Genomic DNA, 57,671 nt, shown 5'->3' on the forward strand with positions numbered 1-57,671 from the left:
CGGAATTTGCAGTTGGTCAATAATCTGACAGTTATGCACTGAAACTCCGCTTTTTTTCGGAATATTATTTTTTTACCGGTGCAAAAACAAAACATTCAAATAAAAATGGACCGAGTGACAATATGAACTCTTGCAATCTGATAACAAAAAGTTAAAACCGCTCCCAGAAAGTCTGTTTTCTTTAGAGCCAGGGACCAAGCCATGAAACTTTTCTGCGGCAATTCCAACCCACGCCTTGCCGAAGACGTAACCAAATATCTCAACATTCCTATGGGTAAAGCAACGGTAAGACGCTTTGCCGATCAGGAAATTTTTGTCGAACTCCATGAAAATGTTCGCGGTGAGGATGTTTTCCTTATCCAGTCGACATCCTATCCGGCCAATGACCATTTAATGGAACTGCTCATTATGATTGATGCGGTTCGTCGCGCTTCTGCACGCCGCATTACTGCTGTTATTCCTTATTTCGGTTATGCAAGACAAGACCGCAAACCCGGCCCCAGAACACCGATTTCAGCCAAACTTGTTGCCAATCTATTGACTGAAGCCGGCGCAAACCGCGTTTTGACGCTTGATCTTCATGCAGGCCAAATTCAAGGCTTTTTCGATATTCCGACTGATAATCTTTATGCGGTTCCCGTTATTGCACGCGATGTCAAAAACAACTATTCGCTCAAAAATGTCATGGTGGTTTCACCGGATGTCGGCGGTGTTGTTCGCGCCCGCTCACTTGCAAAACGCCTTGATTGCCTGCTTGCCATCGTCGACAAACGCCGCGAGCGCCCCGGTGAATCGGAAGTTATGAATGTGATTGGCGATGTTTCGGGAAAAGATTGTCTTTTGCTTGATGACATTGTCGATTCCGGTGGCACACTTTGCAACGCTGCCGAAGCCCTTTTGAAAAAAGGTGCGAAGAGTGTAACCGCCTATATTACCCACGGTGTTCTTTCAGGCGGCGCTATTGCCCGCATCGCCGGTTCCAAGCTGAAAGAGCTTGTTATCACCAATTCCATCATGCCGACACCGGCTGTTGAACAGGCTCCCAATATTCGCGTTTTGCCTATTTCCGACCTTATCGGCGAGGCTATTTCGCGCACAGCAGCCGAACAATCGGTTTCAAGCCTGTTTGATTAAAAGTTTCATTTGTTAGCGAAAGAAGGCCGCAGAGATTTTGTTTCTGCGGTCTTTTATTATGTAATCGAAGCTTTTATCGAACCGGAGCTGCTGCTGAACCGGATGTTTTGTCGGTCATAAGTTTTTTATGAAACTCGATCTTTCCATGTGAACGTAGATCTTTCGTCACTTTTTGGGCAAATGCGCTTTTATTCGGCTGCATCCCTTTTGTTCTGAAAATCGTCCGGTGCATCGGGGTCGCCCGGCAATGTCTCGAGGCCGAGATCGGGAAAAGCGGCAATGCGTTTGCCGCCGAAATCGGTTCTTACCACCAGAAGCCCGCGTTCTTCAAAATAGGTTAGAAGGTGACGTGCGCGACTCATAGAATGCGTACCATAAAGGCGGGCAAGCGTTGCATCGGAAGGGCATGGTTTGCCACTCACGGCAGCTTCGGCGACATTCAAAAACACACCTTGAATATCATCGGTCAAAGTTTCGGAAAGCGCTAAAGCTTTTTGCCACGTTTCGCTTGAAGCTGTTTCCTCGTCAATAGCGGCTTGTGCTAGTGCAAGTTTGCGCCTGAACTGGGCAAGATCAAGCGGTTCTCCCGGAACACGGTGAATGCGGCAGCGCACCAGAAAATCCTGATAAAGCACTGCAACCGAACGGAAAGAAGCATCTTTATCATCAACAATTTCGCGTAATACCGCATCAAGTTCGGCTTCGCGTTCCTGTTCGTCAATTTCAGGAAAGAGGCTTTGAGCTTCTTGTGGTTCTTCCTGCTTCTGGCGCACCAGCTCTTCCAATATTTCATTGGTCGGTTTGGGCGGTGGCGGAGGTGCGGCGCGCCTTATCGGCATAATCATTTCTTCAGGCGATGGTGTGAAGATCAGGTCTTCCGCATCGACTGGCGCTTCTGGCAAAGGAAGAAGTTTGGGGCTTGTCGAACGGGCAGCTGTTTCCACGGGGCCAATGACCACATGGAGCGGGCGGCGCGACAAAGCCGGACCGAGCGCTACAAAATGCCCGCGTTCAAGATCGCGGAACATTTCCGCCTGACGGCGCTCCATGCCTAAAAGATCGGCAGCACGCGCCATATCAATATCAAGAAATGTCCGCCCCATTAAGAAGTTCGAAGCTTCGGCTGCGACATTTTTTGCAAGTTTCGCAAGGCGCTGGGTGGCAATCACACCGGCAAGTCCACGTTTTCTACCACGACACATGAGATTGGTCATGGCTCCAAGCGAAAGCTTGCGCGCTTCGTCGGAAACATCGCCTGCGGCAGCGGGAGCAAATAATTGTGCTTCGTCCACCACCACCAGAAGCGGATACCAATAATCGCGCTCGGCATCAAAAAGCCCGCCCAGAAAGGCGGCTGCAGCACGCATTTGTTGTTCGGTATCAAGCCCTTCAAGGTTCAAAATAGCAGAAACGCGATGTTGGCGCACACGCGCGGCAATACGTGTCAATTCGACTTCGGTGCGTTGTGCTTCGACAACCACATGGCCGAATTTGTCGGCAAGCGTGACAAAATCCCCTTCCGGATCAATCACACATTGCTGCACCCAATGGGCGCTTTGTTCAAGCAGCCTGCGTAACAAATGCGATTTTCCCGAACCGGAATTGCCTTGCACCAGCAAACGGGTTGCCAATAATTCTTCAAGATCAAGGCTCGCCACTTTCGAGCCGGTCAAGGCGCCACGTTCAAAAATAGTTCCAAGATTGATGTCGACCGTCATTGCCAAGCCATCAATTGCCGAACCGTGAAAAGGCTCCGAGAATAGTAAAATAAAAATATGGTTGATTCTTTTTCCATGATTCCTTTTAGCATTTCCTTGTCAAAAGGTGAAAAAAACGTCATTTTTTCCCACAACTCTTGCAAGCTCGCAATCTTTCCATTATAGCATCCCAATCCACGTCGACACCCTTGGAGGCAGCGTGGAATGGAACGGGGACAGTCTTTGCCCTTATTCCATATTCATGTCCGGAGCTGTTGAACATTCCCCGCATGGATCTCCAATTTTTGAAAAGGACTTAAGCCATGAGCAAAGTTTATACACTCAAGGCCGAAGCACGCGAACGGGTTGGTAAGGGGTCCTCTCGTCACCTTCGCCGCAACGGTCTTGTTCCAGCAGTTATTTACGGCGATAAAAAGCCTGCACTTTCCATTGCCCTTCCCTATAAGGACATTTTTTACAAGATTCACGGTGGTGCATTCTTCACAACGATTGCCTCGATTGAAGTCGGCAACGAGAAGATTGAAGTTTTGCCAACCGATTACCAGCTTGATCCGGTACGTGACTTCCCGATGCATGTCGATTTCTTGCGTGTTACAGAGAAATCGGTTGTTCACGTCAATGTTCCTGTCCACTTCCTCAATGAAGAAGAAGCTCCTGGTATCAAGACCGGCGGCGTTTTGAACATTGTTCGCCACGAAGTCGAACTTGCTGTTCCGGCTCACCATATTCCGGAAGCTATCAAGGTTGACCTTACCGGTTTGGAAGTTGGTGATTCCGTCCACATTTCCGACATCAAATTGCCGGAAGGCGTTACGCCGCTCATCAAGGACCGCGATTTCACCATTGCAACCATTGCAGCTCCTGTTGCATTGCCTGTTGAAGATGAAACACCGGCAACCGATGAAGCCACAGCAGCAACAGAGGAAACACCTGCTGAGACAACTGAAGAAAAAGCTGAATAATTTTTTTAAAAAGGCGGAAAAATTTTTTCGCCTTTTCTTTCCAAGTGAGGTTTATCCATGTTGCTCATTGCCGGTCTCGGCAATCCCGGTTTCGAATATCAGGATAACCGCCACAATATCGGTTTCATGGCGGTTGATGAAATCAATCGCAAATACAAGTTCTCATCGTGGAATAAAAAGTTTAACGCACTTATTTCCAGCGGAACGATAGAGGGTGAAAAAGTCCTTCTTCTTAAACCTCAAACCTATATGAATCTTTCCGGTCAGGCTGTTGGCGAAGCCATGCGTTTTTATAAACTGCAACCGGAAAACATCATTGTCATTCATGACGAGCTTGATCTTGTCCCCGGAAAATTGCGGGTCAAAACCGGCGGCTCCAGCGGCGGCCATAACGGCATCAAATCCATTGACGCCCATTGTGGAAACAATTATCGCCGCATTCGTATCGGCATCGGCCATCCCCCATCAAAGGAACAAGTAACAAACCATGTGCTCGGCAATTTCTCCAAAGCCGATCATGAATGGCTTGACCCTCTTCTTCAATTATTGGCTGACAATCTCGGCTTGCTCGTAAACGGCAAAGACAGCCTGTTTATGAACCGCATTTCACTGGCACATGAGAAAGACGCCGAAAGCGACCATAAAAACAGTGGCGACAAGCCCAAAAAGCAAAGCCACATCAGACAGGCTCGCCCCGCCCAACCAAAAGAACTTCCGGCCACCGGCCCGATGGCCGACATGTTGAAAAAGCTTTTCAAAAATAACGACTAGACCAATTCGCTTTGGCGATTGGCGGGCACATATAGCCGCTCGTTTTATGTGTTATATAAGTGCTTTGAGCAATTCCGGCCTTAAACAATCCTGCTTCACACAATTCCTGTTTCAAGCTATTCCCGTTTTAAGCAATTCCGACCTCAAGCCATTCCTGCCCCAAGCTGTGCCTGCCTCAAGCAGTTGCTGCTTTAAGCGGTTCCTGCTTTAAACAGTTTCTGCGTCAAACAATTCAATTGTGATTTTCGCCCCTGCTTGTTCCCCTTTGAAAAACAGCAGGGTTGCATAATTGTCGGCACTCGAATTTTTCAAAGCCGACAAAGCGATCAATTGCCGACCTGACAAAACCGCTTTTTTCTAACTGTTTTAACAGGAGAAAAAACGGGAAAAACAATCAGGGGTAAATGACATTTGTTACCGGACGCGATTTCAAAAAACAAAAAATTCATGCAAAAATCACAAAATCCGAAATGGCAAAATTTAGGTTGTTTGCGTTTTTTCCAGAAAAGAACACCCGCAAAACATTCAAGTGTCTTGCGGGAAAATTCTTTTCTCTATGGTGTTTTTGTCAGCAATGACGGGGTTTATCTCAGGAAAGCCCCTGCTCGTTATGTTGTAGAACAATAACATGGGTTCCTTCGGGAACACGGCCGTAAAGGTCGATAATATCCTGATTGAGCAAGCGTATGCACCCGCTCGACACCGCCTTGCCGATTGACCATTCTTCATGGGAGCCATGAATCCGGAACAATGTGTCTCGCCCATCCTTGAAAAGGTAAAGTGCGCGTGCACCCAGCGGATTATCCGGTCCTGCCGGCATACCATCACCCAGATGTCCGTAACGGTCGGGTTCGCGCTCCATCATATCCTGTGTCGGATGCCAGATCGGCCACATGCGTTTATATTGTACGATGGCTTCCCCTTCAAGCGCCAGACCGGCTTTGCCGACGCCAACGCCGTAGCGTAGCGCGCGACCGTTTTCCTGAACGAGATAGAGAAAACGTGCTTGCGTGTCGACAACCAGAGTACCTGGCTGATAAGGACCGTTGAACGCCACTTCCTGACGCCAGTATTTCGGGTTGATCTTGCTCATATCGACAGCCGGGAGCGGATAAGGTTCGTTCATCACCGGACCATAAAGCGCTTTGATATCGGCCGGAACCGGCCATGACTGTTCTACTTGTGGTTGATTGCTTACGCAGGCGGCGAGCGCCAAAGGTGCGGCAATGATGAATGTACGCCGAGACAGGTGCCTCATGATAACTCCATACAAAATATCGGATTGTTGCTAACACTGAAAGCTTAGCCAATCGTTAAAATAGGCAAGTTTTTGGCAAAAACGAGAATGAAGATAAAAATCGGAACAACTGTATCTTTTTCGCATCAAAATTGGCTCTTTAACTGGTTTCTGTTAAAAAACGTGCTATAGAACCAGTCATATTGACAAGCTTACCGGATTAGGATTGAGAGAATTTCCATGGGTTTTAAATGTGGTATTGTCGGATTACCCAATGTGGGCAAATCCACACTCTTTAACGCTTTGACAAAAACTGCGGCGGCTCAGGCTGCCAATTATCCGTTTTGTACAATCGAACCGAATACCGGTGAAGTTGCTGTCCCTGATCCGCGGTTAAAAAAGCTTGCTGCCATTGCCGGTTCGAAAGAAATTATTCCCACACGCATCAGCTTTGTCGATATTGCCGGTCTTGTTCGTGGTGCTTCAAAAGGCGAAGGATTGGGAAACCAGTTTTTGGCCAATATTCGCGAAGTCGATGCCATTGTCCATGTGCTGCGTTGTTTTATTGATGACGATATCACCCATGTCGAAGGCCGGATTGATCCGGTTTCGGATGCTGCGACGGTTGAAACAGAATTGATGCTGTCCGATCTTGAAAGTCTCGAGCGGCGCATTGTGCAAATGAGAAAACGCGCAACCGGCAAAGACAAGGAAGCTTTGACTGTTCTTCCCATGATGGAAGAGGCTTTGAAGCTTTTACAAAATGGCAAGCCGGTACGCCTCCTTATCAAAGATATTTCCGCCGATGACAGGCAAATTCTTGATTCCTTTAATTTGTTGACCTCGAAGCCTGTGCTTTATGTTTGCAATGTTGCCGAAAGCGATGCGGCAAGCGGCAATGATTTTTCAAAAGCTGTCGAGAAAATGGCTGCCGAACAAGGAGCCGAAAGTGTTATTATTTCTGCTGAAATCGAGGCGGAAGTTGCCCAATTGCCGGAGGCGGAAGCAAAAGAATATCTTGAGGAGCTGGGGCTTCATGAACCGGGGCTCGACCGGTTGATCCGCGCCGGCTATCATCTTCTTGACCTCATTACCTATTTTACTTGTGGTCCCAAAGAAACCCGCGCATGGACCATCAAGCGCGGCACCAAAGCCCCACAGGCGGCAGGCGTTATCCATTCCGATTTTGAACGCGGTTTTATCCGTGCGCAAACGATTGCCTATCAGGATTATGTCGATCTTGGTGGTGAAGTTGCGGCAAAAGAAGCGGGCAAAGCGCGCGACGAAGGCAAGGATTATGTTGTTGAAGATGGCGATGTCATGCTTTTCAAGCATAATTCCTGATCTCCTTACAACCTATCGCACCGGTTTTGCTCATTTTCCGGAAGTTTTTTGATAAACAAACCGGTTTTAATATTTTCGTGAGGATCTCGAAAACTGATAATATAAAAGCCGTCCGGAAAAATTCCGGACGGCTTTTTTCAAATAGATTCTATAGAAAACCATAGGCTTTCGATAGAAAAATAACCTTTCGATGAAGATAGCGTTCTCGCCTATCGAACTGTTATTTGTAATCAGAGCTTCTTATGCTCTTCATATTTGAATTCAGGAGCAGCCATCAGGCTTTCTTTGGTAACGTTCACGACAACCTTCCATGCTCCGTTCTCGTGGCGCATGTAAATGCTTGTCGGGTCAACAACCACATAACGCTCGCCAACACCAAGAAAACCGCCGACGCCCACAACAATGCCCGCTACATTATTCTGGCGAATGATAATGTCCTTGATCTGGCCGATTGCCTGATCCTGCTTGTTCAATACTTTTGTATCAATCAAGCTCGAAGCAATAAAATCTGTTTCGGTCGGTGTGACATAACGAACAACGACATCACCATTCGGCAGCTTGACTTCCGAAGCCGGTTCTTTCGGTGCTTCGATTGTAATTTTTGGAGATTGTGCAAATGCAGTTCCAGCGAGTGTTGCTGCCAAAACAGTGATAAGTGCCAGTCTTTTCATTTAATACGCCTCATAATAATGTTAATTACTTAGGCAAAACGTATAAAAATTCGAATGGTTCCAATTTTTATTTATTTTTTCAATTTATTTTTCATTATAATAATTCTTTTAATGAGTATTTCATTATAGAATTTTTTATTTTGAATGTTTTTACTGCATTTTATGGATGTTATACTCGGAACAAGTTTTAGTATTTTCCGTACACTAGTCTTCGGCTTTGTGGGCAATCTTTGTTTTTTAAAAACAAGCTCCTCAAACGTTTTCTGTTTTGAACGTTATCTCTTTTTAAGACCGTTCGGCTTGAAACGTCCGGTTCTCTCACCGTTTGATTTTTTTGAATCCCACCGGTAAACATTGCAAAAGAGCTTCAAAGCGAAGCCAAAAACACATCGAATGTGCGGCGAGAATGAAAAACCGGCATTATTTGATTGCTCTATTGGATTTGATTGTTCTCTTGGTGATCGGCCATTAGCCGTCGAAGATTAGAATTTCAAAGCCGGTTGGGAAGAAAGAAAATCAAAAACAATCAGGCGTTAAAAAAACGCCTGCTCTATCAACAACAATTTGCCTGAAAAGATTGAAACGAAAAACAGCCCTCGTTGAAAACATCTTTAGTTACTTTTAAACGCGCTGCTACATTTTAAAAGAGAACCACGTTTTCAAGGCTTCAAACTTCAATCGCCTTCATAAGAAACGAGTGTATGGACATCAACCCCCAATTGTCGAAGCCTGTCGGCGCCACCATGGTCGGGCAGATTGATGACAAAACAGGCAGCAACGATTTCCGCATCAATCTGGTGCAACAGCTCGGCTGCGGCAATGGCTGTTCCGCCGGTGGCGATAAGATCATCGACCAGTACCACGCGTTCACCCGGTTTCACCGCATCGCGGTGCATTTCCATTTCATCAATGCCATATTCAAGACTATAGGCAATACGCACCGTGTCATAAGGCAATTTGCCTTTTTTCCTGATTGGCACGAAGCCTGCCGAAAGCTGGTGGGCAACAGCCCCGCCCAGAATGAAACCGCGTGCTTCCACACCGGCAATTTTATCGACTTTAAGCCCTATGTAAGGATAAACCAGCGCGTCAATGGTGCGCCGGAAAGCACCGGCATTGCCCATCAAAGTGGTAATATCGCGGAATTTCACCCCCGGTTTCGGATAATCCGAAATAGTGCGGATCGCTTTTTTCAGTGTTTCTTCAAGAGTTTCATTTGTCATCAATTTTCAATCCAATTCATTCCATATGCGTCTTTTCACGGCATAGGTAAGGCCGGCAAAAACTATCAAGAACAAGATGACACGAAAACCGGTCTTCTTGCGTGTTTCCATATGCGGATCGGCAGTCCACATCAAAAAGGCCGATACGTCACGGGCGTAATTTTCAGTTGTTTCTTCTGTACCATCATTATACGCCACCATGCCATCACTTAAAGGGGGCGGCATGGCAAGCGCATTTCCCGAATTGAAATAAGGGTTATACCAATTATTTTCCGCAACTTCTGCTCCCTCCGGCGGGTCGCTATAACCGGTAAGAAGTGCCGTGATATAATCAGGTCCTGCTTCGTTATAGTTGGTAAGAATATCGGCAATGAGGGCCGGAAACGGCAAAGACACTGCGCGGGCTTTTGCCATGAGCGACAGGTCGCCCGGATTGGCGCCGTTATTGGCAAATTTTGCCGCCTCGACATTTGGAAATGGTGAAGGAAAATAATCGGTCGGCAAGCCTTTACGAACAAACATTTCCCCTTCGCTGTTCGGCCCGTCCTGAATGTCATAGGTTTTGGCAAAAGCTTTTATTTGTTCCTCGCTATAGCCAAGTGCCTTGAGATCGCGAAAAGCAACATATTTCAAGGAATGGCAGGTCGAGCAAACCTCTTTATAAACCTTGAGACCGCGCTGCAATTGCTGAAGATCATAAGTGCCAAAGGGGCCGGAAAAGCTCCAGCTCTGTTTTTCGGAAAGCTTCAACGGGTAATGCGCCTCACCGCCCTCTTCGGCAAAAACAGCAAGAGGCGCAAGGACAACGGCTAAAACACCAAGCCAAAGGAGAGTGAGTATTCTTACCATAGCCGCCACCCCCCTTTGGCCTTTGCTTCTTTTTTTTCGAGATCTTCGCTAATGGAAGAAGGAACAGGCAAAGTTTTTTCAAACTTCGGCAAGAACGGCATGATGACAAGGAAAAATACAAAATAATAAAGTGTGGCAATTTGCGACCAGAATACGCTACTTTCTGTAATGGGTGCTGCCCCCAATATGCCAAGTGCCACCACGTCGACAATAAACAGCCAGTAAAACAATTTGAAAGCGGGACGATAGCGCGCAGAACGCACTTTCGAGCGGTCAAGCCATGGCACGAATAACCAGATCAACACCGCCGCCATCAATACCAGCACACCGCCGAATGTCGAGCTGATCGGCCCGAAATCGAATGTAATTGCGCGCAGCATCGCATAAAAGGGCAGAAAATACCATTCCGGCACAATATGCGGTGAGGTGGTCATGGTGTCACCGGCGATATAATTATCGGGGTGGCCCATATAATCGGGCATGAAAAACAAAAACCACGCAAAGAAAATCAGAAATACGCTGATTGCGAAAATATCTTTGATCGTCGCATAGGGTGTGAAAGGTACGGTTTCCGAGGGCGACTTCACTTCCACACCTGTCGGGTTGTTCTGTCCGACATGGTGGACAGCCCATATATGCAAACCGACAAGAAAAACCAGAATGAACGGAAAAAGATAATGCAAAGAATAAAAGCGATTGAGTGTCGGCTGGCCGACATTGAAACCGCCCAGTAATGTTTCGTGAAGCCATGGGCCGATAACCGGAATAGCCTTGAAAAGGCCGGAAATGACCGAAGCTGCCGATGTCGACATCATGCCCCAGACAAGTGTGTAGCCTAAAAACGCGGTTGCCATCATCACCAGATAGATCAGCACACCGATTATCCAGATGAGTTCGCGCGGTCGCTTGTGTGAACCATAATAAAGACCACGGGCAAGATGGATATAGGCTGCAATGAAAAAGAATGACGAGCCGACAGCATGCCATGGCTCGAAGAGCCAACCGAACTGGCCGTCGCGCATAAACCGTTCACGCGCATCGAAAGCCAATGTCACATCCGGTATATAATGCATCGACATGACAATGCCGGTTAGAACTTGCGATACCAGCATGAGTGTGAGGATGCCGCCGAAGGTATAGAAATAATTGAGATTTCTCGGCACCGGAAACGATACACCAAGATTATAGAGAAAACGCAAAATCGGAAGCCGTGCGTCAAGCCAGCGTGTCAGAGCAAATTTCGGATTATAGGATGAAGGTTTGGTCATCATATCTATCCGATCTGCAACAGGCTGTCAGACAAAAAACGGTAAGGCGGTATTTCGAGGTTGCGATTAGCGGGGCCGGAACGCACCCTTCCGGCCGTATCATAAACCGAACCATGACAGGGACAGAACCAGCCGCCAAAAGCACCCGACTGCCCGAGCGGCACACAACCAAGATGTGTGCAGATATTGATGAGAACAAGCCATTGTTCGCGCCCCTTGCCAGCCGAGCGGGCAAGATCGGTGGCGGTTTGGTGCCCTTCAAGATTGGGATTTGCCGCATCCTTATCCTTGAGCTTTTCCAAGTCGACATTTCGGGCATCGGCAATTTCTTTTTCGGTACGGTGGCGAATGACCACTGGCTGCCCGCGCCATTTGACCGTAACCGACATTCCCTCTTCAATGCCGGAAATATCAACCTCGATTGTGGCACTTGCCAGAACCTTTTGATCAGGCCGCAATTGGTCGATAAAAGGCCAGGCTACCGAACCGACGCCGAGCGCACCGGCAACGCCGGTTGCAAGAAAAAGAAAATCGCGTCGTGTCTTTTCGCTGCTCATTGTAAAAGGTTTTTAACCTGTCGGAAAAAGGTTGGTGCCTGTTGGTCAAACGTATGTTGTTTAACACACAGCACCAATTTGTCCACGCTTTAAAAATGATGATAACCGGAACGCAACTGTTTTTGCAACTTTCACAGCCAATTGCTGCACGATTATGAGTAACTTTTCTTCAATTGTTTCAAATAACGGCAGCTTGTTGTTTGTCACCCATAAAAACACTGACAAGTTTTTCAAAATACGGTTTTTTAAAATATGGAGCAGCGATTAAAAACAAGCAGCATGTTTCGGCTTTCTTGTTTTTCATTGCTTTTGCAGCTCTCTTCACTATTTCCGGCAATGAAAAGGTTTTGTTAGAGCGGGTTTTTTAAGGTGGAGTAAGCTTACCCCCCAAAAAGCCTATGCGGATAAGCTCAACCGAAAATACCATATAAAAAACGACATAAGAAGCGTAAATTTTAAATGCGTTTTGACAAAACTTTATTCGCAAAACCGTAAGCAAAAAGCGAGGTCTGTTCTCTTGCCACCCGCAACGAAAAGCTAGGTTTATTGCGAATGGCTATTTTCAGCGTGATTTCAACTCTTTTCAGAAAACCGATCTCATTATTCAAGCCTCTTCATCAAGATCGAGATGGCCGCCAACCTGCCGGTTCCACAAATGGGCATAGATACCGTTTTTCAAAAGCAATTCTTCATGTGTGCCATCTTCGACAATTTTTCCCTTATCCATAACGATGAGGCGATCCATTTCCGCAATTGTCGACAAGCGGTGGGCAATAGCAAGAACAGTTTTTCCTTCCATCAGGCGGGCGAGATTTTCCTGAATGGCGGCTTCCACTTCCGAATCGAGTGCCGAGGTTGCCTCGTCAAGAATAAGGATCGGCGCATCTTTGAGCATGACCCGCGAAATGGCGATGCGCTGGCGCTGGCCACCGGAAAGGCGCGCGCCCCGTTCGCCGACAAAGGCATCATATCCTGTCTTGCCATTCTGGTCGCGCAGACTGTCGATAAAATCGGCAGCTTCCGCATCCCGCACCGCTTCAAGCAATTCACGATTGCTGGCATCAGGGCGGCCATAGAGAATGTTGTCTTTAAGCGAACGGTGTAACAGCGAAGTATCCTGTGTCACCACGCCAATGGCCGCGCGCAAGCTTTCCTGTGTGACATCGGCGATATTTTGCCCGTCAATCAGGATAGCTCCCTCTTCGACATCATGAAAACGCAAGAGAAGATTGACAAGCGTCGATTTACCGGCGCCCGAACGCCCGACGACGCCGACCTTTTGCCCCGGCTCGATATGAAGGTTGAAATCTTTCAAGATTCCCTTGCCCTTGCCATAGTGGAAGCCGACATTTTCAAACCGGATATCGCCTTTTTTGACGACAAGTTTTTTGGCATCTTTCTTGTCTTCGACGATTCTGTCCTGTGCAATGGAATGCATTCCATCTTCGACAATGCCGATATTTTCAAAAAGTGCGGCCATTTCCCACATAATCCATTGCGCCATGCCATTAAGCCGCAAGACAAGGCCGATGCTGACCGCAACAGCGCCGACAAGGATGGCATCCCTTTGCCATAGCCAGATGCCGAGCGCGCCCACAACAAACAATAAAATACAGTTCGACACATAAACGCTGATCGAAAATTTCGAGATCAGCCGCATCTGTTTGTAAACTGTGCCCTGAAAATGCTCGAACCCTTCGCGGGCAAAGCTTTCCTCCCTTGCATGGTGGGAAAAGAGTTTGACGGTTGCAATATTGGTATAAGAATCAACAACGCGCCCCGTCATAAGCGAACGCGCATCGGCCTGCGCTTCGGATGCGTCGCGCAATTTCGGAATAAAATATTTGAGTAACCCGATATAGCTGATAATCCACAAGAGAAAGGGTACCATCAACCGCCAGTCGGATGAGGCGGCAATCACCAGTGTGCCAAGGAAATAGACAATCACATAATTTAAAACATCAAAAAGCTTCATCACCGTTTCGCGCACAGACAAAGCTGTTTGCATGACCTTTGCCGATATGCGTCCGGAAAACTCGTTCTGGAAAAAGCTCATGGATTGACCAAGGAGATAACGGTGCACAAGCCAGCGTATCCGCATCGGATAATTGCCAAGCAATGTCTGATGCATCACCATACTGTGCATGGTGACAAAAAATGGCAGGATGAGAACGACAAGCACACTGATGAGTGCAAGCTTTACGCCCTGCGTTTCAAAAAATGTTGCCCGTGAATTGGCATTAAGCCAGTCGACAATACTGCCCAGAAACCCGAAAAGCGAAACTTCTGTCACCGCAATCAGAGCCGTAAAAATTGCCATGAAGATCAACCACGGCCAAACGCCTTCCGTATAATAAAGGCAGAAACCCAACAGATTTTGCGGTGGGCGTTTCAGCTCTTTTTCGGGAAAAGCGTTCAGTCTTCGTTCAAACCATCCAAACATGGTCGAGCTCCTTGTTTCTGCTTTATTTTAGCTGTCTCAAAATGGTGTTCGACCCCTGCCCGAACACAAAACCTGAACACACAACCTGTGGAACGATCCGGCCCCTTGGAACGACCCGATTGGCGAAGTGTTTCATGGCTTCAAGTGTTATATGTCTTTTTGTCACAAACCGGCGGATTTTTCAAAGCGGGAAACTTTTTTGCTCCCGACTTCTCCCGAATTTAATTGACAGGAAAATTCCGCAAGCGGGTTTGATGACGACAATAAAACGGTTTTTGCGCCTCCTTGAAGATAGGTCAAAAATGCCCGCTTACAAGACGTTTCCCGCAACAAACAGGGCTTTCATGATATCAAACGCACGCTAAGATAATGAAACGGGAGAAAACGTAATTTTTATAAAGACAGATGTTATAAAGTTAGACAAATCAAAAAGGCCGGTGGCAGACTTTACGTGTTTCAGTTGCCCGAACAGAAAATTTGAACAGAAAAGCATGTTCGCCAAAAAAACTACGTTCTGGAAGAAAAAAGCATATCTCCCAAGAATTGTGAATTTCATGTGTTTCCTTGCTTTCCCTCCTCTTTACAATGGCGGGGTCAAAAGCCTATTCAACACGCATGACAGTTCGTATTGCACTTTTTCAGCCTGATATTGCCGGAAATACCGGTACAATTTTGCGTTTGGGCGCCTGTTTCGGCGTACCTGTCGACATTATCGAACCGGCAGGTTTTGACCTTTCCGACCGCCATTTGAAACGTGCGGGCATGGATTATCTCGAAATTGCAACATTGAAGCGGCACATTGATTGGCAACATTTTCTGACCGAACAGAATGCTGAAAACCGCCGTCTTATCCTGTTTACCACAAAAACAGATGCGCCCTATACCGGCTTTTCTTTTGAAGACAATGATGTGCTTTTGTTCGGGCGGGAATCAGCAGGTGCTCCCGATTATGTCCATCAAGCTGTCGACGCTGAAGTGACCATCCCCATGGTCAAAATTGCGCGTTCTCTCAACCTTGCGGTCAGTGTCGCCATCGGCGTTAGCGAAGCGCTACGCCAGATCAACAAACAGACCTCATACAATTAGTCGGCTAACTAATAATGAGTGGACAAAGCTGTTTTCAACCCTTATCTCTTTTCTAGAGTTATTCTAAACGATTTGACAGATTTAAGACGGATTATGACGAATAGAGACATTCCCGATGACATGCCTGCCGATCTCGAAGACAAGAAAAAGCGGGCTGAAGAGTGGTTCCAATCATTACGGGATAGAATTTGTAATTCACTTGAAAAACTGGAACGGGAACTGACGGGGCAATTTTCCAATTTTTCTGCCGGTTCATTTGTCAGAACCCCGTGGGAAAAACCCGGCGGCATGAATGGCGGCGGTGTTATGTCGGTCATGAAGGGACGGGTTTTTGAAAAAGCGGCTGTCCAGACATCGACCATTTATGGTGAATTTTCACCGGAATTCAGACGAGAAATTCCCGGAGCAGAAGATGATCCGCGCTTCTGGGCAAGTGGTATTTCGCTTATTGTGCATCCGCAAAGCCCGCATGTGCCGACCGTCCATTTCAACACCCGCATGATCGTTACAACCCGCCAATGGTTTGGCGGCGGTGCGGATTTGACACCGATGCTTGCCGAGCGGCGCACCCAGTCGGATGTTGATACTCAAACTTTTCATAAGGCGTTCCAATATGTCTGCGAACGCCACCCGACTGTTGCCGATTATCCGAAATTCAAGAGATGGTGCGACGACTATTTTTATTTGAAACACCGCAAAGAACCGCGTGGCGTAGGCGGCATATTTTACGACTGGCTCCATAGCAGCAAGGAAGCTGGCGGTTGGGAAGCCGATTTCAGCTTTACGCAGGATGTTGGCCGCGCTTTCGACATTGTTTACCCTTCGATTGTGCGTGAAAACTTCAACAAACCGTGGACAGAAAAACAGCGTAACGCCCAGCTTGTCCAGCGTGGCCGCTATGTCGAATTCAACCTTATTTACGACAGAGGCACTATTTTCGGGCTCAAAACCGGTGGAAATATCGAGAGCATTCTCTCTTCTCTTCCGCCGACCGTTAAATGGCTTTAGCCATTTAACTAAATAAAAACACTAAATGGCTTTAGCCATTTAATTTGGCGAAAGCCCTGAAAACAGCTTTTACAGTTTTAAAAGATAAAAACCGGAATGGCGCCAAGGTTTTAAGAAAATGACAAGCTTGAAACGGCTTTTCATCTGTTACGCATGAAAGCAGGCAGGTGGCAAGGGCGCAATAGCCGGTTACGCCATTGCCATATCAAGGAGCGCATTCCGGTCCAATAAAAAGCCGCTTTCTACCCAGAGCTTTTCCAGCGCTTTAAGTTTGTGACCGATTGCGGGCCCCTCGGTAATGCCGAGTGGAAAAAGATCCTTTCCGGTCAAGGGAAAAACCGGAACCTCATAAAGCTCGGCCAATTTTCTGAGCCGTGTATAATGGCTTGCTTCAACAAGCGCATTGTCATTGCTCAAAGCATGGGCGCGCGCTTTGGAAAGTGCCAATGTCAATTCGTCGAGAATGGCCTGTTTGCCGTGATGGTAGACAAGCTTTTTGATTTCGATATCGGAACAATCATATCTGATCGGGAACATACGGGCGAAATCCATCAACCGCGTTTTTTCCAACTTGGAAAAGCGCAAGCGCTCGGCCATTTTTTTCAACCGCACTTCATCACGCGGAACAATGGAAAAAAGCCGCAATAACGGGTCGGCCGGAAGCCTCAAAACATGTTCGGTTTCAACAAGCGGACGGAATGCATCAATCCCCCATTTTTCAGTTTCCGGCAGGATAATTCCTAAAATTCCGGCTTGCCGCATCCACAAAAGCGCCCGCGTCGGGTCGGGAGCGGAAAGCATTTTTTTAACTTCCGACCATACCCGCTCGGCCGATAATTGCAAAAGTCCGTCTTTAAGGCGAACACAGGCTTTGAGAGCCTCCGCATCCGGACGCCCTTTGCCAACCCATGCATAAAGACGAAAAAATCTTAAAATGCGCAAGTAATCCTCGCGAATACGCTCCTCGGCTGTACCGATAAAACGCAATGTCTCGGTTTCGATGTCGTCAAGACCGTTGACATCATCATAGATTTTACCTTCGGCATCGGCATAAATGGCATTGATTGTAAAATCGCGCCTTTGCGCATCGGTTTTCCAGTCGCGACCGAAAACCACTTTAGCGCGACGACCGTCCGGTTCAATATCGGCTCGAAGGGCCGTCACCTCATAGGAGTGGCCCTTGACCACCACCGTGATTGTGCCGTGTTCATAGCCGGTTGGCACCGCTTTGAAGCCTTTTTCGCTTGTCCGTTTGATGATTTCGTCCGGCAAACAGGTTGTAGCAATATCAATATCGTTCACCGGATATCCTAAAAGCTGGTTGCGCACAGCACCGCCCACAACACGCGCTTCCTCGCCATTTTCCGAAAGACAATGAAGCAATTGTTGCAGTCCCTCATCGTGAAGCCACAAGGCTTTTTTAGCGATATTAAGCGTAGTCACCGGGATAACCTTTCTGCGAGCGAACGAATCATAGCCGCCGTTGCCCCCCATATATAATAATTCTTATAGGAAATTGCATAAAAGCTCAGTTTTTCCGTGCCAAACGGCTTTGAAATGATTACATAATTTTTTGGGTCGAGCACAAAAGATAACGGAACGGTAAATATTTCATCAACCTCGTTATCGTTTTTGGTAAATTCTACGCCTTCATGAATAAGGCCGACCACCGGTCGAATCTCGAAACCTGTCGCGGTATAGTGGAATTGCAGCTCTCCCAATTTGGTGAAATCATCCGGTTTCAGTCCTATTTCCTCATAAGCTTCCCGAACTGCTGTTTCCTCGTCACTTTTGTCATGCGCTTCCCTTTTTCCGCCCGGAAAAGCAATCTGTCCGGAATGTTTATGAAGTTTTGCCGTTCGCTTAGTTAAAACGAGATTGGGGAACCCGGACACTTCAATAATTCCGACAAGCACTGCCGAGCGCTGCCATGAAGGACGGTCTTTTTTTTGCCTCGATTTGAAAAGGGGCGAAGAAGAACCTTGCGAATCCTGACAATTTTTCGAAAAATTTATTGGCTCGTTAAATTTTTTTATAACATCGTCGATAAGTAAAGGGGCATTTGTTGCATTCAATTTTTTAGAACCTTTTTGGCAAATTGTTGCTCGAAACTCTTTACACGCTTCATTTCTGTTATTTTTCTGTTACAAGCCTTGAAATAGTCATTGTTCAGAGATGAAGGTGGTGACAAATTTTATCACCGTCAATTCCAAACGGTTATGCAAGAGAAAAGTTCTGGGGAAAAGCCATGCGAAGCGCTTCTAAAAAACCATCCGAGCCCAAAAAAACAACAACCGGCGCATCCACCCGCAAGTCGCCCAGTAAATCGGCTCCCGAAAAAGCAGCCAAAAATGACCCCGCTGAAATTATTGCCGATTTTGACACAATCAAAAAAACGTTCGACACTTTGCGCACCACAATTGACAAGATTGTCTTCGGCCAAAGCAATGTGGTTGAAAACAGCATTATCACCATTCTCTCCGGTGGGCATGCACTGCTTGTCGGCGTTCCGGGACTGGCCAAAACCCGCCTTGTCGAAACATTGGGAACAGTTCTCGGACTTGACCAGAAACGCATCCAGTTTACCCCCGATTTGATGCCGTCCGATATTATCGGTTCCGAAGTTATGGATACCGACAAAAACGGCAAGCGCGCTTTCCGTTACATCAAAGGACCGGTTTTTACCCAGCTTCTGATGGCTGACGAAATCAACCGTGCTTCGCCGAGAACCCAATCGGCACTTTTGCAGGCGATGCAGGAATACCATGTCACTGTTGCCGGCGAAGAATATGATTTGCCGAGTCCTTTTCATGTGCTTGCAACGCAAAACCCGCTTGAACAGGAAGGAACCTACCCGCTTCCGGAGGCCCAGCTTGACCGCTTTCTCATGCAAATCAATGTCGATTATCCGGATGTTGACACCGAACGGCGTATTATTATTGAGACAACAGGAAATAAGGAAGAAACCATAAAACCGGTTCTCGACGGGGAAAAACTCAAGGCCATTCAGGAAATGGTGCGGCAAATGCCGATTTCCGAAAAAGTCGTCAATGCCATTTTAAAACTGGTGCGCTCCGCCCGCCCCGATGCCGACAACGAGCATGCCAAAAAACATATTGCCTGGGGACCGGGACCGCGTGCCTCGCAAGCGCTTTCCTTATGTACAAGGGCACGTGCTCTCTATCAGGGGCGGCTTGCACCGTCTGTTGATGATGTCAAAGCTTTGGCAATTCCCGTTTTACAGCACCGCATGGCATTAAACTTCACAGCACGAGCAGACGGGATTACGATTTTTGAAGTCATCAACAATCTTGTCGACAAGATTGACTAACCGGAAAAGAGAGACGGCGAAAACAGATAATGGCGATTGCTCGTGACATAGTTGCAGAAACACCGAATGACCTTGCGGCGAAAGCACGCATCCAGTCGGCCAAATTGCCTGACCTTCTCATCGAAGCGCGGCATATTGCCAATACACTTGTCAGTGGTTTTCACGGCCGTCGCAAACGCGGAACCGGCGACAATTTCTGGCAATTCCGTCCCTATGTGGAGGGCGAGCCGGTTTCGCGTATTGATTGGCGCCGCTCTGCTCGTGATGACCATATCTATCTTCGTGATCGTGAATGGGCTGCGGCCCAGACTGTCTGGATACTCCCCGACCAATCGGCATCCATGCACTATCAATCGCGGTTTTCCCCTATCGCCAAAGATAGCTATGCCATGCTCATGGCGCTCACACTTTGTGACTTGTTTGCCCGTTCGGGAGAGCGTGTTGCTGTACCCGGGCTTATGGCACCAACAAGTTCACGCAATGCCGCCGAAGAAATGGCTTTGAATTTTAGAGCTCTTAAAGAGCCTTATGAATATGGTCATTTTCTGGATATAAATCACCATTCCCATATGATTATATTGAGTGATTTTCTTGATGATCCGGAAGAAATCCGCAAAAAATTTGCGTCCCTGACAAGTGCCAATGTCACTCAACATTTTGTTGAAATTTGTGACCCTGCAGAGGAACGTTTTCCCTATCATGGACGGGTGGAATTTGTTGATCCGGAAACCCGTCAACATTATCTTGCCGGACGCTCCGAAACATTTCACGATGCTTATCTGCGCCTTTATAAAGCACGCCGCCAAAGCCTTGCGGATTTTGCCAAAATTTCCGGTTCAAGCTACCATATTGCGCCGACAGACAAGAAAATGAGTAGAGTTATACTGGCACTTGCCGCGATGGTCGGTCAGGCGTCGGGCTACAGGAGAGGATAAGTTATGGGGTTTGCTGCACCTTTTCTCCTGCTTTTTCTGATTGCGCTACCGGCTATCTGGTGGCTTTTGCATGTCACGCCACCTGCTCCGACACGTGAAATTTTTCCGCCTTTGCGGCTTTTGTTGAAAATTGCCAATCATGAGGAAACGCCGAACCGGACACCATGGTGGTTGCTGGTTTTGCGCCTTCTTATGGTCGCACTGGTCATTTTCGCTTTGGCTGACCCGATTTGGCGGCCTGCCACAACCGTTTTGACAGGCAATGCTCCCCTTGCTCTTGTCATTGATAATGGCTGGGCTTCGGTTCATGACTGGGACAAGCGGGTTGATATTGCGCTTGATCTCGTCAATCAGGCAGAAAAAGCGAAGAAAACAATCTATATTGCGGCAACAGCCGACAATGACAATCAGGACATCCGTGCATTAAACAGTAACGAGGCAGAAAAGCTCGTTCATACAATGCGCCCGCTTTCTTTGCCCACGCATCGCCGTTCTGTCATTCATAAACTGGCGGCTGCGCTGAAAGGCGAAAAAGCCGATATTGTCTATCTGTCCGACGGCTTGCAAATGGTCGAAGATGATGGAGCCTTCAACCCGCTCATGAAGCTCGCTGATCGCGATATTCTGGTTTACGAGCGCGATATATCCGATCTTGTTGGCATCACTTCAACCAAAAACGATAATGGTGCACTTGCCGTTGATCTTATCCGTGCCAAAGGAGATGGTGAAAAAATTCTGTCTCTGGGAGCCTATGACGGTGAGGGACGGATGATTGCCGAAACCGAAACCCGTTTCGAAGACGGGGAAACCTCTACCGTATCGGCTTTCAATTTACCCATTGAAATGAAGAATGATATTGCGGCTGTCAAAGTAAACGGCCAGCATGACGTTGCAGCCACATATCTTTCCGATGCAAGAAATCATATTTATCGGGTGGGGTTGGTTTCGCCTTCTGCGCGCGAATTGGCTGAACCCCTGCTTTCCCCCTTCTATTATATTGAAAAGGCCCTTTATGGCCGGGCCGATGTTTTAACCACAAAAGGTCAATCATTCGAACAGGCAATCGAAACATTGATAAGCTTCGGTCATCCTTCGACGATCATTCTGGATGATGTCGTCAATATGCCCGAGGTTTCACAGCAACAACTCAACCATTTTGTCGAACAGGGTGGTACGCTTATCCGCTTTGCCGGTCCCAATCTTGCCAGTAACGATAATGAAGACATACTTCTACCGGTTAAATTGCGTCATGGAGAACGTCAATTAGGCGGCGTCATGTCTTGGGCAACACCGCAAAAACTTGCGCCTTTACCGAAAACAGGCATTTTTTCCGATCTTGCCTATCCGGAAGATGTCACTGTTTCACGGCAAATTCTTGCCGAGCCGAACCCCGAACTTTTTGATCATACATGGTTAAGTCTTGCTGATGGCACACCGCTTGTCACTGCGCGGGCACGTGGTAAAGGCATGTTGGTCTTCATTCACACCTCGGCCGGTCCGACATGGTCAACCTTGCCGCTTTCAGGTTTTTTTGTCGAGATGATGCAAAAACTGGTTCAAACAGGAGAGCTCGCACAAAATGTACAATTCCTCTCCAAGGGCAAGGAAAATATTGTTCGCGAACCGTGGCAGGTTATCGATATTGATGGCTCTCTCGTACCTGCTCCTTCGACAGTTGCACCACTCAGCTTGAATGAAAAAACCGAAGCTCTTCCTTCGTTTAATCATCCACCCGGATTTTATGGCCAGAAAAATAATCTTTATGCGGTTAATCTCCTTGATAAAGAAGACAGTTTTGCACCTTTAAATAGCGAAATTTTTTCCGGTAAAGTTCATCTCATGGACTATTCGGGCGATGTTGAAAAGCATCTGGGCGGGCTTTTTCTGGCATTTGCCATCATGCTTTTTGCACTTGATACATTTATCACGCTCTGTTCCGGCGGGTTATTCGCCAGTCAAAAGCGGTTTTTACGGAAAAACTCATTTTTAATGTTGGGCTTATGTTTTACCGGTGCTTTCATTCTCGGGCAAATGGGCACACCAAACTCTGCTTTTGCCGAAAAACTTTCGGCTAATGACGCTGCTATGGTGCAATCGGCGGGCAAAACCCGTTTGGCTTATGTAATAACCGGCCTTGATGATATTGACGATACGAGCAAAAACGGGCTTGAAGCCTTGAGCCAATTTTTGCTGACCCGCACCACAATCGACCCCGGTCCGGTTGCAGGACTTGATCTCGAGCAAGATGAGCTTGCATTTTATCCTTTGATCTATTGGCCGATCGACGCAAAATCGCCGATGCCTTCCAAAGCCGCGATTGACAAAATCAACGCTTATATGAGTGAAGGCGGGACGGTTCTTTTCGACACCCAGGACCAGATTGAATCGGGCATGGATTTGAATGGTAAAACCACGGCGAATAACCAGCGCTTGCGCGATATTCTCTCCGGCCTCAATATTCCTGCACTCGAAGAGGTGCCGCCCGACCATGTGATTGCACGATCATTTTACATTATGCCCGATTTTCCCGGCCGTTACAGAGGCTCGCCATTGTGGATTTTATCATCGGCTCTGGGCGGCAATGACAAGCGCCCGATCCATGCAGGCGATGGTGTAAGCTCTATTCTTATCACCGCCAACGACTTTGCCGGTGCATGGGCGCATGATGGCAAAGGTTCATGGAAATATCCCCTTGTTCCCGATGATGACATGCAACGGGTCTGGGCTTTTCGTGGTGGTCTCAATATTGTTATGTATATTCTCACCGGAAATTACAAAGCCGATCAGGTCCATGTACCGGCACTTCTCGAACGTTTGGGGCAGGAGAAATAACGATGAAGCAGTCTCTTGCATTCGAACCTCTTCTTTCCTGGCCAATCAGCCTGACTTTGATCGGCCTTGCATTTTTGTTGGTTGCTGCCGCACTTATTCTGCGTAAAAGAGGTGCGGCTTTACGGGCTTGTGCTTTGGCAGCCCTGTCACTTGCACTTCTCGACCCTGTCATGATCGAGGAACAAACAGAGCCGCTAAAAAGCGTTGTCGGTATTGTTTTAGACAAAAGCCAGAGCCAGAATTTCGGTACCCGTTCAAAAGACAGTCAGGATGCAATAGCTGCATTAAAAACCGAGCTTTCCAAACATCCCGAATTCGAACCCCGTTTCATTGATGCCAAAGCCGTATCCAATTCGAATAATGGCAGCGAAACAAAATTATTCACGCCCTTGAATGAAGCCATTTCCGATGTTCCGCCTGCCCGTTATGCCGGCACAATTCTGGTGACAGACGGTCAGGTTCATGATGTCGATCTGGCCTCTTCCAATACAGCCGGAGAAAAACCTGTCAATACATTGCTGACCGGTGAACCGGACGAATATGACCGTCAAATAAAATTTGTTGATCCGCCACGTTTCGGAATTACCAACAAGCCTTTTAAAATACGGTTTGAAATAGCTGACAAAGGCAAAGTACCCGCTTCTGCCGATAAAGCGCTTGTCGAGCTCAAGGTCAACGGTAATGTTGTCTATCATGTGAGCGAAGACACAAATCGGGAAATCGAAACGGAAATCACTCTTCCCCATGCGGGCAAAAACATTATCGAAGTGACAACCTCTCCTCTTGATGGGGAGTTGACCACGGTCAATAACACTGCTGTCACCATTGTCGAGGGTATACGTGAAAATTTGCGCGTTCTCCTCGTATCAGGCGAACCGCACAACGGGGAACGGACGTGGCGTGACCTTTTGAAAAGCGATCCCGGTATCGACCTTGTCCACTTTACAATTCTTCGCCCTCCCGAGAAAGCCGACAATACACCGCTCAGCCAGCTTTCACTGATTGTCTTTCCGACGACCGATCTTTTCGTCAACAAGATTAACGACTTTGATCTCGTCATTTTCGATCGCTATCAGCACTATAATGTATTGCCATTGATCTATTACGACTATGTAGCGCAATATGTGAAAAACGGCGGTGCATTATTGATGGCAACGGGGCCTGAATTTGCTGGTGAAAATACACTTGCTGAAACACCCCTCATAAGTGTTTTACCGGCTTTGCCAAGTGGCGAGGTCATTGAAAAACCGTTCACTCCGTCAATTACCAAAGCCGGAATGCGCCACCCTGTGACCCGTGGGCTGACCCATGTGACAGAAAAAGATGAAGAAAATACAAAGCGGGAAACGGTAGCGGGAAATTGGGGAAAATGGCTCCGTCAGATAGCCGTTCAGGATACCTCGAATAGCACTGTTGTCATGAATGGCGCTGATAACCGCCCACTTATGTTGTTATCCCATATGGATAAAGGCCGCGTTGGTATGTTGCTTTCTGACGAAGGCTGGTTATGGGCGCGCGGTTTTGAAGGCGGAGGCCCCTATGCAGCCCTCTACCGCCGCATGGCCCATTGGCTCATGAAAGAACCGGAGCTTGAAGAAGAAGCATTGACAGCCTCCGGTGAAGGTAATCGTCTTACCATTCGCCGCCAGACCATGGCTGATCAACCCGACATTGCCACTGTTCATTTTCCGTCAGGGAAAACAAGCGATGTCACTTTGCAAAAACAAGAACCGGGTGTCTTTGAAGCCAGTCTCGATACCGACGAAATCGGCCTTTTTAAAGTAACGAACGGAGATAAGGAAGCTCTCACACATATCGGCCCCATCAATTCGCCCGAATATGCCGAATTGATTTCGACAGATGAAAAACTTCGCCCGCTCGCCAATAAAACAGGCGGAGCAATTGTCCGCTTGCATCAAAAGCAGGGTGATAAAATCGAACTTCCTTCAATCGACGTTCAAAAAGGGCAAAACAGTGATGCCGTTAAAAACCGGAACCACATTGTCCTTAACGAAGCTACTGAAACGAGACTGGTCAACACATTTGCCCTTCCTCTTTTCAATGGTGTTCTCGCCCTTGTCGTTTCACTCTTTCTACTCGCGAGCCTTTGGTATAGAGAAGGTCGTTAAATTAAAAAACGACCTTCGCAAACTTCAGAATAATGAGTTTCAAAATAGCAAATGCTTGCTTATTAATTGATAAATATCAAACTATTTATTGATGAATTTGGTTCATTCGACCATATCGGCAATGATAATTTGTCCGATATAAAATGCCTGTCCAATATAAAATGATTGAAATTCCGGTACCAGCCCGCCTCTCTTCAATCATATGAAAATACGACACAAGCATACGAAAAGCTGACTGTTCAGATAAGCTGAATGCAATCGGTTAATTGCCTGTCGGGGATCAAGCGAAAAACAACGGGGTGCCGAACCATTCCACCCCGATTTTTCAAACATAAAATCAAGCTTGCCTTTTGGACTGGTTTTTGTTGAGAACAAGACCTGTCGCTTCGTCCATTGCTCCCTCGGACAGTTCCAACGCCAAGAGCCGTTCCGGATTAACCGGCGCAGGCATAGTCATTTTCCCGTAAGCTACTTTAAAAAATCCGAAACGGCGATAATAAGGTTCATCTCCGACAAGAAGAATAAAGGAAACATGCTTTTCTTTTGCCTGCTCTATTGTGTGCCGCATTAACAAACTTCCAAGTCCAAGACTTTTTGTCTTGGGCGATATAACAATCGGCCCGAGGAGATAGCCATTGGCATTGCCCACGACAATCGGCGTCATGCGGACTGTACCGACAAGATCGCCATCCAATAAAAGAACAAAAGAAAGACTTTTGTCATGGCCGCCTTTTTCGCGAATAAGATGAGCGGCACGCGTAAAACGGGCGGGACCAAAAGCCTCTCTGTTCAACTCTTCGATGAATTTTTCATGTTCCGATGTCTCTGCCATTATGGTGACATCGCTTTTCGACAATTCAGGAGCTTTTGCGTCGTCAGAATGAGACAACAATTCTTTTGCAGCAGAATTTTTTTCCATGAGATGACCCGAAAGAAAAATAAGACAAACAAAATCAACGGTTAAAAATACCAAAACTCCGGCAGTTCATCGTCGTTGATTTGCATAACACATGTTCGTCTACTATTCCGATGGGCATTCTTATGAATGGCTGTGAATGGCGCTTCTCTTGACCCGAGCTTTCGAGCCTCTAGCGATTGTCAATAAAGTTCGAAACAATCTTCGATCCCTTTTCAACATTGAAATAGTTAGCGAGAAAAAAACATGAAATCAATCTCATTTATAGGCATCTATATTTCGGATTGACAGTTTTGTCGCTGATAGAAATTTCCAACCGGCAATTTTATCAGGAATAAATCGAGATATTCGATTGTAACAATAACAAAATTGCCGCGAAATGATTCGATCTTAGTTAATGATGAGTTAATATTTCCAGTTGAATTCATTGGTATTTTTCCACAGCCCCGATTTTTTGTTGCAATTATGATACAGTTGCATGTCAAACAAGGCGATAAAGCGGCAAAAAGACGATTGTTTGATTCAAATCAATGGATATTTCCGCTTAAATAGGTTTGAACAGATACAAATTACAGTTGTGAAACATGCACCGCTTTTTAGGAGACATAGATATGAAGAAATTGATCGGTAGCAGTATCGTTGCCATCGCAGCAGCACTCAGCTTCTCAGGTTCAGCTTCGGCTGCCGATGTTCAGAGTGCAAAGCCTGTTGTTCAGGAAGCCCAGAGCCCTTGGCAGATCCGCGTTCGCGCTCTCGGCGTTGTACCGCGTGACAAAGGCCATGTTAACCAGATCCATGGTTCTGACCTTGACTTCTCGAGCACAGTCATTCCTGAACTCGATATCACCTACTACTTCACCAACAACATCGCTGCCGAATTGATTTTGGGTACAACCTATTCGTCAATTGACGGTCAGGGTACATTGCACGCTGCAGGTGCTGGTAAGCTTGGTAAAACATGGATTTTGCCTCCGACCCTTACTCTTCAATACCACTTCACCAATTTCGGCGCATTCAAGCCATATATCGGTGGTGGTGTTAACTACACAATCTTCTACAACGAAGATGCTGACCACAATTCAGCCGGCGTTGGTTTGAAAGACCTCGACATCGACAACACATGGGGCGGCGCTCTTCAAGTTGGTTTCGACTACATGCTTGACCAACACTGGGGCTTCAACTTCGACGTGAAGAAACTTTATCTCCGTCCGGATTTCGACGGCAAGTTGAACGCTGCTACAGCCGGTGCTTTGAAAATGGATGAACACATCAGCGGTAAAGCAAAGCTTGATCCTTGGCTGATCGGCGCTGGTGTAACCTATCGCTTCTAACAAAGGCGGGGGCTTGATAAAGTAAATTGAGGGGGCTTGGTTTACTTTTCACAAAAAAGGACGCTATTGAGCGTCCTTTTTTTGTACCTGCTTTATTTTTGATCACGCTTTCCGAAAAATCGACCTCTGTGACGAAACCGATCGCTGTGGAACAATCAACCTCAGTGGCGAAATCGACCTCCGTGGAGAAATCGTTCTCTTCTGCGAAATCGGCGACAATTTCCGACTAACTTTTCTCTTAAACGTTACAAAAAAGCTGCTTTGCCAAAGGGAGACGTTTTATTTGCAAGCTTTGGCAAGCTTCACTTTGTTCGATAAAATTTCCCGTTGAAAATCTCGGCATCCGCTTTTTTGGAAATCGGGAAATTGGAATGGCTGATATTTCATGGAGGGCGTTTAGAACAGCTTTCACTGAAAACTATTTCCTCCGTCAACAAACAATCTCCGCTTAATTGCCCTCCCCCTGAAGACACAGCAATTACGCTTCCGGTTAGCCGGAAGAACTCCATTTTTTGTGGGAAAACATTCAATTTTTCCATTAAAAATGTCCAACCGGCTATTTCCTGAATGCGTTATTTTTTAAAAAATGCCGGTTATTTAATAGAACTGTTCGCTCTATTGCCGATGTCATGCTCTTCCCCAAATAATTTATGCGTTTTTCCGAGAAACAAGTTTGTCCATTCATCAACAAGCTGATGAATTTTGTTGATACTGCTTTTTATTGGCTGGTTTTTAATGAGCTGGATTTTTTTATAAGCAGACTTTTTTAATAGGCTGGCTTTTTTATACGTTGCTTTTTATCAGGCTTGCTCTTTCGCTAGCATATCCTATTATCGTCGTTCATTCTCATCTCTTCTGCCAAATCAATAATGCATTTATTTACACAAATGTATTTTAACCTCATCTTTCCGGTTATCGCATCAATTTGGCCTTCAAGGAAGTTGATCATGCTCCGGTTCAAAAATTCAAATGAAAACGCACAATATTGCAATGCATTATCAAAGCCTAAAGGGCATTTTTAATCTTTTGAAGGACGGTATCCCTTTTAACAGTGAATATCTATTGACGTGGAGTTAAATCGCCGCGCCATTAAACACGACGATAAAATGAACCGTCTTTCGCCAAAAAATTCAGTGACCAAAACCTGAACCGGCCACAGCCTTTATAAAACAAGTCTATTTTCGATAAAATTTTTTGTCTGCAAAACCGGATGTCTTTCGCCATGCCGGTTTTTCGACATGATTATGGCAATTGATATATTTGTTTACAAAACCTTCGAGGCTCTTTCAAAAGTGTTGAAAGTTTCCCCATTCCCACTGCCGCCGTTAAGTTCAAAAACCGGTTGTTTCAAAAATAAAATCCGGTTGCGGTTTTGTTTGTTCGCCTCTTTTAAACGCAGAGAGACTGGCTCGCTCGACCTTCCGGAAATGTGCCTGCAGTTCTGAAACATAAATTCTTGAGCTTAAAAAAAGTTAAGGGCTTTGCGGCTCCTTCAAACGCGTTGCAACTATTTACTAAAATCCCGTTGCTGCCAATATGCACGAAGACCGTCTCTTTTTAAAAAACTCAAATCCGGTTGCAGTTTGGTATTTTGTTATCTTTCAAGGATTTCAGGTAAATAACTGTCTCTTTTTGCTGCTATTTATAGCTTTACAAGCTATTCTCCACGTTTATTTGCCATCTTTGTCTTTATAATCTTTTCTTTCCGGACCGTTGTTGTTTTTTTGTTGCCTATTTTTATTGTCTCGCTATGTTCAGTGGAATGTTTCACTTGGCTCACATATCCGACATTCATTTGTCGCCGCTTCCAGACCCTCGTTTTTTCGAGCTCATAGGAAAGCGTTTAACCGGTTATATTAACTGGAAGAAAAACCGTACCGGTGAAATGGGACGGCAAACACTTGATGCTTTGATGGAAAGTATCAAAGAAAAACAGGCTGACCACCTCGTTATTTCCGGAGATCTCGTCAATCTCTCTTTGCCGAAAGAATTTGCTGCTGCAAAAGATTGGCTTGTGGCGCAAGGCCCTGCAAGCGATATTTCGCTGACCTTCGGCAATCACGACGCCTATGTGGGGGGTGCTTTCAGAAAAGCTTGCAAAACCTTTCGCCCGTGGATTACCAGCGAAGAAGCCCATGCATGGAGTGCCGTTTTTCCCTATATGCGTGTTCGTGATCAGGTGGCTATTATCGCGGTTTCTTCAGCCATTGCCACACCGCCTTTTTTCGCAACCGGACGTTTTGATAGCGCTCAGGCCTATCATCTGGCTGATCTTTTACGTGAAGCCAAAGAACGCAATCTTTTCAGAATGGTGATGATTCACCACCCGCCCTATAAAAATGCAACTTATTGGCATAAAAAATTATGGGGCATTGAACGTTTCCAGCGCGTCATCAAACAATATGGTGCCGAACTTATTCTCCATGGACATACCCATGTTCCCTCTCTTGAACATATTGAAGGGAAAGAACGTGACGTTCCGGTTGTTGGTGTTGCTTCTGCCTCGCAAGCCTTTGGCGGCAAAAAGCCTCCTGCCAATTACAACTGGTTTACAATTGATGGTGATTGCGAAAGCTGGCATTGCGGGCTTGAACGCTATACAATCGTCAATAAAGAAAACGAAATCCACTGCACCGAAAAAATCACGCTTTTTTAGTGCATTCAATTTAGTGCATTCGGGCAAAAGGCCTGACAGCAATTTTCCTGTAACGAGCTGGCACAGAGCGGATTTAAAATAATGCCGGCGTTTAAGATAATGCCAACATTTAAAATAATGCCCGCGTTTTAACCAATAATAACGCGGCATGAATCGGGTTTGCTTGACCGCGAATATTCCTATTGTGAGTTGGATTTCATATGCTCACAAAACTCATGAAAAATAGACGGAACATCGATATTTTGGAGCAAAATTTTTCCCCAAGAAAAGACGAAAAATCCACATAAAACAAAGCGTTGGCCTTGATGATAATTATCGCTTGGCTTTCATGTCTATCGATTGCCATGTTGTTAATAGATATTTCGCGTGGCTCACTGAAATCCCCTATTTTTCCGGACTTTTTGTGGCAATTGTTTCGTCACACCAGTGAGGCGCAATTGCGCCGATCGTTTTTCATTATCTTTCTTATTTCGGACGCCCTGTTTTTCGTGGCGAATAAAAAGCGTGATTTGCTCCCCTATTCAAAGGGCTACATAAGCCGTTTTGAAGCCATGAGACGATATAACCGTTTTGACCTGGCGGAGAAGCTATATAAGCATTTTGAAGTGGTGAGACGGCTTAATCTTTATGAAGTAGTAGGAAGACTACACGCTACATAAGCGTTCCGGAATGGTTTTTTGACGAGACTATTCAAACTTCCGCTGGCGATTTCAAACTTCCGTTGGCAATTTGTCAAAGGACGGTTACTATTCTCGCGTTATCACGATTTTCGAGAATTTAGCCGGGTTCGAGAGCTTAACGGGCGGCAAGGTCAAGACATGATGTGTTTATTGCCGCCCGTAAAACATTAGAGTTTCAACCGGTTAACCGCTGAAACGATAGCATCGAGCGAGGCTGTCGTAATGTTTTCATCAATAGCAACGCCGAATATTTTGCCTTCCGGATAGGCTATTTCCATATAACAAATGGCTTTTGCATCCGAACCGCGTTGCAAAGAATGTTCCGAATAGTCAACAACCGAAAGCTTTTTATCAAGATATTTGGAAAAAGCATCAATAAAGCCGTCCACCAGACCGGTACCGCTTCCCTTGATGGTTTTTTCTTTTCCATGATCGGTAATTGTTGCCGTCACATCAATGCGGCCTTTTTCCTTCGGATCTGCTTTGGTTTTATAGTCGACAAAGCCGAAACGGCCATGGTTCTGTTTGACATAAGTCTTGACGAATTCGTCATAAATCCGCTTCGACGGCAATTCTTTGCCTTCTTCATCGGTAATATGCTGGATAACATCGCGAAATTCGATTTGCAAAGCGCGCGGCAGGTTCAGACCGTAATCCGATTGCAGAATATAGGCAATGCCACCTTTGCCCGATTGCGAATTGATGCGGATAATGGCTTCATAGCTTCTGCCGACATCTTGCGGATCAATCGGCAGATAAGGCACTTCCCACAAAGTCTTGTTGGACTTTTTCATTGCCTTCATGCCCTTATTGATCGCATCCTGATGCGAACCCGAAAAAGCGGTATAAACCAATTCACCAACATAAGGGTGGCGTTCCGGAATTCTAAGCTGGTTACAATATTCATAAACTTCCTTGATTTTCTCGATATTCGAGCAATCAAGTTTCGGGTCAACCCCTTGGGTAAACATATTCAACGCCAGAGCAACAACGTCTACATTACCAGTGCGTTCGCCATTTCCGAACAGTGTCCCTTCAACACGGTCGGCACCGGCGAGCAGGCCCAGTTCGGTGGCCGCAATGCCGCAACCACGGTCATTATGCGGGTGCAGAGAAATCAGCACACTATCACGCCGATCAATATTTCTCCCCATCCATTCGATTTCATCGGCATAGATATTGGGAGTGGACATTTCAACCGTAGAAGGCAAATTCAAAATCATTTTATTGTCGGGCGTCGGATTGACAATTTCGATGACGGCATTCGAAATTTCCAGTGCAACTTCAAGCTCGGTACCGGTAAAACTCTCCGGTGAATACTCGAAACGATAATGTTTACCGGCTTTGGCGGCCATATCCATGACCATTTTTGCAGCATCGGTCGCAATTTTTTTAACGCCTTGAACATCTTTTCCGAACACAACCCGCCGCTGCAATTCACTCGTTGAATTGTAAAAATGCACAATCGGGTGGCTGGCTCCTTCGAGCGCCTCGAATGTACGGGTAATCAATTCCGGACGGCATTGTACCAGAACCTGCAAGCTTACATTTTCAGGAACATTGCCATGTTCGATACACCAGCGCGCGAAGTCGAAATCGGTTTGCGAAGCCGATGGAAAACCGATTTCGATTTCCGGAAAGCCCATTTCCAAAAGCAGGCGGAACATGCGTTCTTTACGGTCTTGCCCCATAGGGTCGATCAAAGCCTGATTGCCATCACGCAGATCGACAGAACACCAGATTGGCGCTTTTTCGATGCGTTTGTCAGGCCATGTGCGGTCTTTCAATGTCACTTGCGGGTAAGGTTGATATTTTTGCGATGCTGTCGGCATGCCTTTTTGTGAAAAATTCGGGGAAATACTCATAGTTTATGCTCTTCTGAAACACCGGTAACCGGTTGATATTTTAAAAGGAAGATTGTTGAAGAGGAGCATTTACGCCGGCAGGTAACGACCGCCGGGCGCCCCTCACCGGCCCCGGCAGTCGCTCATAAGCCCGAGAAGAAGCAAATTTGAAGGCAAAGCACAAAAGCCCGCATCGCTAATGCGGTCAAAATCCGACAATTTTTGTGCGCCATAATTTTTCATGAGCGAAAATATGACATAGCTTTTTTTCAAGTGCAACCCGTTTTATCAAAGCTTCACCGGTTCGTGTTCAAAATTGCGCTTCTTGCCACTCAAGGCCATGCTTTTCGCGATTGAGACCTAAAATTCAAGTCTTGCAATTCAATAGGCACGGTTCACAATTTCAATCGGTGACTGAGCTCGTTAATCAACAGAGCTGTCTTCATGTCATTGATTTGTCCTTTTTCGTTAAGCTTGATTGCCTCTTCAACACTCATTTCAACAATATCGAGATTTTCTCCTTCATTGGCGAGCCCTCCGCCCGAAAAACGGTGGTCTTGCGGGCGATAGCGGGCAAGATAAAGCCAAAGCTGCTCGGTTGAAAATCCCGGGGTTGTGAAACCTTTAAAAACCAGTTCGAGATTATGGATCTGGTAGCCTAATTCCTCTTTTGCCTCGCGCAGCATGGTTTCATCGGCCGATTCGTCTTTTTCTATGTGGCCGGCACAAGCTTCCAGCACATACATGGAACCGGATGCAAGATAGACAGGTGCACGAAACTGCTTGACAAAAAGCACTGTTTTTCTTTCCTCGTCATAAGGCAAAACGGCAGCTCCATTGCGATTATGGTAGGTTTCACGCTTTACTGTTCTCCATTCGCCTGCGGCATCTTGCTGCTCATAGGAAACGGCTGTCAGTTTTGTCCAATGGTCGGATAATACAGTTTCTTTCAAATTTCTGATTTTTAACATAATGCTCCTCATGCAATGGGAACGGCAGTGGTTCCCTTTGGCAGTTTTGCTTCCTCTTCCGGTTCGATATGAATGACAATACGTGCCTTTTCGATTTCTTGTTTCAGAGCATCTTCTATTCTGTTGCATATATCATGGGCATCTCCCACCGTCATTTTGGAAGGAACCACCAGATGGAATTCGATAAAGGTTACTTGACCCGCCACACGTGTGCGCAAATCATGCGCTTCAATAGCACCGGCTGCATGGCTTGAAATAATGTCCCTTATGCGCATTGTCTCTTCAAGCTCGACACCGACATCCATCAAGCCCTGTACCGAATTATTGATAACCTTCCAGCCTTGCCAGAGAATGTTCAAGGCCACAATAATGGCAAGCACAGGGTCAAGAATGGCCCAACCGCTCAAGATTGCGGCAAGAAGACCGGCAAGCACACCAAAAGAGGTAAAAACGTCGGTCATCAAATGCATACCGTCGGCTTTCAATGCCGGAGAATGGGAAATTCTGCCCTGTTTTATTAAAACCAAAGCCCAGATTGCATTAATGACACTGGCAAGGAGGTTGATTGCGAGCCCGTAGCCCGGTTGTTCAGGCAAATGGGTCGAGGTAAGCAATGGCCATGATTCATGCAAGATCATGATGGCGGCGACAAAAATCATCGCCCCTTCAAGAATTGCCGAAAAATATTCTGCCTTGGTATGGCCGAAGGGGTGATCGTTATCGGCCGGTTTCATGCTGATAAGGATGGCAACATAAGCAGCAATTGCCGCAATGACATTGACAATCGACTCCAGTGCATCGGAATAAAGAGCCACCGAGCCGGTGATATAATAAGCGAAATATTTGAGCGCAAAAACAACAATGGCAACAGGGATAGACCATATTGCCAATTGTTTCAGCCTTGAATTCGCATCTATCATTGCCATGCCTTCTTAATTAGTCTTGAAACAACATTTTCAATGATTGCCATTCCGACATTTCCACCGAGGCTCATAATTGATTCGGGATGGAATTGGACAGCAGCAATCGGCTGGCTTTTATGTTCGATTGCCATAATAACACCATCTGCGGTTTCTGCTGTCACGTTAAATTCGGAAGGCAAGCGGCTCGGGTCGGCAAAAATCGAATGATAGCGGCCAACCGTTATTTCTTTCGGCAAATCCTTAAACAGCAGGGTTTTGCCGGTAATATGAATGCGCGACGGTTTGCCATGCATCGGTTGATCAAGCACCCGAAGGCTGCCGCCGAAAGCTTCTGTCAGTGCTTGCAGCCCCAGACAAACGCCGAAAATCGGAATTTTACGCGCCCTTGCTTTATTGATTGTGTCTTCACAATTGAAATCTTTCGGTGTTCCCGGTCCCGGTGACAAAACAACAAGATCGGGATTGACCGTTTCAAACACTTTCTCATCAACCGGACTTCTCACTGTTGTCACTTTCGCGCCCGTTTCACGGAAATAATTGGCAAGCGTGTGCACAAATGAATCTTCATGGTCGACAAGCAGGATATTAACTCCCGTTCCGGGTTTTTCTTTCTCCTGCCTTACCGCTTTCGGTAACGGTTTGGCACTGTCACGGATAGCGGCAATCATGGCAGACGCTTTGAGCTCTGTCTCTTTTTCTTCCTCTTCCGGAATGGAATCATAAAGTAATGTTGCGCCTGCTCTGACCGATGCCACACCATCCTTGATGCGCACGGTGCGAAGAGTGAGGCCCGTATTCATGTCGCCATTAAAGAAAATCATGCCGATAGCACCCGCATACCATGCACGCGCACTTCTTTCATGGTTTTCGATAAAACGCATAGCCCACAATTTCGGTGCACCGGTTACAGTCACAGCCCATGCATGGGACAAAAAAGCATCGAACGCATCAAGCCCGTTCTGCAGGCGCCCCTCAATGTGATCAACCGTGTGAATAAGGCGCGAATACATTTCAATTTGCCGGCGCCCGATGACCCTCACCGAACCCGGTTCGCAAACACGGCTTTTGTCATTACGGTCAACATCCGAGCACATGGTCAATTCCGACTCATCCTTTTTGGAATTGAGCAAAGCCAATATCTGTTCGGAATCGGCAATGGCATCCTGCCCACGTTTGATTGTTCCGGAAATCGGGCAGGTTTCAACCCGCCTTCCGGTCACCCGAACATACATTTCAGGCGAAGCGCCAACGAGATATTCCTGTTCTCCGAGATTTATAAAGAAAGAATAGGGAGACGGATTGGTAAGTTTCAATCTTCTGCTGATTGCCGAAGGACTTGCCGGACAAGCTTCATAGAAAGTTTGCCCCGGCACCACCTCGAAGAGGTCGCCGCGCTTGAAACTTTCTTTGGCTTCCCTCACCAAAGCGGCATATTCGCCCTTTTCATGATCGCCTTTTTGCGGAACGGCTTTGGCGGCTTTAAACGGCTTTTCTTCGGTATGACGAATTAAACCTTTAGTTGTTTTTTTCTCTTCGGAAAATTCGTAATTCTCTATCCATGCGCGCGCCGAATAATGGTCGACAATGAGAATGGAATCCGGCAGATAAAGCACCATATCCCGCTGGTCGTCAGGACGTTTTATTTTAAACTCGATGGGCTCGAACTGGAACGCAAGGTCATAGCCGAAAGCACCGTAAAGGCCGAGACTCTGGTCTTCTGTCGAATGGAAAATATCGCAAATAGCCCGCAACAGAGAAAAAACCGATGGCATACGGGAGCGTTCTTCCTCGCTGAAGACACGACCCGGTTTTTTGACCGTAATTGCCAATTTGTTGGAGGTGCGCTCTGTTGCTTCCACCGCGTCAAGAATTTCAAGGCGTGGCTCGATCATATCAAGGATGATTTGACCGCGCTCGTTGAGCGCCTCGATTTTCATGTGGCGCCCGCGCGAAGTAATGGCAATTGGCGGGTCGATAATGCCGGAATCCCACCGCGTATAGCGCCCCGGATATTCATAATTCGATGAAAAAATTGCCCCACGGTGGCTATCAAGTGCATCAACCATTTTGTCGATTGCACTTTCATAGGCAATATTCTCGCAAGAACGGCTAACTTTTATGTTCCCTTTCGTGCGGTATTCAAAAGCTTTTTCAACAGCCATGTTCTTTTCCATATTTAAAACTCCGTCCTGTTTTGAAGGTCACCACCGGAACGGAGTATATAAAAAAGGCCGCCCGGTTTTCCGTCGCGACCTTGTCCTGAATTTTGTGCACAAACAAGCTGAGGCCGCTAAAAGCAACCCCACCACCAGATCATGAATGTACGTTTATTGTTCATGGAAATCCTTTTAACCTGTCCGATATTCTATAGCAACAGAAAACAGCAATAATGAAAAAGAGATGAGCTTTAACCTCTTTTTGTCAAGAATAGAGGATGAGCTAATTTTTGACCGGTAGCGCTCTTCCCGATAATGAAATTATTAAAATTGCCCTGAACTGCCGATGTTTGTCCGACACTATCGGGTTTATTCACCCGCCCTTTGAACAATCATTTCATTGGCTAAACGTCTCAGACTTTTCTTCTGTGCTGACGGAAATGCTTTTTCCTGAAAATCCGGCTTTTTTCGCCCGTCAATCGACAACCTGAACCGGATTTTGAACCAACAAAACCACTCATAGATCGGGATAGGCTTCAGTGAGAAGACTTGCTTCCAACAATCAGGTCAAAGCCCACCTTTTTAAGTTATTGGTTCTCTCTTGCCGATTTCCGAAATGAAGAAGAAAAACCGCTCTTGAAATATTTCTTCACAAAAAAACGAGGCTTTTTACCAAATAAAGATTGAATAAATACATGCCGATCAAAGCAATAAAGTGCAAAGTCTATTTACAAAAAAAGAAAAGTCCGGGCATTGGGAACCCGGACTTTTCTCCCCCTCTTAAGAAAGGGGGGACACAGGTGTAGGAAATAGCGGGGGACCTAAACACCTGTAACCAACACAACCAGAACGTGGGTTCTTTAGTGCGGTGAGTTTGAATATAGATTAGGGCCTAAAATAGTCAACAATTTTTCACAACCTAAGGTTTTGTATTTTCAACTTTAGATCCCCATTCCACACGCCTCATCAGGCTATATAATTTCTTGTTCTTTTTCGTTGAGATTTCAGTGTTTTTTTCGCCATTAGGCAAGCAAAGCGAAATATTTATTCTTCCGCTTGAACGTTGTGGACGCGAAAGGATGCGACAATATTGCACATCCGGCTTTTTTTCTGACACGGCAAGATAACAATACTTCTCGTCTTCAAAGGGAACAACTGCCTGTTTGGCTAGCTTGTGCATGCGCGAACGTTCAACCCTGACAGAGAAATGGCACCAGTCGGGAGATTGAACCGGACAGGTCAATTCATGCGGACAGGGAGCGAGGATATGGGCAGATTGTTCGAGTAATCTTTGGCGTTGACGCATCAGCCTTTTAAAACCGGCAGGCGTTCCGGGTTCGACCAGCAAAAGCACACCAACAGTTTTTTCCCAAAGTCTGTCGACAAGAAAATCCTGTGTTTTTTCTTGAAGCTCGTCGAGTACGTAACTTGCCGTGACAAGATCGGCTTTCGGCAATTTTTCACCGGAAAGCGTGGAAATATCGGCTTTTTGCCAATTGGTTGAAAAGGTGGTTTGACAATCGTTTTCAGAAGAAGCTCCGCGGGACAATTCGTCGGATTGTCCGGCGGAAATCTCGGGTTCTTCTTCGTCAATCAAACGGGAAAACAATTGCTTGCCAATAGCGATAATGTCATTGCTTTGCTCGACAAGCATTGCCTTTTCAAGAGAAGGAAAAATTCGGCTTGCGGCAAAAACGGCAGTCCCCGGCCCCGCTCCGACATCAAGCTGGCTAGACGGCAAAAAGGAAGGGCATATATCAGCCACTTCATCAAGTGCGGAATAAACCGCGCCATAGGTTGCCGGAAAGCGCGCTGCAATATAGCCGAGAGCCGCATTTTTATCGCTTATATGCATTTTCCCGTCCAGCACTTCATCGCGATACCGTCGGGTGAGCCGGTTTGACGCTTTTTCGAGTTCGGACGGATTTGTCTGTTCGAAAAGCTCGTCGAGTGCGCTTCTCAAATTGGCAGGAAGTTGCATGATAGGATTCCGTAAATAAAAGGCTTTTCTTGTGAACCTTATTTCATTCTTTGTTGAAATAGTCTAACCCCATCCTTAAGCTGTATGCTGCGTAATCATGGAGTAGCCCGAAACTTTGTCAGGCATTTTAAAACAGATAGCTGTATTTTTCGTAAGCTTGTTTCTGATTGTAGACGCAGGATATGCGGCCGCGCCTTCGAGCGATCCGCAAACGTGCAAAATGGTGCGCTTTGCCGATACCGGTTGGACCGATATTTCCGCGACAACCGCAATTGCCACGACACTACTTGAAGCACTGGGTTATAACACCGAAACAAGGATTTTATCGGTTCCGGTTACCTATGCTTCGCTTGCAAACGGCGATCTCGACGTATTTCTCGGCTATTGGAATCCCTCCATGACGCCCGATTTCAAACCTTATCGGGATGACGGCAGTGTAGAACTTCTTCGTTACAATCTTGAAGGCGCCAAATACACATTGGCTGTGCCGCAATTTGTCTATAACAAAGGCTTGAAAACTTTTCAGGATATAAAACGCTTTGGCCCCGAACTCGGCTATGCCATTTACGGGGTCGAACCCGGCAATGACGGTAACCGGCTCATTCTTTCTTTACTTGCTGATTCCACCTTCGGACTTTCCGATTTTCACATTGTTGAAACATCCGAACAGGCGATGCTCGCCGAAGTCGAGGCGCGCATTGAGGAACAACGGCCTATCGTTTTTTTAGGATGGGAACCGCACCCGATGAATATGCGCTTCAAAATGGCCTATCTTTCCGGGGGCGATAAATTTTTCGGGGAAAATTTCGGCAATGCCAAAGTGGGCACGAATATCCGCCGGAATTATCGTTCCGACTGCCCGAATGTCGCGCATTTTCTTGGCAATCTCACCTTTGATGTCGATATGGAAAACCGCTTGATGGATAAAATCCTCAATAGCGGAGAGGCTCCCGAACAGGCCGCCCGTTCCTTTCTCGTCGACAATCCGGAAAGAGTGAAAGTCTGGCTTTCCGGCGTGACCGCTTTTGACGGAAGCAATGCTAATCGCGCCGTCGAGAAAGCATTGAAATCACCAGCCAACGAAACACATTTTGCCTATAAAATTCCGGTCGGGGAAACGGCAAATATCGTTGTCGAATTTTTGAAAGAGCATGGCGGGCTCTTTTTTACCGCCCTTCGTGTCGGACTGGGGAGCTTGTTGAAAGCCACATTGGCACTGTTATTGTGGCCAAATCCTTTATTGTTGATTGCTTTTTTATGTGTTCTTGCCTTTGCCATACAGAGAAACTGGCGGGTCGTGCTGCTTACCGGACTGGGGTTCCTGTTCGTCATCAATCAGGGTTACTGGGTTGACACCATGGAAACCATAACCCTGCTCTTCTGGTCATGCATTCTTTGTATGGGAATAGGTGTTCCCGTTGGCATAGCCTGCGCCCATCGACCCAAAGTCTATCGTGTGATACAGCCCATTCTCGACCTTATGCAGACATTGCCAACCTTTGTCTATCTGATACCGGCTATCATATTTTTCCGCATCGGCATGGTACCGGGATTGATCGCAACAATTATCTTCGTGCTCCCTGCACCCATAAGGCTTACCCAGCAGGGTATTGTCTCGACGCCGAAAGCCTTGATTGAGGCAGGCAAAGCATTCGGTTCGAATCGTCGTCAAATTTTATGGAAAATCGAATTTCCCCATGCAATGCCGGAAATACGCGCCGGAATGACACAAACCATTATGCTTTCGCTTTCCATGGTGGTGATTGCCGCAACTGTTGGCGGTAATGGGCTGGGTGTCAAAGTTTACCGTGCCCTCCAGCAACATGATGCTGCCATGGGCTTTGAAGCGGGCTGCGTGATTGTGGTGGTGGCCATTGTCCTTGACCGCTTGTTCCGTCCGGGAAAGGTACGCTAATGGCCAGAGTGATTATCGATCATGTGAGTGTGGTTTTCGGCAATCGCCGCAAGCAGGCGCTTGATCTTGCAGATCAGGGTGCTTCACGGGCAGAAATAAAAGATTTAACCAATACCGTGCTTGGTGTCCATGAATGTTCACTCAACATTGCCGAAGGTGAAACGCTGGTTTTGATGGGGCTCTCCGGTTCGGGAAAATCGACTTTGCTGCGCACCATCAACCGTTTGATAAAGCCTGTTGAAGGCAATATTTATGTTGGTGACGCGGGAAAAGAAATTAATGTTACCACCGCGTCGAGTGATGAACTGCGTTATGTGCGCACGCGCCTTGTTTCTATGGTATTCCAACAATTCGGCCTTTTTCCATGGCGCACCGTTGCCGATAATATCGGCTTCGGCCTTGAAGTGGCGGGGGTGCCAAAGAAGCAACGTCAGGCCATTATTGCCGAACAGCTTGATCTCGTCGGGTTGAATGAATGGGCAAACCGCATGGTGACCGAGCTTTCCGGCGGTATGCAACAAAGAATCGGCCTTGCCCGTGCTTTTGCAACCGGCGCACCGGTGCTACTAATGGACGAGCCGTTTTCAGCCCTTGACCCGCTTATACGCAACCATTTACAGGACGAGCTTCTGGAACTCCAAAAGCGGCTCAATAAAACATTGATCTTTGTGAGCCACGACCTTGATGAAGCCATCAAAATGGGCAACCGCATCGCCATTATGGAAGACGGGCGAATCTTACAATGCGGAACAGCACAAGAAATCGTGCTAACGCCCGCCAATGAACATGTCGCCAATTTTGTACGCCACATTAATCCGTTGAGCTTTTTAACAGCCCGACAGGTCATGCGCCCCTATAATTTCCAAAATGGTGATATTTCAGTTGCAGCCATGGCAAAACCTGATACGAGTTTACCTGATCTCATCAGTGTTTGTGACCGGAAAAATGGAGCAATCGGTGTGGCTGAAGACGGACGTGTCATCGGCGTAATTACCGAAGAAGACATCATCCATCATCTGGCAGAACACCAGAAACGGTGATAGGTGTGTTTTATGAGTTTGGATATTACGACAATAAGCGATGTTGATGATCCTCGTCTTGCTCCCTATCGGGATATCAAGGAGCGGGATCTTGTCGGTCGTGAACATCATTTTATTGCCGAAGGCAAGGTTGTTTTGTCTGTTCTTTTGCGCTCCAAACGCTTTGAAGCACAGTCACTCCTTGTTGCAGCAGCCAAGCTTCTGGGATTAATGCCGGTCTTGGATGCAACAAAACCCACCTGCCCGATCTATTGTGTTCCACAAAAAATCATGGACGATATTGCAGGCTTCAACGTGCATCGCGGCATTCTCGGCATTGGAGAACGTGTAAGCACCCCGACACTTGATGAATTTCTGGCGGGGTTACCGGAAAAAGCACTGGTTCCGGTTTTATGCGGCATTTCCAATCATGATAATATGGGCTCGATTTTCCGGAATGCTGCGGCATTTGCAGCCGACGGCATCATCATCGATAAAACCTGTTGCGATCCGCTCTACCGCAAAGCCATTCGCGTCTCGGTGGGTGCAGCACTAAAAGTACCCTATACACAAGGCGAAGATATCAAGACTATTCTTGCAGCTCTTGAAAAGGCCGATTTCCGTATCTATTCGCTTTCTCCGGCCGCTTCGAACTATTTGAAAGATGCCGAAGTTGCAAAAAGAACCGCGCTTGTTTTCGGGACAGAAGGCGAAGGCTTGCCGGGTTTTGTGTTGAAAGATACCGAAACCTTGCGCATTCCCATTGCCTATGATTTTGACAGTCTGAACGTTGCCACAGCAACCGGACTGGCACTTGAACATTTTGCCGATTTCGACAAACTGAATTGAAAACAAACACAAAAAAGCTTTTTCACCGAGAGACGAAAACATCGGTGCAACAGCGCTAAAAACACCCGTGTAACAGTGTTACAGTGTATTCGTTTTGCCGGATTTTTATCGGGAAATTCCCGTTAGTGGGCAATCTTATATCCGGACCATTTTTTCAAACAAAAAGATAATAGCAGAGACATGATTGCCTCTGCTTTTATTGTTGTTTTTGCTTTTCAATATTGGACGCTGATCAGGCAGCCGTGTTTTCACGCGATTGATCGAGCAAATTTTTAAGCATCGCTTCGGCACGCGCATCCCGCTCCGAACGGGTAATGAAACCGCCGCCCAGAACACGGGCATCATTGCTTTCATTATCATAAAGAACGCAAGCCTGCCCCGGAGCAACGCCGGTTTCACCTTCCAATAGTTCAACCGTCAGAGCGCCGTCCTCATATTTGAGTATAGCGGGTCTTGGCGGGCGTGTGGAGCGCACTTTGGCGGCAACTTCAATTCCCTCTTCGGGGAATTCATCAAGATTTTCATCGCCAAGCCAATTGGTATCACGCAAAAACAGTTTACGCGTTTCAAGAGCTTCTCTCGGCCCAACAATGACACGGGAATTTTCCGCATCAAGATAGACAACATAAAGGGCTTCACCGGTTGCAATGCCAATGCCGCGACGTTGACCAATGGTATAATTGACAATACCCGCATGACGACCAAGAATGCGCCCGTCAATATGGACAATTTCTCCCGGATTGGCAGCCTCTGGACGCAATTTGGCAATCACATCCGAATAGCGCCCTTGCGGTACAAAACAAATATCCTGACTGTCATGCTTGGAAGCAACAGAAAGCCCCATTTCGGCAGCAATTTCGCGAACATGGGGTTTGGCAAGATCACCCAAAGGAAAACGCAAATAATCAATCTGTTCCTGTGTTGTGGCAAAAAGGAAATAGCTCTGGTCACGATTGGCGTCAACCGGCCGATATAATGCACGGTGCGCACCATTAGGGCGACTTCTTATATAATGCCCCGTTGCCAGAGCATCAGCACCAAGATTTTTTGCCGTCACAAGAAGATCGGCAAATTTCACTGTCTGGTTACAGGCAACACAGGGAATTGGCGTCTCGCCATGAGCATAGCTATCGGCAAAAGGATTGATCACCGCTTCACGGAAGCGGGCTTCATAATCCAGCACATAATGGGGAATACCCAAAGTTTCCGAAACACGCCGTGCATCCTCGATATCCTGACCGGCACAGCAGGAGCCGACACGGTGGGTCGCAGCACCATGATCATAAAGTTGAAGAGTGACGCCGACAACATCATAGCCTTCTTTTTTCAACAATCCCGCAACAACGGACGAATCGACACCACCCGACATGGCAACAACCACACGTGTATCCTCGGGACGTTTTGGAAGATCAAGACTGTTGAGAGACATAAACTCACCTTCTAACTCATTGGACGGTTCGTTAAACTATATCGTGTTTTTAACGACACAACACAACCGTCGTCTCGAAAAAGAGATTATAAATCGAGCATTTTTTAAAAAATGCACCACCCCAGTTTATAAAAAAACAAAAAAAAATAAAGTAGCGTTTTTTGTTCAAGTTTGTTTGATTGCAGTAAAATTTATCTAACATTCTGATTTTTCTATCATTTTACAAACGAACACAATTTTGCGCCTGTGTATTTGTTAAATTTTTCTTTCCGGCGGTTTAGCTCTTTTTTAAAGCTCGGCGGTTATTGTCGCTTCAGGTCCTTGAATAAGAGTAGAGAGTACAATGACCGAGTTAGTAAGAACACGAGTAAAATACGTTATTGGCCCAGATGGGAGTCCACTTACGATCACCGACCTGCCGCCAAGCAACACACGGCGCTGGGTTATCCGTCGCAAAGCCGAAGTAGTAGCCGCTGTCAGAGGTGGACTGCTCAGTCTGGATGAAGCCTGCCAACGTTATACATTGACGGTGGAAGAATTTTTGTCCTGGCAATGCTCGATTGATGAACATGGTCTTGCCGGTTTACGTACAACACGTATCCAGCAATACCGCCATTGATAAGCATGACCCATTTTGCCTTCAAGCGTAAATAAAACAACCGTTTCTTGAATTTCAGGAAACGGTTGTTTTATATTCCGGCAAATTCATGAATTGTCGGGCGACATGTTTCCTGAAACCGGACAGCTCACTTGCTAACGAAAATGGCAAGCCGCAAAACGAATCTTCCACGCCGATCGGTTCACTCTGTTTATCCGTCATGTTGGCAAATAAATTAACGCGCCCTCACCATCATTTGCCATCACTTGCTATCGCTATCGCTTGCCATCACTTGCTTGCGCCGCTCCGGTTTGGCAGAAATTTTCTTCATTGCGGTTGTTTTCCGCGCTTTGTCAGGCAGCAACTCCCCAACAATTCCGTATTTTCGTTTTCTTGATATTTATAACGGGAAAATAATCCTTCCGGCTTTTTGTTGATCAAAAAGACAAACGGGCGAACGATAAAAATAAATGGCGAGAGACACGCAAAACCACGCGTCAAGTGAAGCTTCGGGAAACACAATTCTGCGCACGCAAATACACGCCGATGCACGGTTCAATCAATACACCAATCCAAGGTTGAACGGTGGGATAAAACGGTGATTGGCCTGAAACAAGAATAGTCAACAATGCGCTATCTTTTCCCGTTTATGCGTGTCTATCGGCTTGATCAGCGTATAGCGTATATTCACAGTGTCAGCCTATATCGACTCAGCCTATATTGACACCGAGGGCTTCAACCGGCACTCTTGGCGTCTATTGTTTTCATAAACGGAGTTTTGAGCTTTTATGTGATGAGAACGCCTCTCGAGACCGCAAGCACTGTCCCGATGGCGTTTGACTATTTTAATGACAAAAAGCCGGAGTCCGCTTTAAAAACTTCCGTCTTGCCGGATTCCGCTTTGCCAGATTCGGTTTTGCCAAATTCTGCTTTTTGAGGGGAAGACCTCAACCGATCATTGATCGACTTTGGACAAATACCACGTCTTCACTGGGAAGAGATTTGCCATCACGTTCTTCCAAAGCTTGAGCGCGTTCAAGTTCCGCCTCTAGCTCATGCAGCTTCATTTCACCGGAAGCCTTCTGGATTTGCAAATCACGAATGGAATTGATGAGATTTTCACGTCGTTGACGGGCGGCACGTGCAAAGGTGGGATAGGCAAAATGGTTGACATCGGTGATGCCCGATTTGCGTTCTTCATTGGCTATTTGCGTTTCCAGTTCGCTTGCCATACGGTCGAATTCACTCATCATCATATCGAGTTGAGAAATCTGGCGGCGTTTTTCGCGCACCTGAAACATTTTCAACCGAACCACACTTTCACGCGGTTTCATACGCAGTACTCCCTGACTACCGTGAACAAACACTGTTCACGCCTTTATACTCATACACATCGACCGGAAACCGGTTTCTCCCTTCGTGTCCCACAAAGAGACCATGGAAAACTCCATGGAAGCTCATGCTCCTTAAAAACCCGTATGGAGCTGCGATAACAAGCTTTCTTAACCAATTGTTTACGGTCTTTGAGCACTATAGCGGAAGTCCCTTAAAGCTCGGTAAACAAAAGACCTTTTTTCGAATTCGGAAAGAGTGAATCGAAAGAGTCAGTTAGAGCGATTTCTTAAAGTAAAAATTAAGCATAAATCTTTAGCTTTTATATCCATGAATCAACGGACTACAACGTTTTTTTCAGAAAAATTTATTAACTTCTTGCCAACAAGAATCATATTTTGTTAACCATTTTGGTGCAAATTGGTTAATGAAGGCAACGAATTGTTCTGACGCTGCCGAAGTAAAAAATCGTGTTTGAGTTAATGCCATGATTTTATGGTGTTTTTTAAATTAACTGCACAATAGTCGGTGCAGAAATTTGTACGGACTCTGATAACGCCTGATTCGGCAAGTGGAAAGGGGATATAGGATATGCGCGTATTATTGATTGAAGATGACCACGCGACAGCGACAAGCATCGAGCTTATGCTCAAATCGGAAAGTTTCAATGTCTACACGACAGACCTTGGAGAGGAAGGTGTAGATCTTGGAAAACTTTATGATTACGACATCATATTGTTGGACCTTAATTTGCCGGATATGTCCGGTTACGAGGTTTTGCGCACATTGCGCCTTTCCAAAGTGAAAACACCAATCCTTATCCTTTCCGGTATGGGTGGTATTGAAGACAAGGTACGCGGTTTGGGCTTCGGTGCCGACGATTATATGACAAAGCCATTTCATAAAGACGAACTGGTCGCTCGTATTCATGCTATTGTTCGCCGCTCGAAAGGTCACGCCCAATCGGTAATTGCAACCGGAGATCTGGTTGTCAATCTTGATGCCAAAACAGTTGAAATCGGTGGCCATCCGGTTCATCTGACCGGCAAAGAATACCAGATGCTCGAACTTCTTTCATTGCGTAAAGGAACTACTTTAACCAAGGAAATGTTCTTGAACCACCTCTATGGCGGCATGGACGAACCGGAACTCAAAATTATCGACGTTTTCATTTGCAAATTGCGCAAAAAGCTGGATGCCGTTTCAGGCGGTGTCAATTATATCGAAACGGTTTGGGGACGCGGTTATGTGCTGCGTGAACCAAATGAAGAACCGATGCGCGAAACTGCTTGATTTTTCAACACTTTCATCTCTTCAAAATTGAATCATCATGCCGGAGTTTTTTCCATTCGGGAAAAGTTCCGGCATTTTTTTGCCAGTAATTTTTTTGGCACCAATTTTTTAGGCAGAAATCGTTTTTGGGCGGCAATTTCTGTTTTTTTGCCAGAATTTTCAGTCTTTTTATTTGTGCTTTAAAAAAATTGCCGTCCCGATTTTTAAAAACCGGTACCGGCTCGCCCCCTGAGCTTTAAAAGCTGTTCCGACCTTAAAAAGCAATTTTAACCGGATAAATTTTGTCGCTGTTCAATTTTGTAAGCGGCAAATTTTTTGAAGATCAGACGGCTTTTTCCAACTAAAAACCGGCATTAACCGCTTTTTCGGTCAATACCGGTATTTTGTGCGTGGTTTATCGCCGAGTTTCAGCTTCTTTGACCGGACTGATTTTCCGGTCAGAAATTTGGTCGGCTCAGCCTGCTATAATGGTAATAATTTCTGGCTTTACCTGAACTTTGATCTGCATATTCGACATTTGCGACAATAACAGAGCGTAATAGAACTGGACACTATGGGCATCAATCGGTTCTTCCGGTACCTGCCCATTATATAATTCGAGGAATTTTGGCGGCACACGCAACATTTTTCCACTTACCTTCAACTGGAAAAGGCGTTTTCCGCTGTTCTCGCCAATCTCGACAACAATATCACCACCGCGCGGAATGGAAAGATTTGCAATCAGAACGAGATTGAGCAAAAGCTTGACTTCGTTCTTCGGCAAAAGCAGGCGTGGCGCTTTCCAGTCAAGATTGCCTTTTTCATTTTCCATGTAATTTTTTGCCACTGTCTCGGCATCGCCACTGTCAATTTCGCTTCCTGCCGAACCGGCGGCTCCGAAAGCAATGCGGGCAAATTGCAATTTGGACGATGCATTGACCGCCGACATGCGGATAAGTTCAATCGCGTCTTCCTGTGCATCGGCTTCGTCATAAAGTTCAATCCCATTATTGATTGCCCCGACCGGCGAAATAAGATCATGACAAATGCGGCTGCATAACAATGCGGCAAGATCGGCAGGGCTTAATGTAACGGCTAGTGGCATAATAATTGGAACTCCAGAATACTCTTTTTCCCGTTCCTTAAATCAAAACCCTTAAGATTCCATGGACAATTTTTCGTTTTTGATTGTCCGGAAAACACACAAACTTTCTTAAAACATGCCTTTTTGGCCAAATCTTCCGGTTCTTTTTCAGTGTTTTTATGGTTTTTAAGAATTTAAACAACTTTGCCCGCTAGAATCAGAAGAAACCGGATCTTTGCTTACGTCAAGATTCAAACCATTGAGTGACCAGAAGAGGTGAAACAATATGTTCCGTTCCATCCAAATTCAGTGGCGTAAAGTCGTTCTTCTCTTTGCGTTGGCTTTATTTACAAATATCGGATTGATACCGGCGCAGGCTCAAACCCAGCAGCAAAACGGGCGCTATTCGGCACAGGAAATTATTGATTCCGGCCACCGTTTTTTTGGTGATGCGGCAGGTAGCATGGCAACCGGAATTGAAAAAGTATTTGCGAAATACGGTTTGCCGAATGGCTATATTCTGGGTGAAGAAGGCTCCGGCGCCATTATCGGCGGCCTTACCTATGGAGAGGGAACGCTTTACACAAAAAACGCCGGTGACCATAAGGTTTTCTGGCAAGGCCCGACAGTCGGCTGGGATATTGGTGGTCAAGGGTCGCGACTGATGATTCTGGTTTACGAGCTTGATAACGTCAATAATCTTTGGGGACGCTATGCAGGTATCTCTGGTTCAGCTTATTTTGTTGCAGGCGTAGGCTTTCATGTGCTTAAGAAAGGAAACATCCTTTTGGTACCGGTCAGAACCGGTGTTGGCGCACGTTTGGGGGTCAATATCGGTTATCTGAAATTGACACCGGCTGCCACCTGGAATCCGTTTTAAACTTTTGTCCGGCTCCCGAGGCATTTAATGCTTATCCAATCGGTACTGTTTTTCATTCTTGGCGTTGCAGCCACAACCTTTGTTCTTATTCTTTTATCGCCGGCAATCTGGCGACGTGCGCTTTATCTAGCCCGTCAGGCAATTGCCGCCGAGGTACCGCTTTCCCTCACCGAAGTCGAGGCAGACAGGGATTTTCTACGTGCAAAACAGGCGGTTGAGCTCGTAACGCGCGATGAAAAATTCGAACATCTCAGCGAAAAATTTGCCACTCAGAAACGTGAACTCGACCACGCCAAAGAGGAGCTTTTCCGTCTTGGTGATGCCGAACACCGTGCCGGACTGCTTGCCGAACAATTGGCAGACCAGACCGAAGAACTCGAAACCGAGCGGCAGCTTACCGCCACACTTTCCGCCAATAAAGGCAAGGAACTTGCCGAAATCCGTGATCTGTTGCAACAGGAAAAACAGGCGAGCCACGCTGAGGCGGACCGGACTAACCAGTTAAAAGCACTGGAAAAAGAAGTCGCAACTTTGAAAGAAGAAGTCGCGGCCGCAAAAAAGGAAGCCTTGGCAAATAAAACCACCAAAACCGATATGGAAAATCTCAGGCAGGAAATTTTGAACACTGCTGCAAAATTCACCGCAGAAGTAGCAATTTCCGAAGGTCAATCCTCCCCCATACCGGAGCTTGTTGAAAAAGTTCGCGATAGAAAAAGTCTGGCAGCACGCATAAAAAAAGAACTGAACAACCACAAAAAACAATCCGGTCAAAGCACTGCAAAAGTTGCAAAACCCGCTTCCCGTAAGAAAACGTCAACACGTAAAAAAACAACCAAATCGGCACAAAATTGAAGTCTCACCTGCTCGACCGGCAAAGTGCCGGACGCTGTGAAAATATTGTTGAATGACAATTTTACTGGAAAGTTTTTCGTAAAAGAGCATAAGCTCACCGAAAGAGCTTTGATGAAACCTTTCTTTTCAGACCAGTGCTGAAACCCAACAGCCGGTCTTTGAAAACGGATGCATGATAAACCGCTAATACGAACCGGATAGAGAAATTAAAGGCCATCTTTCATATTTTCCGGTTTTTATTTTTTCTTCGGAGAGTTCGAAAATATCGTTTCTTTACTGAAAGCCTCCTGAAGAGAGGCTCATTCAACAGCCCGCCACACGCCAAAATGGGTTGCTTGATCTTTTGGCTTCAGCGCTTTCGCCCCTCTACACACAAAAAGAAATTTTCCGACAAAAGAGAAAGCTGTGAATCAAAGGCGATAACTGTGCTTTGAAGACTTCTCCCCTTATAGCCTAATGCCGACAAAATGTTATAAAAGGCTAACTGGTTCAGCACCCGCGACAGGGTTTTGAGTGGCGGTAACAAAATAGCAAAGCCACCTTGAAAAACAGTTTTAACAGGGATCGGTAGGATGCTCGAAAAACTATTTCACTTGAAAGCGAACAATACGCGTACCGGAATTGAAATTGGTGCCGGTCTTACAACTTTTTTGACCATGTCCTACATCCTTGCTGTCAACCCCACTATTCTGGGCGCTGCCGGAATGGATAAGGGGGCGGTTTTTGTTGCGACCTGTATTGCTGCCGCGGTCGGCTCTTTCATCATGGGGTTGCTTGCCAATTGGCCGATCGGCATGGCGCCGGGCATGGGGCTCAATGCATTTTTTGCCTATTCGGTTGTCATTACCATGGGCTATAGCTGGCAACAGGCTTTGGGAGCGGTTTTCCTTTCGGGCATTGTCTTTCTGATATTGACAGCAACCGGTGTCAGACAATGGCTGATTGCCGGTGTGCCAAAGTCTTTGCGCAGTGCGATCGGTGCCGGTATCGGCATGTTTCTTTCCATTGTGGCATTCCAGAGTGCAGGCATTGTTATTAATAATGATGCCACTCTGGTGGGGCTTGGCGATGTAACCAAAGCGGGACCTGTCCTTGCCGGTATCGGGCTTTTTATTATTGTTGCCCTTGATGCCTTCAAGATACGCGGCGGCATTCTGATTGGTATTATTGCTGTAACCATTCTCTCTTTCATCTTTACCGATGACGGATATAAGAGTTTTCAAACTCTGGTTAGTTCAGGCGGAATTGCGCTTCCCCCTTCTGTTGCACCGACTTTTCTTGAGCTTGATATTCTGGGTGTTCTGCATACCGGCATTTTCCACGTGCTTCTGGTTTTTGTGCTGGTCGAAATATTCGATGCAACCGGCACACTTGTCGGCGTTGGCAAACGCGCCGGTCTTATTCCCGACGATAAACCCAATAATCTCGGCCGCGCACTTTTTGCCGACAGCACGGCCATTCTCGCCGGCTCCCTGATCGGAACGAGTTCCACCACCGCATTTGTTGAAAGTGCCTCGGGCGTTGCTGCTGGCGGGCGTACAGGACTTACCGCCATCACCGTAGGTGTGTTTTTCCTGCTCGCTCTATTTTTTGCTCCTGTTGCGCTTGCTATTCCCGCCTATGCCACCGCACCGGCATTGATTTTTGTTGCCTGTCTGATGATGCGTGAATTTGCCGAAATCAACTGGGACGACATTGTCGAAGCGGTGCCGGCAGCACTTACCGCGCTTTTGATGCCGTTTACCTATTCCGTCGCCAATGGACTTGCCATCGGCTTCATAAGCTATGCTATTTTGAAAACAATTACCGGCAAATGGCGTGATGTCCACCCCGCAACGTGGATTATCGCTCTCCTCTTCATCATACGTTTTCTGATGGAAGGCGGGGTGTTCTAGAGAGGCTGTGCCGTTTTCTCGTCATCAAGGTGGGGGGGGCCAGAGTGGATATACGCACTCCCCCTTATTCAGGCGGGGATTGCGGAGGGCTGATGCACTCTCGCGCTTCTCTGCAATAGAGCACTCGCCAATTGCCAATTGTAGCTTATTCAGCCTTTCCGTTTGTTAAGGTCAGGACTTCTCTTTTATTCAAGAGCTTGGTCTTTTCCAAGCTTTTGCTTTTCATCCATTCATTGAACAGCTTGCCCGAATTCTGAAATCAATAAAGCTGAACGAATTTTTTTGGGGGACCAAAAGCGGGCCTCAAAATTTGCGACCAATGTTTTGTTGAATGAGCGATCTTATCGCCTACCCTTTCAGATGGGATAAAGACATGTGTGACGAGAAGTTCATCAAGACGAATGGAAAAGCTAAGCCCAATGAAAAAGACGTTTTCGAGACGAATAAATTCATTACCCGATCAATTTATTATCCGATCAATTTGCTACGTTATAAATTTGCTATGTTTTAAATTTGCAGCCGATAAATTTTTTAGGGAATAAAAAAAGACCGGTATGAAACCGGTCTTCTTCTTTTATTCTCAATCGCTATTTGTGATCGCCAGTCGGCAATAGCAAAGCTATTCTCACTTGCCACAAAATTCCCGGATCAAGCCGATAATTTTGTCCTGATCGCTTTCCGGCAAATAAGGATGCATCGGCAAGCTCAAAACGTGATCGGCTGCATGTTCGGAAACCGGCAGGCCGCCTTTGGCTTGCGGGAAATGACGGTAGGCTGTCTGCAAATGCAACGGCTTGATGTAATAGATCATGGATGGAATACCGGCATTTTTGAGGTGCGCCTGAAGCCCGTTACGGTCTTCTACAACGATTGTGTATTGGGCAAAGGCAGAGCGCGACCCTTTTTCGATTTTCGGGGTTTTGACAACGTCTTTCAAACCGTCGCTATAACGTTTGCCGATAACGGCGCGTTTTTCCATCTCGTCTTCAAGAATATCGAGTTTCTGCAACAAAATCGCAGCCTGAATGGTATCAAGACGCGAGTTCAAGCCGATGCGGACATTGTCATATTGGGATGAACCTTTGCCGTGGAAATAGATTGAACGCAGACGTTCGGCAAGGTCATCATCATCGGTAAACATTGCGCCGCCATCACCATAGCAGCCGAGCGGTTTTGCCGGATAGAAGCTTGTCGCGCCAACATTGCCGAAAGCCCCACACATGGCATTTTCATGTTTTCCGCCAATGGCTTGCGCCGCATCTTCAATGATAAACAGGTTTTCTTTGGCAGCAATTGCCGAAATTCTATTAAAGTCGGCAGGAAGACCGAAGAGATCAACAGGAATGATCGCCCGTGGTGTCAGGCGGCCTTCTTTTTTGATCATTGCAATGGCTTCTTCAAGTTTTGCCGGATCCATATTGAAAGTATCGGGCAGAATATCGACAAAAACCGGTTCTGCGCCGGTTAAAGCAACAACTTCGGCGGTTGCGGCAAATGTAAAGCTTGGGCAGAAAACAGCATCTCCCGGTCCGATATTTTCAGCCATAAGCGGCATCAACAATGCGTCAGTGCCGTTCGAGCAGCCGATCACATGTTTAACGCCGATATAATCGGCCATACGTTTTTCGAATTCTTCGACTTCCGGCCCGAGAATATATTTGCCACTTTCAATCACATGGGCAATAGCCGTATTGATTTTATCTTTAATACGCGCCCTTTGCGCTCCAAGATCTATAAATTGCATATTCACTCCGTTGCTATAATTGTTTAGCTGGCCGAATCATTCATTGGCGCGGCTTGCCTAACATAACGCCTTAGACGAACAATATGTAATCAAAGTTCTATGACGCATGTAACAGCTTTTTACATTATTTCTTTGCCGTTTCTTTATTTTTTGCCTGCGTTTTACCAGCAATTTCCTTTGCTTTGTGATGCACACTGCCGGCTGTCAGAATACGCAAAACGGCAATGGCCTCGTCGCCATTGGTGCGCGGTTCCTCACGGGTTTCGATACAGTGCAGGAAGTGCTGCAATTCGCGGGTGAGCGGCATTGCCTCTTCAACCGGAATATATTCCGGCTCGTCGGCGGTAAATGCCCATTGATTATTATCCTGCCAAACCTCGAAACGATAAATGGCAAGCTTTCTTCCCCACGGTTCGACATCATCAAACACGGCCATGGCTTTGGTGCCAACCACCGTCAAACGCCGTTCACGATAGGGATTGAGACGGGACGCAAAAAGGTGGCTGCGCATGCCATTGGGAAATTTCATATGGACATGGGCAAAATCGGACAAATTGTCGATAATCGCCGCGCCCTCGCCGTGAATTTCCGAAGGTTCGCATTTTGTTATAGCCAGAATCATTGAAAGGTCGTGGGGCGCGAGATCCCACAATGCATCACTTTCGGTATGGAATTTGCCAAGCCCCAGACGGTGCGCATGAATATAGCGCACTTCGCCCAATGCGCCTTGATTGACAAGTTCAAGCAATTTTTCAAATGCCGGATGGTAGCGCAAAACATGCCCCACCATGAAGATGCGCTTGTGTTCGCGTGCAATGCGCACTTCGCGCTCTGCATCCTCGACATTAAGCGCAATCGGTTTTTCAACCAGCACATCCTTACCGCCTTCAATCGCCCTGATGGCGTTTTCCGCATGAAATTGCGGCGGCAGTGCCAGAACCATAGCGTCTATATCTTTACGGGTGAAAATCTCTTCAACGGGGATTGCCTCGACATCGTGTTCTGCTGCAAACCCTTCCGCACGATGAACGTTCACGTCGGAAACGGCTGCGAGCGCTCCCAGACTTTTCAAAGTACGTATGTGATTGCTCCCCCAATAACCACATCCCAAAACTGCTACGCGTGGAGCCATTGTCTATGCCTTATCCTTATTGCTGAACTGAAAAGCAATATCTTATCTGTTCAATATCGGTCATGAACGCCATTGACAAGAGAAAAGCTCAAAAACGATGCTTGACAGAGTGGGATTGAACCCCTTATATCGCCGCCACGGCTAAATGTTTTTTAAAAAGACATTTTTTGTGGCGGAGTAGCTCAGTAGGTCAGAGCAGAGGAATCATAATCCTTGTGTCGGGGGTTCAAATCCCTCCTCCGCTACCAAAGCCGCCGTTTCTCCCCTTTTTGATCGCTTCCCGCTTGATCGCTTTTAATAGCTTTCCGCTTGATCGCTTGCTTCACAACGATAAAGTCTTTCATAATGGCTTTCTTCTCGGGAAATCGGGCTTTTTAATTTTTTAAAAAATTTGTTCCCGAGGTGCCGCGCCCCAAGTCTTGCTGTTTCAAGTTAAAAACGTCGCACCACCGGTCTTTTTGCCGCACTTTTTGCCGCACTTTCCACCGCATGAAACCGTCAAAACCTGTAGCCACGTCGCATCAAGATTTCATTCGCTTTATGGGAAACGCAGCGCGTTTAGCAAAAAAGTGGCGCGGTAATTGAAGAAGTAGCGTGTTAAACGAAAAATCTGAACATTAAGTGAAAAGGCCGCGCGATTATTTGTATCCCGCACGAGAAAGTCTATAAAATCCGGATAAAACGTATCTTAAAAAATGCGCCCTAAAAAACGTCCCTTAAAAAATCCGTTCAATTATTTAAAAAAGCGTTTTTCTTTTTTGAATAGAAAAATTGCCGATTTTTCTTTCCTCATCAATTTTAAGTAATCTTTGTATCATTATGGGGCAAATCAACCGGTTTCATATTTTCTGCTTCAATCTTTATTCTATTTTCGTTTTGAAGCCGCGAATGTCTTGTAATTATGAGCTTTCCCGCTTGTTTCCCTTCTCCCTATCACTTTTGATACCTTTCCAAGTCGGCTTATTGAAAAAGGCGCGCCTTCAACTTGAAACCTTAAGTCTCGGGATTTTCGAGATTATCTTTGATAAAAACACCGGCAAAATGAGTGAACCAATCCGGATGGCCTTATTGTTCGGTTTCGTGCCGCGCAATTTTTCTATCCCCCTCCCATGTGGTGGATTGTGATTCGTTTTGTTTTCCTCGTCTCGGGTCAAAAACATGAGCGTCGGAGGAAAAGCGTTTAAATATTTCAACTGCTCGCCAATCCCTTTATTTTCCCGATTTTTCGCTATCCACCGGTTTCCAGCTATTTTTTGCCCGTCTCGCTTAACCTATGAGTCTTCGTGCGAGAGTTTTCCTTCAAAAAATAAATTGTCAGTGAAGAAGAGTGCCACAACGGGGCTAAATTTTTAATGCCCGAAATATCCAAGCGGTTTTCGCACCATTTGGCTGTTTTCTTTTAGGCTTTCTTTCAAAATAATTTTCAACAGTTTTTCGGGGCTAAGGTTGTTTCCGCCCGATTACACCTCGTGGAAGCAATTTATCTCGGTTTAAAGCCCCAAGAGGAGCGACAATTTTTATTGGAGTTTCCTGTTTATTGCCGGTTAAAAATGGCATTATTGTTAAATGTGGGGTAAGAAACCCCCATTGATTGACAAAATGGCAATCATTTTGCCAAATCGAAGAAATGACCGCAATTTTTACCTGTTGCGCCTGATAATAGAGAATTTTGATGAATCTTTCAGATATTGAAATAGCCCGTCAAGCAACCAAACTGCCTATCCGTGACATTGCCGCCAAGCTTGATATTCCTTACGAAGATATTGTTCCTTACGGCCATGACAAGGCAAAAATCAGCGCGAAATATATCGAAACGCTCAAAAACAATAAAAACGGCAAACTTATTCTGGTGACCGCCATTAACCCGACACCGGCAGGTGAAGGAAAAACCACGACAACAATCGGCCTTACCGATGCGCTCAATCATATTGGAAAAAAAGCTGTCGCATCATTACGCGAACCATCCTTAGGGCCGAATTTCGGACAAAAAGGTGGAGCCGCCGGTGGCGGACGTTCGCAAGTCATTCCGATGGAAGACATTAATTTGCATTTCACCGGCGATTTTCACGCCATCACATCGGCCAATAATCTTCTTGCCGCCATGGTGGATAACCACATTTATTGGGGCAATGAACAGAATATCGACTCCCGCCGGATTACATGGAAACGCGTGGTCGACATGAATGACCGCGCGCTTCGTGATATTGTTCTTTCCCTTGGCGGGGTAAAAAACGGTTTTTGCCGCCAAAGCGGGTTCGATATTACGGTAGCCTCCGAAATCATGGCAATTTTCTGCCTTTCCGAAAACCTTGCCGATCTCACAAAACGCTTGGGGAAAATCATTATCGGTTACCGTTACGATAAAACGCCGGTCACCGCTTCCGACATTCATGCAGAAGGTGCAATGGCGGTTTTGTTGCGCGATGCGCTCGCGCCCAATCTGGTTCAGACAATCGAACATAATCCGGCTTTTATCCATGGCGGGCCATTCGCCAATATTGCCCATGGCTGCAACTCGGTCATTGCCACCAAAACCGCATTGAAGCTTGCCGATTATGTGGTCACCGAAGCGGGTTTTGGTGCTGATCTTGGAGCTGAAAAATTCTTCGACATCAAATGCCGCAAAGCCGGCTTGAAGCCTGATGCAACCGTCATTGTTGCAACAATCCGTGCGCTGAAAATGAATGGCGGCGTGGCTAAAGGCGATCTTGCCC

45 protein-coding genes, 1 tRNA gene and 1 pseudogene (1 of these 47 only partly in view) are annotated in these 57,671 nt (G+C 46.5%); 25 read left to right on the forward strand and 22 right to left on the reverse strand.

Features of this window, described 5'->3' with window-relative positions; all coding sequences use genetic code 11:
- The first annotated feature begins 201 nt into the window (after positions 1 to 201).
- Complete coding sequence (locus H3S82_RS09185) at positions 202 to 1,134, forward strand: ribose-phosphate pyrophosphokinase (RefSeq protein WP_077972152.1); 933 nt, start codon at positions 202 to 204, stop codon at positions 1,132 to 1,134.
- Between the two features lie 188 nt (positions 1,135 to 1,322).
- Here H3S82_RS09185 and H3S82_RS09190 read toward each other — a convergent pair whose 3' ends face one another.
- On the reverse strand, positions 1,323 to 2,852 hold the full coding sequence (locus H3S82_RS09190) for an ATP-binding protein (protein WP_077972153.1): 1,530 nt from the start codon (positions 2,850 to 2,852) through the stop codon (positions 1,323 to 1,325).
- 302 nt (positions 2,853 to 3,154) lie between these two features.
- Between H3S82_RS09190 and H3S82_RS09195 the strand changes: the two genes are divergently transcribed.
- Both H3S82_RS09195 and pth read left to right on the forward strand, forming a co-directional pair.
- Entirely contained in the window at positions 3,155 to 3,814 is a 660-nt protein-coding gene (locus H3S82_RS09195) for a 50S ribosomal protein L25/general stress protein Ctc (RefSeq protein ID WP_077972154.1), read from the forward strand.
- A 57-nt stretch (positions 3,815 to 3,871) separates the two neighbouring features.
- Complete coding sequence (pth, locus tag H3S82_RS09200) at positions 3,872 to 4,585, forward strand: aminoacyl-tRNA hydrolase (RefSeq protein ID WP_198237138.1); 714 nt, start codon at positions 3,872 to 3,874, stop codon at positions 4,583 to 4,585.
- Between the two features lie 589 nt (positions 4,586 to 5,174).
- Here pth and H3S82_RS09205 read toward each other — a convergent pair.
- On the reverse strand, positions 5,175 to 5,843 hold the full coding sequence (locus H3S82_RS09205; RefSeq protein WP_198224161.1) for a L,D-transpeptidase: 669 nt from the start codon (positions 5,841 to 5,843) through the stop codon (positions 5,175 to 5,177).
- 219 nt (positions 5,844 to 6,062) lie between these two features.
- Between H3S82_RS09205 and ychF the strand changes: the two genes are divergently transcribed.
- Entirely contained in the window at positions 6,063 to 7,166 is a 1,104-nt protein-coding gene (gene ychF / locus H3S82_RS09210) for a redox-regulated ATPase YchF (protein WP_077972165.1), read from the forward strand.
- A gap of 230 nt (positions 7,167 to 7,396) precedes the next feature.
- Here the strand turns inward: ychF and H3S82_RS09215 are convergent, their stop codons facing one another.
- The 7 genes from H3S82_RS09215 to H3S82_RS09240 form a co-directional block, all read right to left on the reverse strand.
- Positions 7,397 to 7,837 carry a PRC-barrel domain-containing protein gene (locus H3S82_RS09215; protein ID WP_075868913.1) on the reverse strand — a complete coding sequence of 147 codons (441 nt, stop codon included), beginning with the start codon at positions 7,835 to 7,837 and terminating at the stop codon, positions 7,397 to 7,399.
- 674 nt (positions 7,838 to 8,511) lie between these two features.
- The gene (locus tag H3S82_RS09220) at positions 8,512 to 9,060 is read right to left on the reverse strand and encodes an adenine phosphoribosyltransferase (RefSeq protein ID WP_198233499.1); all 549 of its coding nucleotides are present in this window, start codon (positions 9,058 to 9,060) and stop codon (positions 8,512 to 8,514) included.
- Positions 9,061 to 9,066: 6 nt separating this feature from the next.
- On the reverse strand, positions 9,067 to 9,909 hold the full coding sequence (locus tag H3S82_RS09225; protein ID WP_198233500.1) for a cytochrome c1: 843 nt from the start codon (positions 9,907 to 9,909) through the stop codon (positions 9,067 to 9,069).
- The gene (locus tag H3S82_RS09230; RefSeq protein WP_198233503.1) at positions 9,903 to 11,177 is read right to left on the reverse strand and encodes a cytochrome bc complex cytochrome b subunit; all 1,275 of its coding nucleotides are present in this window, start codon (positions 11,175 to 11,177) and stop codon (positions 9,903 to 9,905) included. Before H3S82_RS09230 ends, H3S82_RS09225 begins: the two co-directional genes overlap by 7 nt.
- 5 nt (positions 11,178 to 11,182) lie before the next feature.
- Positions 11,183 to 11,734 carry a ubiquinol-cytochrome c reductase iron-sulfur subunit gene (gene petA / locus H3S82_RS09235; RefSeq protein WP_198233501.1) on the reverse strand — a complete coding sequence of 184 codons (552 nt, stop codon included), beginning with the start codon at positions 11,732 to 11,734 and terminating at the stop codon, positions 11,183 to 11,185.
- Between the two features lie 178 nt (positions 11,735 to 11,912).
- Positions 11,913 to 12,038, reverse strand: a complete 126-nt coding sequence (locus tag H3S82_RS11300; protein ID WP_255519316.1) for a hypothetical protein — start codon at positions 12,036 to 12,038, stop codon at positions 11,913 to 11,915.
- 300 nt (positions 12,039 to 12,338) lie between these two features.
- A complete protein-coding gene (locus tag H3S82_RS09240; protein ID WP_198233502.1) occupies positions 12,339 to 14,177 on the reverse strand; it encodes an ABC transporter ATP-binding protein in 1,839 nt (612 codons plus the stop codon).
- 615 nt (positions 14,178 to 14,792) lie between these two features.
- Between H3S82_RS09240 and H3S82_RS09245 the strand changes: the two genes are divergently transcribed.
- Positions 14,793 to 15,263: a tRNA (cytidine(34)-2'-O)-methyltransferase gene (locus H3S82_RS09245; protein ID WP_198233563.1), complete on the forward strand. Its 471-nt coding sequence runs from the start codon at positions 14,793 to 14,795 to the stop codon at positions 15,261 to 15,263.
- Between the two features lie 93 nt (positions 15,264 to 15,356).
- Positions 15,357 to 16,271 carry an oxygen-dependent coproporphyrinogen oxidase gene (gene hemF / locus H3S82_RS09250; protein WP_198233562.1) on the forward strand — a complete coding sequence of 305 codons (915 nt, stop codon included), beginning with the start codon at positions 15,357 to 15,359 and terminating at the stop codon, positions 16,269 to 16,271.
- A gap of 189 nt (positions 16,272 to 16,460) precedes the next feature.
- On the opposite strand, the gene H3S82_RS09255 is transcribed toward hemF, so the two are convergent.
- Positions 16,461 to 17,714: a CCA tRNA nucleotidyltransferase gene (locus H3S82_RS09255; protein WP_369458726.1), complete on the reverse strand. Its 1,254-nt coding sequence runs from the start codon at positions 17,712 to 17,714 to the stop codon at positions 16,461 to 16,463.
- Positions 17,711 to 18,346, reverse strand: coding sequence for a CoA pyrophosphatase (locus H3S82_RS09260; protein ID WP_198233202.1), 636 nt, complete (start codon positions 18,344 to 18,346; stop codon positions 17,711 to 17,713). Before H3S82_RS09260 ends, H3S82_RS09255 begins: the two co-directional genes overlap by 4 nt.
- A 173-nt stretch (positions 18,347 to 18,519) precedes the next feature.
- Between H3S82_RS09260 and H3S82_RS09265 the strand changes: the two genes are divergently transcribed.
- From H3S82_RS09265 to H3S82_RS09280, 4 genes are read left to right on the forward strand one after another with little or no spacing between them, the layout of a single operon-like run.
- The gene (locus H3S82_RS09265; RefSeq protein ID WP_198233201.1) at positions 18,520 to 19,602 is read left to right on the forward strand and encodes a MoxR family ATPase; all 1,083 of its coding nucleotides are present in this window, start codon (positions 18,520 to 18,522) and stop codon (positions 19,600 to 19,602) included.
- Positions 19,603 to 19,631: 29 nt separating this feature from the next.
- On the forward strand, positions 19,632 to 20,537 hold the full coding sequence (locus tag H3S82_RS09270; protein ID WP_198233200.1) for a DUF58 domain-containing protein: 906 nt from the start codon (positions 19,632 to 19,634) through the stop codon (positions 20,535 to 20,537).
- Positions 20,538 to 20,540: 3 nt separating this feature from the next.
- The gene (locus H3S82_RS09275; protein ID WP_198233199.1) at positions 20,541 to 23,369 is read left to right on the forward strand and encodes a DUF4159 domain-containing protein; all 2,829 of its coding nucleotides are present in this window, start codon (positions 20,541 to 20,543) and stop codon (positions 23,367 to 23,369) included.
- 2 nt (positions 23,370 to 23,371) lie between these two features.
- Positions 23,372 to 25,498 carry a glutamine amidotransferase gene (locus H3S82_RS09280; protein WP_198233198.1) on the forward strand — a complete coding sequence of 709 codons (2,127 nt, stop codon included), beginning with the start codon at positions 23,372 to 23,374 and terminating at the stop codon, positions 25,496 to 25,498.
- A 337-nt stretch (positions 25,499 to 25,835) separates the two neighbouring features.
- Here the strand turns inward: H3S82_RS09280 and H3S82_RS09285 are convergent, their stop codons facing one another.
- Positions 25,836 to 26,417 carry a GNAT family N-acetyltransferase gene (locus tag H3S82_RS09285; protein WP_370541259.1) on the reverse strand — a complete coding sequence of 194 codons (582 nt, stop codon included), beginning with the start codon at positions 26,415 to 26,417 and terminating at the stop codon, positions 25,836 to 25,838.
- A 608-nt stretch (positions 26,418 to 27,025) separates the two neighbouring features.
- Between H3S82_RS09285 and H3S82_RS09290 the strand changes: the two genes are divergently transcribed.
- The 3 genes from H3S82_RS09290 (at position 27,026) to H3S82_RS09300 (ending at position 31,060) form a co-directional block, all read left to right on the forward strand.
- A complete protein-coding gene (locus H3S82_RS09290) occupies positions 27,026 to 27,745 on the forward strand; it encodes an OmpW family protein (RefSeq protein WP_149867454.1) in 720 nt (239 codons plus the stop codon).
- Between the two features lie 1,750 nt (positions 27,746 to 29,495).
- Positions 29,496 to 30,401: a metallophosphoesterase gene (locus tag H3S82_RS09295; protein WP_198233197.1), complete on the forward strand. Its 906-nt coding sequence runs from the start codon at positions 29,496 to 29,498 to the stop codon at positions 30,399 to 30,401.
- 302 nt (positions 30,402 to 30,703) lie between these two features.
- Positions 30,704 to 31,060 carry a hypothetical protein gene (locus tag H3S82_RS09300; protein ID WP_198233196.1) on the forward strand — a complete coding sequence of 119 codons (357 nt, stop codon included), beginning with the start codon at positions 30,704 to 30,706 and terminating at the stop codon, positions 31,058 to 31,060.
- A gap of 188 nt (positions 31,061 to 31,248) precedes the next feature.
- Here the strand turns inward: H3S82_RS09300 and leuA are convergent, their stop codons facing one another.
- The 5 genes from leuA to H3S82_RS09325 all read right to left on the reverse strand — a co-directional run bounded on the left by leuA (position 31,249) and on the right by H3S82_RS09325 (position 38,956).
- Positions 31,249 to 32,946, reverse strand: a complete 1,698-nt coding sequence (gene leuA, locus H3S82_RS09305) for a 2-isopropylmalate synthase (protein ID WP_198233195.1) — start codon at positions 32,944 to 32,946, stop codon at positions 31,249 to 31,251.
- A 374-nt stretch (positions 32,947 to 33,320) separates the two neighbouring features.
- Positions 33,321 to 33,896 (reverse strand): NUDIX hydrolase, encoded by a 576-nt coding sequence (locus H3S82_RS09310; RefSeq protein ID WP_198233194.1) that lies wholly within the window; start codon positions 33,894 to 33,896, stop codon positions 33,321 to 33,323.
- Between the two features lie 8 nt (positions 33,897 to 33,904).
- On the reverse strand, positions 33,905 to 34,813 hold the full coding sequence (locus H3S82_RS09315; protein WP_370541284.1) for a cation diffusion facilitator family transporter: 909 nt from the start codon (positions 34,811 to 34,813) through the stop codon (positions 33,905 to 33,907).
- The gene (locus H3S82_RS09320) at positions 34,813 to 36,993 is read right to left on the reverse strand and encodes an anthranilate synthase (RefSeq protein ID WP_246785261.1); all 2,181 of its coding nucleotides are present in this window, start codon (positions 36,991 to 36,993) and stop codon (positions 34,813 to 34,815) included. Before H3S82_RS09320 ends, H3S82_RS09315 begins: the two co-directional genes overlap by 1 nt.
- 901 nt (positions 36,994 to 37,894) lie before the next feature.
- Positions 37,895 to 38,956, reverse strand: a complete 1,062-nt coding sequence (locus H3S82_RS09325) for a small ribosomal subunit Rsm22 family protein (protein WP_198224135.1) — start codon at positions 38,954 to 38,956, stop codon at positions 37,895 to 37,897.
- A gap of 157 nt (positions 38,957 to 39,113) precedes the next feature.
- Between H3S82_RS09325 and choX the strand changes: the two are divergent.
- The 4 genes and pseudogenes from choX to H3S82_RS09340 form a co-directional block, all read left to right on the forward strand.
- Positions 39,114 to 40,010, forward strand: a pseudogene (gene choX, locus H3S82_RS11210) (choline ABC transporter substrate-binding protein); the annotation flags it as partial.
- Between the two features lie 9 nt (positions 40,011 to 40,019).
- The gene (gene choW, locus H3S82_RS11215) at positions 40,020 to 40,871 is read left to right on the forward strand and encodes a choline ABC transporter permease subunit (protein WP_225868370.1); all 852 of its coding nucleotides are present in this window, start codon (positions 40,020 to 40,022) and stop codon (positions 40,869 to 40,871) included.
- The gene (locus tag H3S82_RS09335; protein ID WP_198233192.1) at positions 40,871 to 41,911 is read left to right on the forward strand and encodes a glycine betaine/L-proline ABC transporter ATP-binding protein; all 1,041 of its coding nucleotides are present in this window, start codon (positions 40,871 to 40,873) and stop codon (positions 41,909 to 41,911) included. Before choW ends, H3S82_RS09335 begins: the two co-directional genes overlap by 1 nt.
- A gap of 12 nt (positions 41,912 to 41,923) precedes the next feature.
- The gene (locus tag H3S82_RS09340; protein ID WP_198224134.1) at positions 41,924 to 42,739 is read left to right on the forward strand and encodes an RNA methyltransferase; all 816 of its coding nucleotides are present in this window, start codon (positions 41,924 to 41,926) and stop codon (positions 42,737 to 42,739) included.
- 232 nt (positions 42,740 to 42,971) lie between these two features.
- Here H3S82_RS09340 and mnmA read toward each other — a convergent pair whose 3' ends face one another.
- The gene (mnmA, locus tag H3S82_RS09345) at positions 42,972 to 44,168 is read right to left on the reverse strand and encodes a tRNA 2-thiouridine(34) synthase MnmA (RefSeq protein WP_078039803.1); all 1,197 of its coding nucleotides are present in this window, start codon (positions 44,166 to 44,168) and stop codon (positions 42,972 to 42,974) included.
- 343 nt (positions 44,169 to 44,511) lie between these two features.
- Between mnmA and H3S82_RS09350 the strand changes: the two genes are divergently transcribed.
- Complete coding sequence (locus tag H3S82_RS09350) at positions 44,512 to 44,787, forward strand: DUF1153 domain-containing protein (protein WP_075868936.1); 276 nt, start codon at positions 44,512 to 44,514, stop codon at positions 44,785 to 44,787.
- Between the two features lie 926 nt (positions 44,788 to 45,713).
- Here the strand turns inward: H3S82_RS09350 and H3S82_RS09355 are convergent.
- Complete coding sequence (locus tag H3S82_RS09355) at positions 45,714 to 46,133, reverse strand: flagellar export protein FliJ (protein WP_370541260.1); 420 nt, start codon at positions 46,131 to 46,133, stop codon at positions 45,714 to 45,716.
- Positions 46,134 to 46,689: 556 nt separating this feature from the next.
- Between H3S82_RS09355 and ctrA the strand changes: the two genes are divergently transcribed.
- Entirely contained in the window at positions 46,690 to 47,391 is a 702-nt protein-coding gene (gene ctrA, locus H3S82_RS09360) for a response regulator transcription factor CtrA (protein ID WP_077972217.1), read from the forward strand.
- Positions 47,392 to 47,845: 454 nt separating this feature from the next.
- On the opposite strand, the gene chpT is transcribed toward ctrA, so the two are convergent.
- The gene (chpT, locus tag H3S82_RS09365; protein WP_198233191.1) at positions 47,846 to 48,475 is read right to left on the reverse strand and encodes a histidine phosphotransferase ChpT; all 630 of its coding nucleotides are present in this window, start codon (positions 48,473 to 48,475) and stop codon (positions 47,846 to 47,848) included.
- Positions 48,476 to 48,740: 265 nt separating this feature from the next.
- Here chpT and H3S82_RS09370 point away from each other — a divergent pair, with 265 nt between their 5' ends.
- The 4 genes from H3S82_RS09370 (at position 48,741) to H3S82_RS09385 (ending at position 52,592) form a co-directional block, all read left to right on the forward strand.
- Entirely contained in the window at positions 48,741 to 49,334 is a 594-nt protein-coding gene (locus H3S82_RS09370; RefSeq protein ID WP_077972221.1) for a DUF1134 domain-containing protein, read from the forward strand.
- A gap of 27 nt (positions 49,335 to 49,361) precedes the next feature.
- Positions 49,362 to 50,186: a hypothetical protein gene (locus tag H3S82_RS09375; RefSeq protein WP_198233190.1), complete on the forward strand. Its 825-nt coding sequence runs from the start codon at positions 49,362 to 49,364 to the stop codon at positions 50,184 to 50,186.
- A 572-nt stretch (positions 50,187 to 50,758) separates the two neighbouring features.
- On the forward strand, positions 50,759 to 52,081 hold the full coding sequence (locus H3S82_RS09380) for an NCS2 family permease (RefSeq protein ID WP_198237140.1): 1,323 nt from the start codon (positions 50,759 to 50,761) through the stop codon (positions 52,079 to 52,081).
- Between the two features lie 331 nt (positions 52,082 to 52,412).
- The gene (locus tag H3S82_RS09385) at positions 52,413 to 52,592 is read left to right on the forward strand and encodes a hypothetical protein (protein WP_198233187.1); all 180 of its coding nucleotides are present in this window, start codon (positions 52,413 to 52,415) and stop codon (positions 52,590 to 52,592) included.
- Between the two features lie 114 nt (positions 52,593 to 52,706).
- Here the strand turns inward: H3S82_RS09385 and H3S82_RS09390 are convergent, their stop codons facing one another.
- Both H3S82_RS09390 and H3S82_RS09395 read right to left on the reverse strand, forming a co-directional pair.
- Positions 52,707 to 53,825 carry a DegT/DnrJ/EryC1/StrS aminotransferase family protein gene (locus H3S82_RS09390; RefSeq protein WP_198224126.1) on the reverse strand — a complete coding sequence of 373 codons (1,119 nt, stop codon included), beginning with the start codon at positions 53,823 to 53,825 and terminating at the stop codon, positions 52,707 to 52,709.
- Between the two features lie 124 nt (positions 53,826 to 53,949).
- On the reverse strand, positions 53,950 to 54,957 hold the full coding sequence (locus tag H3S82_RS09395; RefSeq protein WP_198233186.1) for a Gfo/Idh/MocA family protein: 1,008 nt from the start codon (positions 54,955 to 54,957) through the stop codon (positions 53,950 to 53,952).
- A 171-nt stretch (positions 54,958 to 55,128) separates the two neighbouring features.
- Here H3S82_RS09395 and H3S82_RS09400 point away from each other — a divergent pair.
- Positions 55,129 to 55,205: transfer RNA gene (locus H3S82_RS09400), tRNA-Met, on the forward strand.
- Positions 55,206 to 56,629: 1,424 nt separating this feature from the next.
- Positions 56,630 to 57,671: the 5' portion of a formate--tetrahydrofolate ligase gene (locus tag H3S82_RS09405; protein WP_198237141.1), read on the forward strand. It continues 632 nt past the right edge of the window; the window shows 1,042 of its 1,674 coding nt (coding positions 1-1,042); the start codon lies at positions 56,630 to 56,632; its stop codon lies beyond the right edge, outside the window.

The sequence above is a fragment of the Bartonella sp. M0192 genome, from assembly GCF_016102305.1.
In the GTDB taxonomy this organism is placed as follows: Bacteria; Pseudomonadota; Alphaproteobacteria; order Rhizobiales; family Rhizobiaceae; genus Bartonella; species Bartonella apihabitans.

Excerpts from the sequence above, each read along its gene's own strand:
- leuA (WP_198233195.1), bottom strand. The coding sequence starts at position 32,946 with ATGAGTATTTCCCCGAATTTTTCACAAAAAGGCATGCCGACAGCATCG.
- H3S82_RS09225 (WP_198233500.1), bottom strand. The coding sequence starts at position 9,909 with ATGGTAAGAATACTCACTCTCCTTTGGCTTGGTGTTTTAGCCGTTGTC.
- H3S82_RS09280 (WP_198233198.1), top strand. The coding sequence starts at position 23,372 with ATGAAGCAGTCTCTTGCATTCGAACCTCTTCTTTCCTGGCCAATCAGC.
- H3S82_RS09295 (WP_198233197.1), top strand. The coding sequence starts at position 29,496 with ATGTTCAGTGGAATGTTTCACTTGGCTCACATATCCGACATTCATTTG.
- H3S82_RS09320 (WP_246785261.1), bottom strand. The coding sequence starts at position 36,993 with ATGGAAAAGAACATGGCTGTTGAAAAAGCTTTTGAATACCGCACGAAA.
- H3S82_RS09270 (WP_198233200.1), top strand. The coding sequence starts at position 19,632 with ATGGCGATTGCTCGTGACATAGTTGCAGAAACACCGAATGACCTTGCG.
- H3S82_RS09190 (WP_077972153.1), bottom strand. The coding sequence starts at position 2,852 with ATGACGGTCGACATCAATCTTGGAACTATTTTTGAACGTGGCGCCTTG.
- H3S82_RS09390 (WP_198224126.1), bottom strand. The coding sequence starts at position 53,825 with ATGCAATTTATAGATCTTGGAGCGCAAAGGGCGCGTATTAAAGATAAA.
- H3S82_RS09275 (WP_198233199.1), top strand. The coding sequence starts at position 20,541 with ATGGGGTTTGCTGCACCTTTTCTCCTGCTTTTTCTGATTGCGCTACCG.
- H3S82_RS09310 (WP_198233194.1), bottom strand. The coding sequence starts at position 33,896 with ATGTTAAAAATCAGAAATTTGAAAGAAACTGTATTATCCGACCATTGG.
- H3S82_RS09335 (WP_198233192.1), top strand. The coding sequence starts at position 40,871 with ATGGCCAGAGTGATTATCGATCATGTGAGTGTGGTTTTCGGCAATCGC.
- H3S82_RS09290 (WP_149867454.1), top strand. The coding sequence starts at position 27,026 with ATGAAGAAATTGATCGGTAGCAGTATCGTTGCCATCGCAGCAGCACTC.
- H3S82_RS09325 (WP_198224135.1), bottom strand. The coding sequence starts at position 38,956 with ATGCAACTTCCTGCCAATTTGAGAAGCGCACTCGACGAGCTTTTCGAA.
- H3S82_RS09185 (WP_077972152.1), top strand. The coding sequence starts at position 202 with ATGAAACTTTTCTGCGGCAATTCCAACCCACGCCTTGCCGAAGACGTA.
- mnmA (WP_078039803.1), bottom strand. The coding sequence starts at position 44,168 with ATGTCTCTCAACAGTCTTGATCTTCCAAAACGTCCCGAGGATACACGT.
- H3S82_RS09350 (WP_075868936.1), top strand. The coding sequence starts at position 44,512 with ATGACCGAGTTAGTAAGAACACGAGTAAAATACGTTATTGGCCCAGAT.
- H3S82_RS09195 (WP_077972154.1), top strand. The coding sequence starts at position 3,155 with ATGAGCAAAGTTTATACACTCAAGGCCGAAGCACGCGAACGGGTTGGT.
- pth (WP_198237138.1), top strand. The coding sequence starts at position 3,872 with ATGTTGCTCATTGCCGGTCTCGGCAATCCCGGTTTCGAATATCAGGAT.
- chpT (WP_198233191.1), bottom strand. The coding sequence starts at position 48,475 with ATGCCACTAGCCGTTACATTAAGCCCTGCCGATCTTGCCGCATTGTTA.
- H3S82_RS09265 (WP_198233201.1), top strand. The coding sequence starts at position 18,520 with ATGCGAAGCGCTTCTAAAAAACCATCCGAGCCCAAAAAAACAACAACC.
- H3S82_RS09220 (WP_198233499.1), bottom strand. The coding sequence starts at position 9,060 with ATGACAAATGAAACTCTTGAAGAAACACTGAAAAAAGCGATCCGCACT.
- petA (WP_198233501.1), bottom strand. The coding sequence starts at position 11,734 with ATGAGCAGCGAAAAGACACGACGCGATTTTCTTTTTCTTGCAACCGGC.
- H3S82_RS09380 (WP_198237140.1), top strand. The coding sequence starts at position 50,759 with ATGCTCGAAAAACTATTTCACTTGAAAGCGAACAATACGCGTACCGGA.
- H3S82_RS09240 (WP_198233502.1), bottom strand. The coding sequence starts at position 14,177 with ATGTTTGGATGGTTTGAACGAAGACTGAACGCTTTTCCCGAAAAAGAG.
- H3S82_RS09245 (WP_198233563.1), top strand. The coding sequence starts at position 14,793 with ATGACAGTTCGTATTGCACTTTTTCAGCCTGATATTGCCGGAAATACC.
- hemF (WP_198233562.1), top strand. The coding sequence starts at position 15,357 with ATGACGAATAGAGACATTCCCGATGACATGCCTGCCGATCTCGAAGAC.
- H3S82_RS09230 (WP_198233503.1), bottom strand. The coding sequence starts at position 11,177 with ATGACCAAACCTTCATCCTATAATCCGAAATTTGCTCTGACACGCTGG.
- H3S82_RS09370 (WP_077972221.1), top strand. The coding sequence starts at position 48,741 with ATGTTCCGTTCCATCCAAATTCAGTGGCGTAAAGTCGTTCTTCTCTTT.
- H3S82_RS09340 (WP_198224134.1), top strand. The coding sequence starts at position 41,924 with ATGAGTTTGGATATTACGACAATAAGCGATGTTGATGATCCTCGTCTT.
- H3S82_RS09205 (WP_198224161.1), bottom strand. The coding sequence starts at position 5,843 with ATGAGGCACCTGTCTCGGCGTACATTCATCATTGCCGCACCTTTGGCG.
- H3S82_RS09285 (WP_370541259.1), bottom strand. The coding sequence starts at position 26,417 with ATGGAAAAAAATTCTGCTGCAAAAGAATTGTTGTCTCATTCTGACGAC.
- H3S82_RS09215 (WP_075868913.1), bottom strand. The coding sequence starts at position 7,837 with ATGAAAAGACTGGCACTTATCACTGTTTTGGCAGCAACACTCGCTGGA.
- ctrA (WP_077972217.1), top strand. The coding sequence starts at position 46,690 with ATGCGCGTATTATTGATTGAAGATGACCACGCGACAGCGACAAGCATC.
- ychF (WP_077972165.1), top strand. The coding sequence starts at position 6,063 with ATGGGTTTTAAATGTGGTATTGTCGGATTACCCAATGTGGGCAAATCC.
- H3S82_RS09395 (WP_198233186.1), bottom strand. The coding sequence starts at position 54,957 with ATGGCTCCACGCGTAGCAGTTTTGGGATGTGGTTATTGGGGGAGCAAT.
- H3S82_RS09385 (WP_198233187.1), top strand. The coding sequence starts at position 52,413 with ATGAGCGATCTTATCGCCTACCCTTTCAGATGGGATAAAGACATGTGT.
- H3S82_RS09375 (WP_198233190.1), top strand. The coding sequence starts at position 49,362 with ATGCTTATCCAATCGGTACTGTTTTTCATTCTTGGCGTTGCAGCCACA.
- H3S82_RS11300 (WP_255519316.1), bottom strand. The coding sequence starts at position 12,038 with ATGAAAAACAAGAAAGCCGAAACATGCTGCTTGTTTTTAATCGCTGCT.